This is a genomic window from Calditrichota bacterium (genome assembly GCA_013152715.1).
Taxonomy (GTDB): domain Bacteria; phylum Zhuqueibacterota; class Zhuqueibacteria; order Thermofontimicrobiales; family Thermofontimicrobiaceae; genus 4484-87.
Window position 1 is genome coordinate 1 of sequence record JAADFU010000014.1, and the last position, 42654, is coordinate 42654.

Below are 42654 nucleotides of genomic sequence, written 5' to 3' on the forward strand. Positions count from 1 at the left end.
AAACCGCGAAACATGTCAGAATGGTCGCGAATCCAGATCGCCCGGGAATCGGGACTGCGGTAGCCGCGGATTTTTTTTCCATCAATGACCAGATCCAGTGTATCTTTTTCAAGGAACGATTTTATTTTCGGATAAAATTCATCAAATTCTCGTCTGCCAGTCTCAATTTTTATCACATGCACCTCACAATGATTTCCCTCTTTCTTCGCCTCGAAGTCGCAACGACTCCAGGTTTAAAAAACTATTTTTTCTTTGCGTCCTGCCGATTTCGTGGTCAATAAAAATCACTTAATATTCACCATCAACCACAACAAGAGAATAATCACACCGACGATAAGCCAACTCCCGCCAAAGCCGATGTAGTCCATTTTTGACGGTTTTAGAATTTCCCAATGAGAACCAGGAACAATTTTATTTTTTTCATATTTCTCCGGATGCTCGTATGCGTCCTGCAAAGCTTTTTCTTCTTCTTCAGGAGTTGCGCCGACCGGCGTGTGAATTTTTGCGAAGAATCGATCCAGGTCTTTTTTGGGAACCATCGGTGTCATGTACGAAAACAAAAACAGTAGCACAAATGGGAACAGTGCGTCAAATAAAAAGCGCATCGCTACCAGTTGCGGTTTGGTGAAACTGGAAAAATCTATGCCGAACCAACTCAAAACCCAGATTTCTGCGTTGAAGCGGCCTATTCCCATTTTTTGCGAATTGGGATCTTCGGGATTGACGCGAGCGACTTTTTCAAAGAAAATCCCGACCGGCGGAATCGTGTGCTCTTTTTGAATCTTTTCGCCAATATCTTGCGCAAAATTCTGTTCGACATCCTCTTTAAGCGCGTCGGTCGTAATGGTCACCACGCGCGGATTTGTTTCTTGCAAATATTTCGGATTGTATCTGACAGAATCCATCCCCTGAAACAAATTGGGAATGACGGCATAAATCATCAACGTGATGAAAACCTGTAAAATTACCGCCCATCTTGTCAGGCGTCGCCAGATGAAACCAAGCCAGATCGACGCGCCGAAAATAGCCGGGATGGAAATGATATATTTGAACAATTCCAGCAAATTGTCAACCATCATGGCAACGACGATGCCACCCAAAAGAGTGACGCCAATGGTAATTCGTCCCACAAAAAGGTAATGCGCTTCAGATTTATTTGGCACTAATGGCTTGTAAATATTGCGGATAAACAAAGCAGAATAGGACACTGCCCCGGCATCAAGGCTGGACATATTCGCGGCCAAAATCCCCACTAACATCAATCCGATCGCTCCGGGGACGAGCAAGTCTTTCGACATGTAACCCCAGATCAAATCAGGGTCGCTGAGTTTGCCGCTGTAAAGTCCGATGGCAAGCAATCCTGCCAACGCCCAGAAAAGCATAATTAGTCTTTTCCCAAACATCCCGCCAATCATCCCGACCCGCGCTGTCATTTCATTTGTCGCAGAACCCGCGGTCTGCATTCCGGTGGCGACGGCGACTATGGACACCAGATTTGCCAGCACCATGGCGACAATGGTGTACCAAGCGTACTCACTCATCGTTGCCGATCCGAACAACTCAAACATGTAATTCGGAACCGAAGCGTGCAATCCGGCAAAACCGCCAATTTTGACCAGCCCAATGGGGATGAGCAATAATGAGAAAATCAGAATCAACACCCCCTGAATGGCGTCAGTGATCGCGGCGGCGCGGAATCCCCCTAACATGGTGTAAATTCCCACGATGAGCGCGTAAATGAAGTAAAACCAGTATTGATTTGTGTGAGAAATAAACGAGTGAAGCTCGCCTTTTTTATTCTTTTCCACCAGTTCTTCATACCGCGCCCGCTTTTCCACTGACAGCGCATCGTTCTGATCCAATTCTTGCTTCAACGTTTTGAATTCCTGAAATTCTTCGATACTGCGACGCTCTTCAACGGAACATTGTTCGATTGTTTTTGGAGTCATTGCCATCATCGTTTTTGCGGCAACCATGTAGCCAATTCCGCCGCCGATGAGAGAAAGCAGCAGCACAAAGATGGCGTAGCTTCCGCCGAGAAATTTGCTTCTGAATCGCTCCGTAAAATAATCTCCAATTGTGGTCAACCGTACGCGGCGAAAAAACAGCGTGGTAAACCAGTAAAACGGCGTCAAGAACAGCACTAAGAATTGAATCCACATGCCGCCGATTCCCTGACGGTAAATTTCCCGGGAAACGGCAACTGCCTGATCCGCGTTCGTGGAGCAACCAAAATTCAAAAAAAGCTGATAAAATTTACCTAATTTTCTTCCGGCGAGGAAAAAATCTTCCGTATCCTTGGTCTGGTTTGACACGCGTTTTCCCAGCCAGATAACCACGCCGACGTACGCAATAACGATCGCCAAATCTAATATGTGCAAACCCCAAATGTGCATTTCAAATCTCCTCTAATCTTTATGCTTCATTTTCCTTGCTGTACCACTCCGATTTTTGCAGCTATTTTATTTGGGTATTTGAAAAAATACAGAACGCATTTTTTAAGGAGGAGGAACGACGATTTCTAATCAAGAATATTTCGAGGAGCGGCTTTTATTTTCAGGAGAAAAATATGAGCATCCTCAAAGTGTAGCGCAGGTCGATCCTCGCTCACGATTTACAGAGCGGTTCATCTTCTTTTCTGTTTTACATATTTTCAATTTTGTCGCCGTGGAAATTTGTCAGCGCGCCCCGACAAAAACGAAATAAATCATTTCAGTCGAGCGTACATATCGCGCCAATCTTCCTGCTGAACTTCATCCGGATGAGTCGAATGAACTAACATGTAGTCGCCAATTTGGCGGAAATCCACAAAATAAAAATTAACGCCTCCCAACAAATTATAGTAGTGCCAAATTTGATAGGCTTTATGGGAATTATCTGCCGGGAATCTCTCAACCTCATCGGGTTTACCGTAAACCAACAAAACCCGACCTCTGTCCGTCTTCCAACCGGCTTTTTGGCCAATGGTAAATTTCTGTTCTGCGTAATGCAATAGTCGGAGATATTGCGCTTTTCTTTCGTTTATTTTTGTTCGAGGTTCTGGATCGCGGCGTGCCCAAAACTCGTTAAGAAAATTAATTTTTCCGTTTCGATCAAGCTTTTTGAATATTTTTTTCTCATCTTTTAACGCGATATATTTTATTTTTTCAAAATAAACATCGAGTGATTTTTCATCCATGTCTTTGAATTCATTAATACTTACCTGATTTTTTTGAATCGGCTTCGGTGCTGTTTTTACAATAAAATCTTCCGGCTTGTAAATGGAAAAATTCTTTTTTGAAACTGCTTTGCCGCCGTCAGCGTCATCGATTACTTCGATGTAAAATGTGTAAAAACCGCTAATTAGACCGGTCAAATCAAATGATCCATGAATGACAGCGGAAGATCCCGGCTTTTGTCGAACTGAACCTTCTACCTGTTTCACAATATTTTCATTTGGGTCTTTGATAAAATAGGTGGTGCGGAAAGTTGATTCTTTTTTATCCGGCTGAAATTTCAAATTATAAATTTCCGCATAATAAAACAATTTTGAAAAGCCGGTGCCATACGCTAACGAAGCATTCGGCATGATGCGCAGTCCGCATTTATCAAATTTATTCTCCGCTTTCGGCTGTGAAGTGATGCGAGATGCCAATTGAACATCGCTCATCGTCAAATTTTCTGCGCTGAAAGGCGCCAACTTTAGCGATTGGGAGTCCACAACCGACTTTTTCGAAACAAGATCAGTCAATCGAGAGAACAGTGTGTATTCGCCCGGATTCAGCCGAATATTTGTCTGCTCGGTAAATTTTTGCGTTGCGGAAATTTCAGTCAACGATTGAATAAAATCAGTTATCACCAAACTATCGACTCGCATCGCTTTGCCGCCTTTTTGAATGTAAGTCTGCAGCAAACAACCAGCCTGGAAACCATCTTTCGTGCTCCGGTAGGTCAAACCTTCGCGCAAAAAAGAGTAATAAATTTCCACATAAACGTCGCCCCCTTGCGTTTTGAAACGAGCAAAATCTGTTTTGAAATCGAATTTCTTTCCTTGCGGAAACGCCGCACCCGGAATTATCGCTGTCAAAAATACAACTAAAATCAGCATTACTTTCATTATTTTTTCAAAATAAACATATTGCCGGTAATTATTCATTTTTTTCCTCAATATTGCCACTATACCTTGATTTTATTGAAAATTCACTAATTGAATTGTCTTTCTTTCAGAATTCTTTTGGTATTTTTTCTACGCCAAAATGATGCTTCCGGCGCAAATTCTTTTCATCTGCGCCAGGCAAACAAAGCCCGAAATTTATTTCATCTTTTTCAATTCATCCAGTTTTTTTATCGCCCGACTGTCGTAAGGATCGATTTTTATTCCTTCTTCGAATGCTGCGATTGCCTCCGGAATCTGCTTGTTTTTTTGGTACATCATTCCCAGATTGAAATATAAATTGGCATCTATCGGAAAATTCTCAATCGCCATTTTGGCGTGCAAAATCGCCGCCGAATAATCATGCATCATATAATAGACTTGCGAAATACTCGAATGGGCAAATGGATTTTCCGGCTCCAATTCGATGACTCTGGTTAAACTCTCCCTGGCTTTTTCCCACTTTTGCGTTTTGATAAAAACAAAACTCTGGCTCATGAGCGCCGTCGGATAGTTGCTGTTAATTTCCAGCGCCTTTTCGTAAAACTCCAGCGCGCGCGGCCAGTCAGCGTGTGCAACTGCTTCCAATCCCATGAAAACATAGGCTTTGGCAAATTCAGGCGCCGTTTTTAGTACACGCGCGAAGTATTTTTTATCTCTGGTCAAATCTTCGTGATTCACCAGATCGACGAATGAAACCAAGTTAAAAGTATTTTCTTCTTCTTTATCAATTGATTTTCTCATCTTTTCAATCGCTTTGTCCGCAACTTCTTTGTACGCCGGATTTTGTCCGTACAAACGGTAAGTGAAAAGCGCTGTCATCATATTTTTGGCTTGTTTCTCGAAATCGGCGAGTTTTGCCCGAACGGACTCCGCATCTCCCAGTGAGCCGAAACCAACGCAATAGGGAAGAATACTTTCTCGACTTTCAGCCAGTTTTTCATAAACTTGAGGAATCATCTCTTTGGTTGGAACCTGGCTGAACTCCACCAGCGGGTAATTATCGCTATGGCTCGGCGCATCGTCCGAAAATTTTTCCAGCATTCTTTTTCCGCAATAAAAAGTGGACAAGAAGGAATACACATTGTCCAGATGGATCTCAGCCAAACTGCTCTTAACATTTGGCAGATTCATGCGTTCGGAAATTGTTTTAATATCAAACGGATAGACCCCTTTGAACCCTAGTAATAATAAGTGTTCCGGGTTATTGTACCAGAGGTTGGAATTTGGAAATACTTTGATAAAACTTTGTGTCAACGCCTGAATTTCTTCCAAATTCATGCCGTAAATCGGCAGCCAGGCAACCAATTGACCGTTTTCATTAAGTTTTTTGTAACAAAGTTTGTAAAATTCTTCAGTGTACAATGTCGGGCTGAATTTGGGGTCAACGGAATTGACAGAAATAATATCATATTTTTTCTTTGTCGCCAATACATAATTGCGGCCGTCATTAACAATAAACTTGAATCTCGGATCATCAAACACGCCTTTGTTGTGCGTTTGAAAATAGCGAGCGGTAACTTTTTCATCAGCGACTAATTCAACGCAATCCACGCGTTTAATCATATCATACTGCAAAAATGACTGGCAGGTATTTCCAAACCCGAACCCAATGACCAGTGCCTTTTCAGGAGCAGGATGGAGCAGCATGGGAAGATGAGCCAGCATTTTATGAATGACCATGTCTGAAAAAGTAGTATGCGCGGTGTTGTGCCCGTTTACATTTAAATATCTGACATTTTTCCCCCAGATATTAATCTGATCCTTTTTCTCAAGCACACTAATGGTTGCCGAGGCGGTGTCATTTTGATACAGCAGCCGCGTATTCTGAAATCCGGCTGTTTTTAAAAACAACGGTTTTGACGTAAAGCTCATCAGGCTAATCACCACAAACAATAAAGTTGAAATTGTGACGAATGCCAGATATCGGTTCCGCGAGGTTTTGAAATCTTTTTCAATAAAAATTGCGCTCAATCCAATCGCAAAATTGACCAATGCCAGGAATAAAATGCTTCCATTCAGGCCTATCAAAGGTAAAATCACAAATCCCGAAAGGAAGGAGCCCAAAATTGCTCCCACGGTATTTGCCATGTAAACGTTGCCGACGCCTTTTCCGAGGGTTTTTACATTTTCAACATAAATACGGTTGACAATGGGAAACACAGCGCCCATGCAAATCGTTGGAATTAGCAGAATAAAAGAAGCCGACAAAAAGAGCAAAACGGAAACCTGAGTCCAATTATTGCTATTAATCATCCCCAATATAAAAATCTGGAATGAATTTAAATTCATAAACAGGGGGATTGACAGGATGGCAAAAAATGCGATAACGACCTCAAACAAAGCAAACCACAGTGCGAGATGTTTCATCCGATCAATCCATTTGGAAACAATCAGGCTTCCCAGAGAAATTCCCACCAGAAACGTAACTAAAATAATCGTGAAAGAATAGGTTGTGGAGCTGACAAAAAATATGAGCGCGCGCGTCCAGATTACTTCGTAGGCTAACGCGGCAAATCCGGAAAGGGCGAACAGCGAGATGATAATTTTTGTGGCAGCCGATGAATAGCTGCTTATTTTTTGATTACGAGCTTCCGCAGTTGACGTTTTCTTCCCTGATTTCGCTTGCTGTTTGGCGCTCTGAACTGTTTTCGTTTTTTGAGCGCTAAGCAACAAAGCGGCTCCCGCCACACACAGATTAATAAATATGGCGATCCAAAAAGAAGATGTGACGCCAAGCCATCGAATTAAAAAAAAACCAGTAAAAAAGGCGCCAACAACAGCGCCGAGCGTATTAAACCCATAAAGACGGCTCAGCCTTTTGCCAAAATCTTCGGAATTTGCAATAAAATACTTGCTAATAATAGGCAACGTCCCACCCATGAGCGTCGTGGGAATAATCAAAATAATGATGGCAAACAAAAATCTGATTGAATTGAAAATTATCGCCTGGTTGCCAAATGTGTTAAATGCCCAAATATAGAGCGAATCTGATATTGGCAAAAAGAGAAAAAGAATGCCAATCGCAGAAATGCCAATGCCGGCTTCGAGATAGCCGTACGCCTTCAAGGGTTTTTTGATGCGGTCCGCGTATTTTCCGAACAAATAACTTCCGAGAGCCAAGCCGCCCATAAAAGCAGTCAAAATGCTACTGGTGGCGTAGGTCGTATTCCCAAAAACCAGAATGAGCTTTCTCACCCAGATTAACTGATAAATCAGGCCCGCCGCGCCTGACAAAAAAAACAGTAAATATATTAAAAAACGAATCATGTTAATTTTCATTCCTTCTTTTTAGCAGCGTCGTAATCTTCTTTCATTAACTCTTGCCCGATTTTTTTTGCACGAGTAATGGACTCTTCCCGTATTCTTAAGAGCAGCGCCGCAATTGCCGGATTTATTTTTCCCAGGTCACTCAAATAACTATCCTTTGTGAAATCAAATTCGACTTTGTACGCGACAAAATCATAAATACCCAACGCTTCGCGCGTTTGTTCCAAAGTCGGAAACTTGATTTGCCTCACTCCGGGAAACACATTATTGTCAATCAGCGTCCGCGCCAAAAAAAGCGCCAGGTAATAATAACCCGGTTCAGTTGGATGAACATGATCCAAAAGCAGAGAAGGCTCAGGATAATATTTTTGCGAAAGCTGGCGAAAGAAAAAATCGGTATCTGCCAAAATGACATCTTCGCGTTTTGCCACTTTACGACAAATATTTCTGATGAATGATTTTGCCCGAAAAGGCAGCGCATCGAGATCCGTCGCGCGTTCCAAGGCTAAATCAGCAATTTTGTATTCTTTCAGCTTTGCATAATTCATTCCGGTATAATAATGAACATTTGCATTGGTCGAGTCAATTTCATAGAGCCTCTTCCAAACAGAGAGAGCATCATCAAATTGTCCCTGATCAAACAGTTCGCCGGCTTGAGCTTGAAGCGTGTCCCAAAGCGCCTGCGTTGTTGAATCGAGCGATTTTGAAAATTGGCTGAAAAACGGCGGAAAAGTCACATTTGAAATGGGCGTGCACAAAACCAACTTGATTCCGGCATCTTTTGCCATTTTGGCCAATTCTGTAAGATTTCTTTCGTAATTTTCCTGAACAAGCTGATTGTAATCATCATCGGGAGAAATAGTATTCTGCAGACTCCATTTCGCATAATCTTTGTATTCGACTTCTCCCCGCTTCATAATTTTTTTCAAAATCCAACGCATGCCCTGATATAGATAAGTTTGCCGCAAATTCAAAAAACCATTGAAAAAGAATTTTGACGAAAAGATCTTATTCGCCGATTTTGAGAGTGCAAACTCATTGGGTCCGAAATACTCATTGTGGCCGGAATAAACAATCACCAGATCAGGATCGTATTTTTTGATGTCATTAAATACCTTCAGAACCGAAAGGCTGTTGAAAGCATTGCTTCCCAGATTCAACATCTCAATTTCCGGAAGGTTTTTATTGTACTGCAAAATCGCGCGCAAATAATTGGGAAAGGAGGCCGGACATTTATATTGCGGTAGTGTATTATAGGGATAGCCTGCGGTAGTCGATCCACCAAGTGTAATAATTCTGAAACGGTTGCCTTTTTCCCGATGAATAGCGCGATTTGATGAAGAAGTATTCCAAAACTGGTCTAAATCAAATAAAAAGAAATCAGTGAAATAATCCTGATTCAAATACAGCGTGCCTTTTTTTCGGTCAACCTTCAAAGGATCAAACCGATGCGTAATAGCGTTAGCAACAAATTCAATACTTAACCAGAGAATAAACGGCGACAAAACTGCCACAACATAAAAAATAACTTTTCGCGTCAAGCTATTTCTTTTCACTATTTCTGTCCTCTAAATTATTTTCCTACTTATTTTTTTACTTTAAATGCAATGAATTGTTCATAAGGATGAGAAATAATGAAATAGAACATGCTATTTTTATAGCAAAATTTATGATACCACGGGGAATAGGGATCCGTTGGCGTGCTCATGGTCAGCGGGTCCGCTAAATGAAAAGAAGCAACAAGCTCAAAATTAAAATCATATTGCTCGATAAGATCAAAATAAACAATTTCTTCTTTGCTCATTTTTTTATTTACTCTCACGACAAAAATTCCCTCGTCGCTCACAAAAGCATCTTCAATGAGAGGTCCCTGTTTGCCATTTTTCAGCTTGTATGGTTTTAATTTTGATTTTATCTTTTTTGCTAAAATCAGATTGCCATTCAAATCATAAATAAATCCGCTGTCAACAACTGCGGGCAGGTAGAAAATTTTATTATTATCAGCGATACCGCTGAACGCAAAATCTAATATGCCATCTTTTTCCCCTGAAGCTCTTGGCGAGCGAAATTGTTTAATTAGCTTGCCCCTGGCATCATAAGTTTCCAGGCAATGGCCAAATCGAAAAGAATCATACATACGATTGATAACGTAATCGCCGTTTGAAGCGAAAAAAACATCGCCTCTGCCGCGCATGAAATAACGCTTTACCGGTCTGCCTTTATCCGTAAAAAACTCGATGAGACCAAACGTGTTAATCGCAATTAAGCTGTCAACCGGCGTCGCCGAACAAAGGGCTTCATAATTTCCGCTGCCGTAGCCGGCGATATTATTGATGAAATTTCCATCAGAATCAAATCTCAATACTCCGGGACCGTCAATGTCCACGACAACGAACCCATTATCTTGAGTAATTTTGAGATCAGTGACTCTCTTGAAATAATGTTCGGGCTCAACATTTTTTATATTCAAAGCAAAAGGAGCGACTTCTAATTTGTGTGATGGCACATTACTGCATCCCCATAATAAAAAGAGGGATATTGCCCAAATACTGAAAATAAAAAATCTTGTTCTGCTTTTCAACATTATAATCCTAAATCCTTTAATTTTATCATTACGCAAATGAAAAAATCGGGGACTCCGAGTTACTCCTCAAGAGTCCCCTTAATTAAAATGACTCAATGACTGATGGCGAAACTTTCAGCCATTAGAATTTGAAAGTCAGTGAGAATCGATTGACGTCATCAAGAACGCTGAATGATGTCCAGGTATAATCGACGACCAGGCGATAATCACCATAAGGAATCTCCAAACCGGCGCCAATGGACATTCCTTCATCTGTACGATTGTAGCTTTGTTTGCTCAACCACGAAGGACGCGTTGTCGCTTCAGTCGGATAATAAACATCACGATTCAGATATTCATCCTTGACACTCTGAAAGTTAAATTTATATCCGCTGCGCACATACAATTTCTTGTACAGATGAGCTTCAATACCACCGAGAACCATCTGGTCGCTATCCAGAGGTTTGGTCGCATCCAGATAGCCTTTGAGACCAAACAGGTCAGAATTGATGAAGCTGTACGACGCTCCAAAGCTAAAGACCAGCGGTAGGTTGACCGGGACATAATAATATTCATAATCCTGTCCCAGATTCTGGATTCTGGCGCCAATTGTCAGGTCTCTGAAGCCAACTTTGTAAATTGCTCCAAAGTCCATGGCAAATGCGCCGACTCCGACGCCGTCAATAGTTTCACTGTAGTACTTCGCAGTTGCGCCCAAAGCCAGTTTGTCGGTAAAATTACGCGCCCAACTCAATGCAAAAAAGTTTGCATTGTAGTCGAATGTAGCAGAAGTCACGTAATCAACGCCTTCCAGCCCCGGCTGGATGTCACGGTTTGCTGTAATGCCGCTTACGCCTGACATCATGCCGCCAAGTGCAAAAGTACCCCAATTACCGAACGAATGACCCACTGCAAAAGCGTTATGGTTCAAGCCGGCAATCCAGTCGTTGTAAGAGAATGTCACTTGAGTTTCCCCAGCACTCAGTACAATACCTGCCGGGTTCCAAAACAATTGATTGACATCGCCCTGTACCGTTGTCATTGCGCTGGCTAAAGCAGTTGCTTTTGCGCCAACCGCAACTTTCAGAATTGAGGCACCTGACGAACCAGTTTTTTTCATCTCTTGTCCAAACCCGCTACCCACAACTATGATCAGCGTCAAGATGAGTAGCGTGGAGATTATTTTATGTCTCATAAACATATTCTCCTAATTTTGAAGATTCAAGGTTTAAGTCGCTAATTAGCGCATAATTGCCAGGTAGCCAGTTTGTTGGCCGCCAGGATATTCCGCAACCCAAATATACAGACCGCTTTGCACTTCAGGACCATCTTTGGTGAACATATCCCAAAATACCGTACCATTCTGCGGATCCAAGCCGTAGTATTCGATTACATCCATAATTTGGCCGGAAAGGTCCAAAATGGTAATTTTTGTATTCATCGGCAAATTGTAAAATACCACCTTATGTTCTAAACCAACATCGTGTGGCGCCTGAATTTTGTACGGATTTGGTTTAACGGCGATCTCTTTTTTCCCGCTAATAAGATCTGCTGCATCGGCACGCGGCAGGTTCAAGACAAACGGCGATCCCATTGCTTTCATTCCTGCGGCGTCTGTCGGATAACCAGTAGCAGCGGTTGCCCACGGGTAAGTTCCTTGCCATTCGCCATCACGACCGTTGAAATTCTCTTTACCACTTTCAAGACTGGTAAAAGAAGTATTAGCAATCTTGCCGCTTTCGTTGTCAAAAGCTGCCACATAATACCAGAAAGTATAACCGAATCGCGCCTCGCTGGATTCATCGATCCATTCATAAGCATAGGTGCCAGCATCGTCGCCGGTATTAGTATAGTTACCAAGGTCTGATTTGGGAATGTAAGCCATTATTTTCCAGGGTCCGTGTGTGCCAGGTGACCATTCGAGATCATAGCCAGCCGGTGGGCTATTGTTCGGGTTAATGGGCTGACAGTATTTGGCTTCCAATTCTGCGTCCGTCGCGCCGATATCTTCCGCTCCCTGATGTTGATACAAATCCAGGAATCGCGTTCCAAATTGAGATGTCAGATATTTTGGGTAAGCAGTAACGCGGTAAATTTTGTATCCTGCAAAATCGGCCGCAGTTTCCGCGCGGTCGTCCCATACGATTCTCGGTTTCACCGTTAAGCCGCTCGGCTCTTCGTACTCAGTGGCCATAACATTCATGTCCGGCATTGGCGGAGGTGTGGGAACATTCCAGTCATTTTCATAAGCGAAACGAGCCGCTGCCACTGCATTTCTGACGCCTTTCAAGCGATAGCCGCCGTATTCAATGGCTACGATGGTGATGGTTTCTCCGACTTCAAGTGAGAAAGGACCAACACCAACAGAGGCTCCGGAACCAAAATTATAACCGGTTTTCGGCGTGCCTCCGGCCGTCCACTGATCTTCTTCAGGAATTCCCGGGCTTGGTGTGCCAGGATAATTCTTTTCCCAGTTCTGGTACCAGAAATTCGTGTACTTTAAATCACCCAATGGCTGTCCGCCTTTTATCGGCAAACTGGCAAATGAAACAGGATCGCCAACAGTGTAAGGCTGTGACGTATCAAAATAGTTCGGATCTGGTTTCAATGATTTTCCGACAAAAAGAGCCGGGTCTTCGCTTTTTCCGCCCTCTTCATAGAAAACACCAGTAGCCATCACAAAGTGACCATAGGGTTCGCCAATTTTTGTTCTGTTGCGAGTGACATACCAGCCTCTTTGGCTGCCCTTACCAATGGGATCACTGCCATAAATAGTTTTTTTGTCAGGTGCAGAAGATCCAGCATCCATTCCACCCTCTTTGACAGCGATGAAATGTTGCCCATTCCAGATATCAGAAAAAACGCCTCTGGAATCGCGATAGCTGACTTTTCTCTTTCCGTCTTCTACCCAGCGAGTGGTAGGATCGATGTCGCTCTCTTGGATGCCTGTTGCCCAGCAAAATGGCACATCCCAGGGATTTCCTTCAAGATCAGGACTGCCGTCATAACCGGAAAGTCTTGACGGTGGCCACCAACCATGCCAACGCGTGCCGCGTTGACTCAGAGCCATACTTCCGAATGTTCCATCATCAATAAGCATGGAAAGCGCTTCAATCTTATGATTTGTGCGATCGACTGTTCCATCACAATCATTATCTTGAACGCCGGTGTTTGTTAATTCAAATTCCATAGCGATGAAATCATTCATATTGGCTTCATTGTAGCTAAAACCGCGAATACGGCCTTTTACGTCCACACCGATATTCGTCGGCATGAAAAATTCGTAAACTTGCTGCAAACGCGTATCATCTGACCAGGGAGCTCCGCCATGGACACTACCGTTTGTAGTGGGAGTCTTGTCAGTATTGCCCATGCTTTCCATCCAGAATGCGTCACAGTAATACGGATAGTTGACAGTATCACTGGCAACGGACTTGCGGTAAGCGCCGATTGGTTCTGTGGGGCTGTATTCTGTCATAAAAATACTTGAATTCCAGGTCAGTGTAAAAATATCGCCAGCCGGGTAGTAGAAAACCGGCGCCGTCCACTGCCTGGCATAGTTCCCAACGCGGATAAGATGTCGATTTTTCAAGACGTTGGTCTGCGACTCACCGTAGTATTTGCCCACGGAACTCGGCATAAAGCTTTCCCATAGGTCACCGCAACAGATTGTACCGACGCCCGGCCAGTCTGTCGCAAATACAGATGTACTCAGACCTATGAGAAATATGATAATAAGGATTGATAAATTCTTTTTAACCATTACGTTTCTCCTAAGTTTAACTTAATTGAGAAAGTCTGTTCTATTAATCAATTCAAATTAGAAAGAGACCTCAAAGCCAACGTACATCTCTCGCGCGATACCGGTCAACGGACTTCCGTACTGATCCACCGGACGATTTAAAATGCCATAGGGATTTCCTTCGGTCTCATAAAGGTTGCTGTTTCCGTAGTTATCGAAGTGCAGAACATTTTCGCGATCAAATACATTCAAGATCTCGAGAAATAAACCGCCACGGATTCCAGCAACTGTCATGTACTTGGTCAGACGCATGTCGAGCTGAAAGAAATATTCTCCATTTAACATTTTTTCGTAGCGCTGGTTTGTAATATTGGTTTGTTGTCTATAGCGCCAGGGGCTTCTGTAAGTCGCCATAGTTGACATTTTGACGTCAAACGGGAAATCCCACAATAGTGACAATTTGCCTTTCCAGTCGTTATAACCGCGTGCATAAGTCGGCCAGAAACCAACAACGTCCCAGTTGTATGGCGTCTTATTTTTGTAACTGATTGAATTAGTAAATTCAGGATCCTGGTTAATATTGCCAGCATTGGCTGAAGCTTTATCATAAGCATAAGATATGCTTAAATTTCCGGAAAGACCGAATACGCCAAAATACCTTTCAGCAGTCGGGCGTTTCCAGAAATTGAGTTCCAAACCACGGCTGTCACGGTAACCCCAATTACTGTAGTAAGTGTACAACGAAAAATCAGTTCCGGTCGCCTTTTTATCCTGACCAATGCTCCAGCCAGTGGCGCTTCCATTTCTGACATCACGATAGTACGCAGTCACGTCAACGCCGAAATCGTTCGTCAAAGCAACATTAACGCCAATCTCGTACGCGGTCGCTTTTTCGGGATCCGGATCGGAATTCCATACTGCCGGTAGAGATGCATTTGCGAATGAGTTGTAGTTTCTCAACCAGTAACCAAGATTCGGTTGTGTGGTGTAAATACCCCAGCTATAATGCATAGCGGCATTGTCAGTAATCGGATGAGAAATACCAATACGGGGACTGAAGTATTGGCGGGTCTTGCTGTTTTTGGTGTTAGCATAATCCATAATGGCCTGGCCATTAGCAAGAGTGTCGAATTTTACCGGTTCAAGGAAATTATCGAGCACTTTTGTATCCATGTTGTAAGCGTCGAATCGCAGGCCGAGATTAACGATAATGCCTTCATATTCGATCTTATCCTGGATAAACGTGCCAAATGACCAAGGATTGACGGTGTAATCAACAGTCTCAAACTTGAAAGCCGGATCGGGGAAACCGACACTCGATTTGTGCGAAAATTCATCGACAGTGTTCAGTTTGTATTCCACACCTGTTTTCAACTGATGATGAAAACTCACCTGATTTGTGTAGTTTGAAGCAAATGTAAGAGTGCTGGTTTTCAGATTTTCATAATGATAACCTGCCAACCCAAATCGAATCTGATTCTGGAAACCGGATACCTGATAGCTCGGATCGTTTCCGGGAGATGTGTTAAAAATACGTGTTGCCGGATCATTCAGGTAATAATTCGCTTTTTCAGCAGTATCCAAAATAATCCAATCACCGTAGTTGTCATATTGCAACTTGTCATCAACCGGTTTGTATCCCCATGTTTTCTCGTTTCCAACGTAACTAAGTGTTGTTTCAAGAAAACTGGAGGGATTAAATGTATGGGTATGTTTCAGATACGAGACGAATCCGGAACGGTCCCATACCGGCTGTCCTTCAAGCCAGAATTGATATACGTAAGAATAGGAACGGTTAGTCCAGCCAAACAATTGGCCCCAGTCATCCAACTTTCCATAAGCGGTAACTCTGTCGGATTCTGACAAGTCGTAATTCAACTTTAATGACAGGCCAAGCTCTCTCTGAAATTGACCCGGGTAAGCGCCATGATCATTCAAGAAATTCCCGGCAAAGAAAAAATTGCCTTTTGCAGTCATGGGCCCGCCAAATGTAAATTCAGAATTCATACGGGGTTTGTCGCCATATTCATAAGCACCAGGCGTCCACTGCATTAAAGCAGCCAGATCATCATTCCCGTTAGCGATTAAGTTTTGTTTATGCGCGTTGTAAAGATCAGCGGCTGTTTCATTTCCCGAAACAATAGCATTATAGCAATCAGGACCTTTGTGCTTTATGCCGCCTAAACTTGAACGCACGAACAACTTGCCTGAATATTGTTTTCCCCCGCTTTTAGAAGCAATGTTAATCACACCAGCAGAGGCGCTATACTCAGCGTTAAATGTACCAGCAATGACGTTTGCTTCAGCAACACTACTCTGTGTGATTTCAGCAGTCGTCTGAACCATTGCTGAGGAGCGACCTTTTGGATCAACGCTGGACTCTGCTTGAAAATCACCAGTGCTTGATCCCATTGGGTTCGTATTGCGTATTACGTTTGTGTACGCATCTGTGCCGCCGCCCGTAGAAGACATAATATCAGTGATGTTTACACCATCGATCATGTAAGCAACACCAGTTTTGTTCGCTCCACGCATAGACTGTGTCGTCACAGAAGTTTCGAGGATCTCATTTAATGTATTCACTGGCAATACATTATCAACCACCTCGTCGGAAAAAGTAATCTTCGTTGCAGTCATGGTTTTATCCACTGCCGGACGTTTCGCGACGACAGTAACCGTTTCTCCCTCTACAACGGTTTCTTTTAGCTGTACATCGAGAGGTGTAGTCACATCCAATTGCGCTTTGACATTTTCAATCTTCTCAGTGGTATAACCCATAAAACTGACGCTGAGAGTATAGGTGCCAGGAGGGACATTCAAGATAAAATATCTTCCGTTTTCATCTGCCGCAGCGCCCATTGCAGTGCCTACAATCTGAATCTGAGCACCTGGCAGCGGATCTCCTGTCTTCGCATCCGTAATTTTGCCGGCTATTTTGCCGAGACCGGCAAACGCAGACACGGAGAATAACAGTACCATCACCAGGCCTATAGTACACACTATAGACATTTTGTGCAAAATTTTCATTGACATATGTGTCCTCCAAATTAAATGGGATTCAGTAACTGACTACATAACTTTTCTCTTGATTTAGAGAGCAATTTGATCCTAATTTGATTCATCACCTCCTTCGCCTCGTTTGTTATCTGCCAATTCAAATCTGGAAATTGTAAGCACGTCCTTATGTCATCACCTCCTTCTTGTTTTTATTTTGATTCTTGCTAACTTCCTAAAATAAAAATGGAGAAGCTATCTTACAAACATAGTGCATAACAAAAAGCTTCTCCATTTGGTTTCTTGAAATCCAAAAAATTCATGGCACAAAAAGGATGATTTTTCAGGAAAATATCTTTCCTTTGCTTATTCTGCCATCGGGGTTCGTTTTTTGATTCCCGAAAAATATTTCTTTTCATCGCTATGCTGCCCTTCAGGAAATGACTCATTGGCGACCACTTATTAGTTAAATTTTCCACGATAAATTCTTCATATTTTAGCCTTAATCGCGTACACAAACCTCTCAATCGTAATTAACTTCTAAAATTTCAAATTTGCGGTCAAGGAGTTTTTAACTTGTTTAAATTTATTTTGCTTCTAAAAATATGCTATCATTTGAGAAAGGAATCAATGAACATTTCGTTACTCACATTCTCCATTAAATGAATTATTCATATGATGGCAAACCAATTTTGTATCAATAAATACATGTTTCGGTGGCTCTTCTTTTTCCCCTGTTTCAACTAAATCGACAATCATTTCCACCGATTTTGTACCCATTTCATAAGGCTTTTGATCCACAGTAATGAAAGGCACACCCAGGCGATGAACGATATTATTATCTCCAAACTCACCCAATTTTACATCATCGGGGATGGAAAGCCCTGCTTCCAAAATTGCCTTTCCTGCTCCGTACGCCAGCAACCCACTGATAGTAATTGCAGCGTCAAAATGGTGGCCGCTATTGAGCAAACGTTTCATGCGAACATAAGCATCGTCGATATTGATGCCGCACTCGATGACATACTCGGGATCATAAGGAATATTGTGTTTTTTCAATGCCTCCTGATAGCCCTCAAATCTTCCCTTGGCGACAAACAAGTCATGCGTCGGTCCCAAAAAGGTAATTTTTCGACAGCCCTGCTCGATCAACTTTTCCATTAAAATAAAAGAAGCCTGTTTATCGTCGATTGTTACTGAAGAAAAGTCTTTCCCGTCAATGACTCGGTCGAAACAAACAAATGGAATACCCCGATCTTCGATGGATTCGATAACCGTATTGTTCTCCACGCCGGGAACTGCCGCAATTAAAATTCCATCCACATTTAAAGATGATAAAAACCCCAAATTTCTTCTTTCAATGATTGAACTTTCATCGTGTAACATGATAATCGCTTCATATCCCAAAGAACGAGCGCGATCAGAAATACCTCTGGTGACTTCAGCAAAAAATGAATGGGCGAGATTGGGAATAATGACTCCGATGATGTTGCTCCGACGTCTGATTAAACTTCGCGCTAATAAATTCGGTTGGTAACCAAGTTCCTTTGCTTTTTGTTTTACTCGTTCCCGCGTTTTCAGCGAGATATCAGAACTATCACGCAACGCTTTGGAAATCGTCGCAGGTGTTAAGTTAAGAATTTTCGCCAGCGTTTTTAGAGTCACCGGCTTTTTTTTACTTTTCATTCAGTACCACTGTATATTTTTCGGAAAGATGGGAAATTATTTTTTTCGTTATCAGTAAGTACAGCGGCGAACTTTGCTAAGAACATTTACTTAATCGTTTGCGAAAACGCTTAAGTCTAATATAAAAATTTATTTCAAATTGTCAAGAATTTTTTTTATTTTTTTAAATATTTTTAACTTCACTGTAACATTGGCACTAAATAGCCCTTGTTTAAAAGTCACATATTATTCTGAAATTATTTAAGTTACAACAAATCACAAATCAAAACCAAATTATTCGTCTTCTTCAAAAAAAAAAGAGGTCAACGCTTATTTTTCGGAATTTTAGCCTTTCAAGCCCGAAGAAGAGAGACTTTTGACAATTTGTTTCTGGAAAATAAAGAAAATAAAAAGCACCGGAACGATTGCCAAAGCGGCTCCTGCCATCTGTACATTTTCCCAATTGGTGTAGCGTCCCTGTAGCAATGACAGACCAAGAGGCAGGGTATATTTTGATTCATCGAAGATGAAAATCAACGGGGAGATAAAATTGTTCCAGTTGTAAAGAAAAGTTAGAATTGCCAGCGTCGCCAGCAGCGGTTTTGATAGGGGCAGGATAATTTGCCAGTACACGCGAAAATCACCCGCGCCGTCGATTTTTGCGGCGTCAATAAGTGCGTCCGGGATTTCCTGAATGAATTGCCGCGACAGAAAAATGCCGAACGCTCCCGTCAGACCGGGAACGATGAGCGGCAGAAATGTATTCAGCCAACCGAAATCTCGCATCAGCAAAAATCCGGGAACAAGCAGCACCGACCCGGGAATGAGCATGGTGGAAAGCAGCAGCATGAAAAAGAAATTTTTCAGCCGAAACTGATGTTTGGCAAAGGCATAGCCCGCCAAAGTGCAAAAAAACAACGTGCCCAGCGTGGTTGTGACAGCAACAAACAAACTGTTCAGCATGAATCTACCGTAAGCCAATCCATCAAGCAAATCTTGATACGGCTTCAGCGTCGGATTTTCCAGCAGTAAACTGATGGGCACTTTTGTCACATCTTCGAGAGTCTTGAAGGAAGTGATTATCATGTAATAGAAGGGCAAAACCATGACAATCCCGAAAAAAATGACAAATGCATATAGAGCAATCCGCGGCAGTTTTCGTCTTAATTTTTGCATTGAAATCAAAGACATTGCTCAATCCCGTCTGGTGATTAATTTTAAATTCAAATAAGTCAAAATAAACAACAAAATGAACAGCAAATAGGCGATGGCAGAAGCCTCTCCCATTTTGAAATATTCAAAACCTTTGCGATAAAGAAAAGGCACAATGGTCATGCCGGAATCATCAGGGCCAAATTTGGACTCTGCCTCGCCGGCTCCGCCGCCGAGCATGTAAATTTGTTCAAAAACCTGAATCGCGCCAATCGTTCCCATGATGACTAGAAAAGTGAGCTGTGGTTTCAAATTTGGCAGACTGATGTAAAAAAATTGCCGAAGAGGCCCGGCGCCGTCAATGGCGGATGCCTCGTAAAGTTCTTTGTTCACATTTTGCAAACCGGCTAAGAAAATCAAAATCGCAAACGCCAGCCCCTGCCAGATGGACATCACAATCACACTATTGAGGAAAAGGGCTTTGTCCTTCAGGAACCGTACCGGATCTTTAACGATTTCCAGTTTCAAAAGCAGGGTATTAATCCAGCCGTAATTTGTCCCGGCGTAAAGCGCAAACCAGATCAAACTCACTGAAACAACAGAAGTGACCAACGGCGAAAAATACATAAACTTGTACAGCCGGTCAGGGATGAGATTTTTATCCAGACACGCTGCCAGAATAACGGCAATGAACAACTGAATGGGCAACACGAGCAGTGCAAAATACAGAGACCTGCCGAGGCTACCCCAGAGCTCAGGGCTTTTCAAAATCAAAATATAATTTTCCAATCCCACCCAGTGCGCATGACTCAGCGGGATCACCGGATTGTATTTTGTGAAACTCAAATACAACGATACCAAAATGGGAATAAAAATGAAAACAAGTGCCGAAATCACCGGCGGTGCAATGTACAGGTATGAATTGAATGATTTTCTTGTATCCCGCGAACCGAAAATGAATCCCAGAAAAACGGCAATTATTCCGATAACGATTGCCTTGGCATAATCCAGAATATCCCAGCCATCGCCGGATTGAATGATTTTTTCCAGACGTTTGCCAAAATATTTGTAATAATCGCTTCGCTCCCGATCTAATTTTTTCTGCGCGATGGCAGCAGAAGCGGACAGAACCTCGCGGCAGGTTTGTTGAAGAAATTTTTGAAAATTTTCCTTTTCTTTCCTGAACTCTCCTCTGGCAAAAGCAACTTTCAAATCAAAAACGCTCAAATTTTGGGCGTCAGCTACTTTTTTTAAATAATTTTCCAGTTTCTCTCTCACCTTGTAAAAGCTCTGTTCCAGAATCCGATCCGACTCCTTTGTCCAGGGATAGCCGGGAAAAGATTTCAGTCGCTGATAAACTTCGTGGAATAATTCCTGATGCCCGGGCAGCATTCCCAGATCTTCTTTCCAGAAATCCTGATTCACAGACAGAAGCATTTGTGAACGCTCGCCTAAATTTGCCAGAGCGCGATATTGCGCGAGCTGCGCTTCTTCGGACATGAGAAATTCAATCCATTTCATGGCATCATCAGGATTTTTCGCGTCACGAAAAATGACCAGAGTCCTGCCGCCCATTATCGTGGCCGGGACGCCATCGTCAGCCTGAGGGAAAGGGAAAAAGCCAAATTTATCTTTCAAATGCGGCGAACGAATGATGATTTCGCCGTATCGCAAATCATAGTCAAAAAATAACGGCAGCGCCTTTTCCGGATCGCGCAGAGACATCAGCTCCACTGGTTTTTCGTAAATTAAATTGTAGGAATTCCACAGATTGATGGCAAAACTGTATCCTTTGAGGAAATTCGGAGACGTCCAATTCACTTTTGTGCCGTTTTCTTCGTACACCAGCTCTCCGTAGGGCCAGATGTAGGTTCCGATTCCCCAGTGCGCATTTCGCGTCCAGAGGAATCCGTACTGATAGCGATGAGCCGTCAGAACATCCAATACATGAATTAGCTCGGACCAGGTTTTTGGCGGCTGTAAGCCAAGTTTTTGGAAAATATCTTTTCGGTAAAATCCAACCAGCGCCGTGGCATTGGAGGGGATTCCGAATAAATGTCCCTGAAAATAGCAGGTGGGCCACATATCAGGAAAAATCTTTTCTTTCAAACGAGAAATTGCCTCAGGATAAGCTTTTTCCAGATCGATCACACCGCCAACTTTGCCGTAGTCCAGCGGCGCGGACAAATTGCTGGTGCCAGCGTCCGGGGGATCTCCGGAAGCCATGGCAGTCAAATATTTGGTAGCAAAATTTCCCCAGGGAATAGGTTGCACGTGCACGCGAATGCCGCTTCGTTGATAAAAAATGTCGGCAATTTTCTGCATCACCGCGGCTTCATCGTGCGTACCGACGCTCCAGAAATTGACGAAATGTTCCTCCCGGGCAATCCCTGCGCCGTGAGCAAAAACGAGGTAACTAAAAAAGAAGAAAAATAGAAAAGATTTTCTTTTCATCGAAAATTCATTATTTACGGCTTCAAAGTTGAAAAGGTTGAATCGTTAGTTTCGGTCACAAAACCAAGATCATCTGTTGATTGAATTTTGAAGTGATAAGTTGTGTCAGCTAATAAATTTGTCAATTTCATCGTATGCACCGTGAGAAAAATTGGCGCATACACGGAATCTGTGTATTGTTCGGTCAGGCCATAGAGTACGCGAGAATCGGATTCTAATTTTGTCTTCCAATAAATTGTCGCCCGATCTGATGAAATGAATTGCACCTGTACGTCGAAAATCTGATTGGAGTACTCTTCCGGTGAAGCATATCTCTGCAGATAGCTGCGAACTAACGCGCCGAATTCTGTTGGCGTCACATGATCGTCCTGCGTGAGATGGGGATCATCGACCCAGCTCCAGGCAGTCCAGCCAATTTTCTTTTGTCGAAGATAAGTGATCAATTCTTTCCCCCAATCCAGATGCTCGGCATAGCCGCCAAATTCACCAACAAACATGGGCAGTTGTTCGGAGTAATTCCCAAATTTCTGTCCCCAGCTATTTTTGTTTCCCATCCAGGGATAGACATGAACACTGTAAACAATATTCGAATAAGGCAACGGATTTTTCGCCCACTCGCTGATATCAGAAGCCCAGTTCAGACCGGACACCAAAATCAGCGCTCTGTGATGGACGGACTGAATGGCTTCGATGATTTCGCTGGCTCGTGCACGCCATTGCGAAATTCCGACATCGTGAGCCTCGTTGTGGATGTCATACAACACAGCAGGTTCATCTTTGTACCGCTCCGCTAACTGTTTCCACATGTCAATTGCAGCGCTGTCCGGAATTGGTGGAATTCTCACCTGCGTGTTTTGCCATTGCAAATCTAAAAGTACGTAGGCGCCCAAACTTTTTATCCAATCAATGACCTGATCCAGTTTGGAAGAATAGGCTTCGTCATTCAAAACCCAGTCTTCGTTGAAAGGCAAACGAATTATTTTTGCTCCCCAATCCTGAATGATGTATTGGAATTCTCCCTGACTCATGCGATTGCCATTTTTATCATATTCCAGTCCGGAACGATTGACGCCGTAGAGCAAAACCTGTTCGCCGTTTTCATCGATAATTTTATTTCCTGAGACGCTGAGCCACGATAAATTTGAAGAAGGGCCTGGCTGGGTAGGAGTATTCTTTTCTTCTTTGCTGCAAAAAACAAGCACAGAAAATAGAATGACAAAAATCGCAATCAATCGTTTCATGCCTCACCGTCATTTTTCTAAAAAATTAAAAAACATCAGATGAAAACTCGACTCTTTTATCCGTAGAAATACGGCTCAAGCCTTCAGCCAACTCATGAAAATCAACTCGATTCGCCCGAGAGACTACTTCCATCCATTTTTGTGGAATGGTTTTCATTCCGTAAGCCGCGCCGCCAAAAAGCGCTGCCAGAGAAGCCACCGTGTCGTTATCTCTGCCGTAATTGACGCCAAATTCGATCAACCATTTTAAATCCTGCGGCGAGTAATCCATTATCGCCAACGCGACTGGCAACATTTCGCCTATGGTGCACATTATTTCTTCCCCCACGGCAAATCGATCGTAAAGCGCGCTGGCAAAAGGCGCGAAATTTTCTTTATTCGCTTCTGTCTCACGGCTTCGGAATCGATGGCTGAGCATAATCGCCGTAATAATTTTTTGATCCAAATCGGACAGCTCGTGCGTTTTTTCCGCACCAAGATAAAATTCCAAACCAAATTCCTGGATTTCCAGAATCAATTCGGGCCAACTTTTTCCCCCCAGCAAATCAGATAAAATCGCTGCGGCAGTTGCGGCATAGATCGGCGCTTCTCCGATATCGAAAAAATCAATTTCCCGAACAAATTTAAAACATCCCCTCGGGTCACCGGGAAAAAACACGCTCAAAGGCGGCAAAGTAATCAACCCCAGAGGCAAGACCTCTCCCCTGTCGTAACTGCTGTTGTTGAACTGACTTTTGAGATCGGTTTTCACCGTGTAAGGTTTGACAGGTTTACAAAACCAGGGCTCGCTGGTATATTCCCGGACCGCATTTCGCTCAGCCGGTGGGCTCAACAGTTTCGGCTTTTGCGGCACAAAAACAGAAGTCGCTGTTTTCGTAATTTCCCACATGAACCACAAATGTAAAAATTTTTCCCGCAACGAAACCGGTTGTTCCAGAAATTTAATGGAATTATCCTGCACCTGTTTTTCATAACTTATTCGTGCTTCCTGATATTCATCAAAGATGAACTGCGCCAGTGCCTTTCTTGTTAAAAAATCCGAGGCTGATTTTTTTGAATTTTCGATCATTGCTTGACAAACCAGCAGCCGCAGCCGGGTATCGTCAGTAAAAGTTCCGGCTTTGGCATGGCGGGAATACACATTCCAGTAATGTTGATACGCCGCAGGATAGACGGAAAAATCATCTATCCAACCGCCTTCTTTTAAAAACCGACGCGATTTTTCAGTGTCCCGTCCCTCAAAAGGACCTGCCATTGCATCAGCAATCGCCGATGCCGCCAACATGGCCTCGATTCGTTCTCGTAGAGAAATTTTCCAATGTTGTTCTTCTAAATCCATCGTTGTCGTCCAAAAATTTTCCAGCATATTGTTTCATCGACTCAGTGATTGGTAATAGTCATGAATCACCTCCGGATAGATTTCTATTTTTATGCGTTGTCTCAAACTGCTGATAAATTCAGGCACAGCCGTCGCCCGCTTATCCCGCTCAATAAAACGTCTGATTACATCGCGGTCTTCTTCAGTCATCTCATCCGGTAATTTTTGTTTAACAATTTCGCGGAATTTTTGTTCAATTTCCTGCTCACTCACGTGAATATTTTCGATAATTCTCTTGCGCAACATGGTTTGCAGCAAATATTCATCAAATAGTTTTGTTTTGACCGGATATTCCGAATCTTTTTCGTCAAGCTGTAAATTTTTGGCTTCTTCTGTCAATTGAAAATCTCTGATGGAATAATCGAGCGCGGTCTTCAAACTTCGCCGCACGATGGATGCCGGTAAATAAGACAAATTACTGATAAATTGCCCCACAGTAAATTTTTTCCCGTTAATGAAAAACAATCCCTGATTTCTAATTTCCCACACCGATGTTTGCAGCGAATCATTTTCTTCCGGAGAAATTGATTTCAATCCTATTCTGGCGGAATCTTGATTTTGGTTTTGAAAAATTTTCTTCAAATGTTCACCTACAATTTTCAACGCCCTCGGATCAACCTGAACATCCAAACCGTTCATCATTTTTTCGATGTGCTGAAATGCGAGCCAATCCCCTATTTTGGCCCGCACCTGAAATTCCAGTTTTTCCTTTGCCAGCTCAAATTCCTGCTTTGAAACCAGCGGATTCTTTTTCCAGTTTAAAACCTGCAAAATATGATAACCATGAGAACTGCGAACGGGCGGGGAAATTTCGCCTTGTTTCAAACGAAAAGCCGTCATCGCCATATCATATTCCATCTGATCCCAGCGAACCCAGCCGAGATCCCCGCCATTTTCCGCCAATTTGGAACTGGTGAAAACTTTTCGAGCTAAATTTTCGAATGGCACACCCTTTCGGAGAAGTGCAAGAGCTGAATCCGCCTGAGCCTTTGTCTCGAAATAAAGATGGCGAACATGACGTTCTTCTCTCGTGTACTGAAAAATTTCCTGAAGCAAAGAATCATCGACAGTTATCTGCGGTTCAATGACGTGGCGGTAGTGTGCCTCACGCAGACATTTATTGCGGAAAGCTTCGGATTTCAATCGAAATCGTTCGTCTCGATCCAGCCGTTGTTTTTTCGCCTCCTTTGCCAGCAGCCGCCGATTGATCATCTCCTGCAAAAATGCTTCGCGTAACTCAGGCGAATCAAACTTGTCCGGCTGCTTCAAAATTTCCAGATATGCCAGACGGAATTCTTTGAGCGTGATGACCTCGTCGCCGATTCTGGCAACAATTTGATCCGACGATCGCTGGCAAAAAGAAAACAATAGCACCAGACCGATCAGGTTTGTGAAAAAAATTAATTTAAAAATTCTTTTTAAAAACTTCAGGGAAACAGCGCTGATTAATAGATACATCCCCCCTTGCCCCCCTTCAAAGGGGGGAATCAAAAAGTCCCCCTTGGAAGGGGGATTTAGGGGGATGTATTTCACACCTTCCATTCGTCAAACCTAACTTTGCAAAATTATTTAATCACAATAAACCGTCCCACATGCTGACCAATTCCCGGAGCATCCACGTGGTAAATGTACAGTCCATAAGCAATATCCATCTGGTCTTTGGTCAACATGTTCCAGCTTTCAATGCCATCGGTCATCTCGCTGTCGTGTTCCAGAGTCTGAACCAGCACACCGTCCACAGTGTAAATTCGAATTGTGCATTTTTTCGGCAGATGGATGAATTGAATCATTCGCGGCCCTCGACCCGAACGATAGGTGTTTTTCGGCTCCCACGCCGCAGCAGCGACGTAGGGGTTGGGCACGACGCGAATTTTATCCAGATTTTCTTTTGCAATTTGTTCATCGATTTTTTGAGCTGTCAATTTAAATCGGAACCGATTTGCCGAAGTGAATTGATAATCGCTGTACAAATACAAAGTATCTCCAGCCCCAAGCGTTCTTCCGTAATATTGGATGAAATCTGTGGAATCATTGATGGAATTGTTCAGCAAATAAAAAGTCACAATAGTCGAATCATTTGGCAATTGCTCCAAAAACCAGATCTCATCTTTTCCCGAGAAATGATATTTTGGCACATAAGACATGGGCAAATTTTCCCGGAATCCATATTTAACTTCCTCGCCGGTCACCAGATCGTAGATTTTAAAATTAGTGGGACTGGGCGGAATTTTAATCGTGATCGGATAATTTTCCAGTTGCAATGGAACTTCATCAGAAGTATCTGCAACCTCATCAAAGAAAACTATGCGATATTGTCTGGGATAAAATACTCCTGGCTTGTATCCCACAATATCCATCACCGAAAAACTCAAATGATATGTGTGGTCTGGATCAATGTTTTCGCTCCAGCGGACTCCTTCAACAATCCCTTTTCCGCTTTCATCAACCAGATTCAAGATTCCTGGTGTTGCCGGCGGATTATAAACGAAAAATTCCAGACCGTGGCTCATGACTCGAAGCGTGGAAGCCTGTTTATCTTCATCATCGTAAAGATTTTTTATCAAAACAATCGAAGTATCTATTTTGCGGTATTCTTTGAACCAGATTGTGTCCAAATCTACTGGCGACATTTCATCGGTCACATCACGTAGCACCATACCAGTCGTTTCATCGGGAATCATTTCATCCGGATCCTGCGCATCAATCAGGCTATCCAGATCGTTGTCGTGACGATCGGTGGCAATGTCCAAAAATTGAATTTCATATTCCGTGCCTTCTTTCACCGAATCTGGTTCCACAATACGCACGCGGATGAATCCTTCACCAGCTTTAGCCTGGCCCACATGTTCGGGTTGTTTGTCAAAACCTGGCGGCACATATCCCAGCGCCGGTGCGCGCGGAATAACCATCACCACATTGGGACCTTTTTCCTGAATTTTCCCGGTGGCATCCACAGCAATATATTTCGTCGTCTCTGAAGGATAAATATTATCTTCCAGTGAGCCTTTATCAAATGCAGTCACTGCGTAATAGTAACGCCTGCCGTTCACCACCGGCGAATCTACGTAAGTATGCACCAACCCGGTTTCTGCTCCCAGATAATATTGCACGCCAAAATTTTTTGATTTGGGATAATAACCGGAAACCCCGTCAATTTTATCAAAAACAGCAATCGGCGTTTTAATGCTGTAACTTCCCAATTGTTGATCGATAATTGTAGTTGTGGCGTCGGCAAAGCCCGGATCGGTAGCGCGATAAATTTTGTAACCTTCGAAATCGTATTCTTTCAAATAACGATCTTTGCTTTCCTCGGCTTTGTCGTCCCAGTACAAAGTCACTTTTCCGTCTTCGGCGACAGCGTGAACTGTGGGCAGCGTTGGCGCCACAGCGAAATTGTAATTGGCATCGTAAATGTCCTGCACTGTTTTCTTGTTGTTGATAATGTGTGCCTCATTCCAGCCGTAAACCATGCCCACGGAGAAGGCCTCTCTTTGCCCGGGTAAAAGAGGAAAGTACCCCGTAGCAAACAAGTAATCAGCGTCCACATTTTCCAGATGGCCATCGAAATATCCGGGACGGCTCACCAGCCAAACCTGATCGTCATTGCTGTAAGTGATATCGCCATACTCGTAAAAAACAAAACTGGTCAAGCCGATTTGATCGGATTCGTTCACATCCACGCGGTCGATATTAGGCTCGCCGGGCAAATCGCCGGTTCCCGGAGTGGGAAGTCCGTCTCCTTCGCCGTAATCGCCCGTTCCTTCTGCACCGTCAAGTCCTACGTCATCGGACTGCGGGTCCCAATCGCGATCGTTATCGATGCCGTCGTCGCGGCGTTCGTCAATGAGCAAATTTGCCAATCCCTCGCCGGTGAGAAAATCTTTTGACAAATATTCTTGCTTGTTGTACACCGGATCCTGAAGGTACAAATAGTAAACTTCGCCGGTTTCGGTAATTTCCGCGCCGTCAGATTCGTCAATTATGCCATTCAAATTATCATCGATGCCGTTGCGGGGAATTTCTTCCAGCGGCGCATTGGGCATTTTGCGATAAGTAATCCCTTTGTGTTCAAAAGTAATTCCCTCAGCGGGCATGGTAGAAACTGTGCGTTTCAGGCTGTCCGACTGGTAATCAATGAGAACAACTGGTTCGCCCACAGCATAAGATTTGACAAAATCCGTTTTGGCAATCACATGCCCGCCACCGGGTGCATCAATGCCGTCGCCGTCGTTATCGATGCCGTCCAGCGCATTGCCCGGGCTCTCCAAAAATGCAAATCCGAGCCAGGGCACGGGACTGTAGCCCTGAGTCCCGATATTGTCGTAATCGTAATTCACCGTAAGGCCTATTTCCCGGTAGAAAGTCGCTGCGTCGTCGTCATAGTCGGGATTTCCCAGACCAAAGAACGCGCCCATGGAAGCGCCGACATTCAAGCCGAAGACTGTTTTTTCCAATTTCAGAATGCCAATATTTTTAATATCATAAATCCAGAAAATACAATCTTCCGCGCTGGGATTTGCCCATTGCAAACCGCGAATCACCTGACGCAATCCCAAGCCGCCGCGTCCCGGATCATCGGGAATCGGCAACGGCAAAGAAACGCCTCCAATTTTTTTATGAAAAGGATAATCATCCACAACGTGAAAACTTTCCTGATCCGCATTAAAGACACCCTTGCCAAAATACCCGTTCCATTTATTTCGCCAACCGGGATCAATTTGATCAGCCATTTTGTCGGGCCAAAAGGCAGGCCAGGTCACTGGCTTGTCGCTCATGGCGGAATTGTGAAACACATCGGGATTGTCTTTGTTGTGAAAACCGGGCAGAGGTTCAAATCCCAAAAAATTTCCCAAATCGTCATGGGAAAACATTGCCGGATCCCAACCCTGACAAAAAACTACCGGCGTGATGGTTGTGTAAAGTGAATCGCCGGTCTCGGGATCGATTTTGTCGAACACGCGTAATTCTGATGTCACGTAACTGGAGGCATTTCCCATCTGCGTATAGCCCATATTTATGGGCCATTCGCCGCCGTAAATTATGCTGTTATCGCCTTTAATCGACCCCAGCATGCCATGATTCCAGTAAGTCACGCGTATCTGATTTCCCGCATGATCGTTGCGCGCCCGGTTGGAACGATCGCCGTGGTATTGCAGCGGATCCTGGGAAAAGATCGCATTTTGCATTATCAAAAGAAACGTCAATGACAAAATAATTCGTTTCATCGTGCTTCCTTTTTTCTCTAAAGTTTCGAGTTTTGAGTTCTGTGTCTCGAGTTTTAGGTGATTTGGTAAAGAGTAAATTTTTGACTAAAATGAAAAAATCATGGAAAATTTATTCGCGTAATTGAATCTGCCGTAATCGATGGCAGCGTAATCCAGATTCAGTCCGAATTGCGCAACTTTAAACTGCAGACCAAAGCCAAACGTCAAGCCTCCTTCGGCATCCTGCAAAAATAACTGCCTGTAACCGGCGCGCATTGCAATAAAATTGTGAAATTGATATTCTCCGCCGACATTCAAATATTCTTTATTATCGTTGGGATGGATGGCGTCCACCGCAACAATCAAATTGTGGTTCCGCACGCCGAAAAAATCCTGTGCAATGTCTGCGGAAATTCCTACGCGGAAGAAAATAGGCAGCGGAAACTGGTCCGTTGTTAAATCGGCATTAATCGTCGCATTATTTCCCGCATTCACCGGATCGATATCGTGCTGCACCAAAAGATCGCGGCCGCTCATTCTCATGCCGCTGCCAAAATTAGAGATGGACATGCCCAGTTTAATATTTTTAAAAATAGTGTCGTACAAAATTCCCATATCCACCGCCATTCCCGAAGCATGAGAATGCCACAAAGTTTCGCGAATGTATTTCGCAGATCCGCCGATGGAAAAACGGTCTGTCAGAGCGCGGGCGAAACTCATTCCCATGGCAATAAATGAAGCAGAAACCATCTCTCCGGTGCCGTCTTGTTCGGAAAGCGTCGTTCTTTCGATATCCGGAGCGCCAAGATGCGTAAATTGAAATCCAACCGTTCCCACGCCGGGCAAACGCAGCGCAATACCAGCGAAATCGAAACTCAAACCGGCGATGTAATCGTAATGGTTGAAAAGAAACTGACTTCTATTCAGAAAACCAAGCCCGCCAGCGTTCCAGTAAAGGGCTGTCGCATCAGTGGCTTGAGTCACGTAAGCTTCTCCCATCGCCAGAGCGCGCGCTCCCACGCCGATTTTCAAAAACGGCGCGGCAGTGGTACCAACACGACTCACTGTTTGTGCCTCCAACCCCTGGCTGAATAAGGCGAAAAGACTGAAAATGACAATCAATGTGGTTAGATATTTCATATTCACCTCATTGGATTTTATCTCAAACTAAAATATTTTTAACAAAATTTTTTCTGAATTTGTAAATTACAAACCGACTCCGATTCCCAATTGAATGAAGCGCGGGGGATAATAATTTCCGGGACGTGTGTAATATTCTTTGACATCAGAAATTTCCACGTCCAACCCGGCGTTACGATCTTCCTGAGTACGGGAAGCAAAAGTAACATCGGGTCTGCCTGTATCCGAGTAAACAGTACGCGCATTCCGCGTATCCAGTAAATTGTAAACATTGAGCATCAAATCATAATTCATTCCGAATAATTTTACCCGCCGCGAGATGCGCAAATCAATCGTGAAAGTCGTGGGTCGCACTTCACTATTCACTTTCAGCTCGCTCAAAGTCGTCCCGCCGACTGTTTCGCCGCGATAAAAACTCGGCGTGTAAGGGAATCCGGAATTCAAAGATGCTACCATGCTCGCATTCCAGCCATTTTTTTGGTAACCAAATGTCGCATTCAAAGTATGCCGCTGATCCCAATCCAGATTGATCAACTGAATGCGCGGTTCTTTGTTGTCGCGAATCTGCGTGTACGCTTCCTGCGGATTGGAGTAAGTACCCTTGGCAATCATAAAAGTGTAATCCAAATTGACGGAGAAATCGGACAGAGCAAATTGCGAGTTAAAAGTAATTCCTTTTACCGCCGCGTGATCGTAATTAATATATTTGTGGTAAGTCGTGCCCCAGTAAGTATCGATCGGCGCGCTAATGCCGACCCAATCACGAATGTCGCGATAAAATCCGGTCACGTTCAAAAACAGCCGATCCCACAGACCCTGTTGCAAACCAACTTCGTACATAACGGTCCGCTCGGGTCCGATGTCCGCATTTCCGATGAGCGGATTGACATTTGCCTTTTTTACGTCGACCCAGAATTTTGGGTTTTCGTACAAATAGCGCAATTCCGGATTCTGGAAAAACCAGCCATAAGAAAAATGAATCACGCCTTGCGATGTGATGGGAAAAGAAATGCCGAAACGCGGACTGAGCTGATATTTGGGTTTGGGTTTTTTGTACCAGAATTGCTCCCGTTCTTCAAGCGTGTATTCCGGCCCCCACTGATCTTCCGGTAAATTGGGATCGTAATTTTTGTAACGATGCGCGTTTTTCACCGGATCGAGAATTTCCGGATCAGCAGGATCAGCAAGCGTTTTTCCGTCCGAATCAAAATAATCGAACCGTAAACCCAAATTGATGATTAATTCCTGAAATTCAATTTTATCCTGCACATAGGCAGAAAACTCGCGCGGTTTGTAATGATAATTTTGCGAAAATGCTGAAGAATCCGGATCCGGAATGTAAGGCCTGTAAGTCGTTTGATCAAATTGAAGCGTGTATGCCTCGTTGTACAAATCATGAAAAATTCCGCCAAATCCCCATTTCATCAAATGACGATTTGTCACCTGACTGGTCATGTCCCACTTGAAAGACCAATGCTTGACTTTATTCTTCCAGCGCTGCACATCGTTGCCAAAATAGACAAAATCACTGTTGTTCAATTGCACGGAAACCCACTTATTATTTCGCCGATCAAACACGTATTGCTCGAAATCCGCTCGTTTGGTCGGCATGTAACGATAATCGTAAGGATCGTCGTAAAGTTCTCCATGATAGTCTTTCTGGAAATAGCTGATTTTCAGTTCGTAAAAGGTTTTCGGCGACAAAGTATGATTTAATGAAAAAACATGGGTTTGACTCAAATTATGATGAATCTTTGTCGCATCAGGAACATATTTGTAGCGATTACTGGCGTCGCGATTACGACGCTTACTCAAATAAAGGCCGTAGCTGAAGTTCATCGACGCCACGGGTCTAAAATACAATTTCGACTGCAACGAATATTGCTCTGCCCAACTTAACGGCATTAATTTGTCATCCGGCTTTTTGAACGTGTGCACCGTATCCTTCGCCGGGCTGGAAAACCCCCAGGGCATGAAATAGCGTTTGCCATAAGTGTAGTCAGGATCGTAATAATACCTGCCGGAAATAAAATAGGTTACCCGCTTTTTTGTCCAGGGGATGGGACCGCTTGTGTTGAACTGCAAGTCCGTATTGGTGAGCGGATTGAATGTGTTGAGATAACCTTTCTTTTTCAAATAAGGCTTATCTTTAATGACAGAGGAAGATTGAAAATCATACTCGCCGGAATTCAAATAATTCAAATCTTCCTCGAAAAATTGATTGGTCAGGCGGTGCGCGGCAAATCGCGCCCAGGCCGGATTGTCCATGACGTAATAGGTCTTGTCATCGAAACTCAGAAAATCCCCCAGGTAGCCGATAAAATTAAAACGGTAATCGTCACTCCCCTGCTTCGTAACAATGTTGATAACTCCGGAGAGCGCTTGTCCGTACTCAGCATTGAAAGTCCCGGTGATCGCCTGCAATTCCTGCACTGCCTGATTGTCAATAGAAATTCCTGCCTGTCGATTGAGCGGATCGATCACCTGAATGCCGTCAACCAGATACACGATTTCCGTGCTTCTGCCGCCGCGGATGTGGAGTTGGCCTCCGGCATCGCGAACCACGCCTGCCTGCAGTTCCAGCACATCACTGACTTCTCGCACCGGCAATGATTGCAACTGATCTGCGCTCACGGAAACCGCCGACGAAGTCAAATCTTTTCTTATCCGTTCACGCTTTGCAGTGACAACAACTTCTTCGCCCAATTCCAGCGTCACTTGCGACAACTGAAAATCCAGTCGCGTGGTGTAATCCGCCGAAATTCGCACTGGTTTGCGCACCTGTTTTTCGTAACCCATGTAGCTCGCTTCCACGATGTACTGCCCCGGCGGCAAATTCAAAATATAAAATTCGCCGTTGAGATCAGTGGCGGCGCCTTTGACTTGTTCAACCGGGAAACGAACTTCCTTCCCATCGCGCACCATGCCGACGACAACCACATTCCCGCCGGGCAGCGGTTCCCCGGTTTGCTTGTCAATCAATCGACCGGCAATTTTTCCGGTGATGCCGGCGTAAGAGATATTTTGAAAAACAGTCGCAAAAAACAAAGTAACGAGAAATAGCCACAAATACTTTCGTAACATCGAGCCTCCTCAAATCGTGTTTATTTTATGAAGAGAATTTTGCGCGTCAATTGCTTCTGATTCGATCGGGTAAATATCGCAAAATAAACTCCGGAAGGAATTTCACTTCCTGACGAATCCTTCGCGCCCCAGATGAATTGAAAATCTCCCTGTCTGATTGGAATTTTTTTTGAAAAAATGAGTTGTCCCGTCAAATTAAAAATATCAATCTTTTCAATGCCCGAACTATTTTTTACGTTAAATTGAATCGCTCGATTGAATGGATTCGGGAAACAAGAGATTTGAAAATCTTGTTCGACTTCTCCGCATGCCTCAACCGCCGTCGCCGGATGAATTCCCCAATTGTCCGAAGTGACAGTCTGCAAAATTTGCTGCGCCTCGGGAACAATCACATCCTGCCACACCGCATCATCGCTGTTGACACTGTAAGTATTTTCATCTTTTCTGTGCCCGAGCCGCCAGAACATCCAGGGGATGCCTCTTTCACGGCAGATATTGCACACGCTGCTGTACAGATTTTTCAATTCGCTCATGCCAGCGCTGCGCGTGTCTCCGAATTCCTCCACAAAAAGCAATTTATTGATCGAACGGCAATAGGACAAATTGTCGTCTATCCATTTGCTCAAATTCCCGCCATAGAAATGAAGCGTGTAAATGTCAGCATCGGGAATGTTGCCCAGAGTTCGAATATCGTCGCCGGATTTTCCCTGATGATAATAATTGGCATAACCGGCGATGCCCAGTGAAACTTTTGTGTTCGGATCAATTTGCTTCAAATGAGACGCCAATTCGCTCAGGAAATTCCGAATCATGTCATGTCTTTCCTGCGAAGAAAGCCCTGTCACATCCAGCAAAGGAATTCCCGCTTCGTTTTGGATTTCCCAGGCGTAAACAACTTCATCACAATCTTTCCAGGCTTTTCCCAGATAAGAATTGTAATGATTCAAAAAATGGGAAAATCGATTTTTGTGGTCGGAGATCGATGCTGCTGACGAATAAATGTTCACAGGACCGTATTTATCCAGATAGGGTTTCGAATGAACGGAAAGAGCAATGATCAATCGAATACCTCGCTTCTGGCATTCGGACATAAGATAATCGACTTTTTCCAGATTTTCGTCATGAAATGTACCCACCGGATCTTCAAATGTGTACGCTTCTGGTGGATCCTCCCAACTCAGATACTGAGCACGATGCCCCAGAAAAATTCGCAGCACTGACAAATTGGCTTCCTGCATGGCGTTCAGTTGCTGCTGAATTCTACCTAATCGCTGGAACCAGAGCTGGTATTGATTCGCGCCAGCCCAGAGATATTCTTCAGCAGAGACAAGGCTGCAGACAAGGCTGCTTTGAATCAAAGCGAAAATAAAAAAAATGAGAAAAATGATTTTGGCCTGTTTCAAGTTCATTTATGAAAAATTACCTTCGCAAAATAAGCTTTTCGATGGTGTACTCTACCTCAAAGTTGGAGCACGCCTGTTTAGATTTTGGATTTAATCCGTCAGGATTTTATAAAATGCTCACGCATAAATTCCAGAAAGCAGTTGCAGATATACTCCAACTGAAAGGCAAATCATACTTTTTTTATTCCACAAAACAGAATTTAATCGATCTGGCTTCTGATGCAGCCAATGGATGCCCCAAAAGCTCAATCAATTTTGTACAAATCTTTTAAAGAGGCGGCTGCTTCTGTGAAAGAAGCTGCCGCCGCAATGTTTTCAATGAAACGGTTTAATTTGAGGTAATATTTTAGTGTGTAATTTTCGTATTTAACGTTGTATTTTAACATCCCCCTAAATCCCCTTTATTTAAGGAGGACTTGAGAGTTCTCCCCTTCAAGGGAGGATTTTCTACCCTCCTTTGAAGGGGAGACAGGGGGGATGTTACTAACTCCGCTAATCAACAATTTTCCTTATTTCATCAACAACATCTTGAGCGTCTTGGAATAGTCCGCAGTTTTCAATTTGTAAAAATAAATTCCGCTCGAGACTTTGACTCCGGCATCATTTCTGCCGTCCCATTGTGCCGCATGATAGCCCGCAGGCTTGTCCGCATCAATCAGCGTACAAATCTTCTGGCCTAACATATTGTAGATTTCCAGTTTGACATGGCCCGCATCTGCCAGATCAAATTTGATTCGCGTTTCCGGATTGAAAGGATTGGGATAATTTTCATGCAATTGCGTGCGCTCGGGAAGTGCAGGATTATCTTCGGCGGTTTCCACACCTGTCGGCGCGTAAACTTCGAGATAACCCCAACTGGAAGGACGTTTCCAATTTTCTGTGTTTCTCACGCCGCCAATGTTAAGTTGTTTTGTTCTTCCTGTTTCCGGCGCGTCCAGCACCAGGTCTTTGTCATTGATGTCGATACGAATGGGAAGCATATCTCCGACCTGCGGCGTAAAATCATGATTTGCCGCCAGAGAATCCAGCGCAATTTTCGCCTCAATCTGGTAGCCCGTGGGACTCGGCAAAATCAACGCTTCCAGTCCCGGAAAAGTTCTCGGAGAGCTTCCGCTTTGCTGAATTTCGCCCCACGATGTGAAAGAAATTCGGTAATCTCCGGTACCCGGATTGTCAACATCATTCAGATCATGCAGCGCGTTCAATGCCATTGCATTGTAAAATCCGATGAACAATTCGAATGCATCGCCTTCCCAGGCTTGACCGCTTTCAGCCAAATCATCGTCCACGACATTGGCGCCGAGATAGAGATAATCATCGTCAATGACAAAAATACAGGTTGTCAAATTGAGGTCTGTAGATGCCGGTGTCCAGTCTCCGGCTGCATCAACGCCTACACCTTCAGGGGTAATGTTGAAATTTTCGTAAGTTAAAAATTCCGCCAGCGAGCCGTCGATCATGAAATTGAAATTCGGATCGTAGACAGCTTTCAGCGTCGGAGACGACGGAACAGTGACCGGGCCTACCGAACTCACGTCACGCAGTTCCGTCTCAGTGCCGTCCAGACCGGTCGCCGTCACTGCGTAGTAAAAAGTGATATCTCCGCCATGAGTGGTGTAAGGCCTGTGATTCCAGTACTGCACCTGCCGCGGAATTTTTGTGCCGATACGGACGACATCGGCCGCCGTCAAATCAGTGATCGGATTTGGGCTAGCATAAACGTTGTAAGTTTCACTCAAATTATCCGGATTATCTGTCCATTGAACCTGTGCGAAAACGTAAGGCTGCACAACGTTAGCAGTGTCCACAATTGCGGCTGCTTCGGGTGACAGCAAGGCGCCTGCCGGTTCTTCCACACCGACCAGCGTGTAATTGTCCCAGTAAATCGTACCAGCCCAGCTTTCCGTAGAATAGACCTGAACTCCGGCGCGGATACTGCCATGGGGATCCAGATCAGCCAATTTATCCAGCACATTGTAAGTAAGCGTATGCCACTGTCCCGGCTGCAGCGTTGTATCCGACACAGTAAATGACGTCTCTGTCCAGGTCCAGGAAACTTTATCCGTCGCCCACAGACTAATTTGCGTCCCAACTGGCGTATTATCCGGCAGATAAACGTCAATAGTAATCGCCGTTGCTCCGGTGTCTGTGTCTGTCCATTGCAAATCAATGTTCTGGTTCACAAATTGAGCCTTTACATCCAGCGCAAAATCCCAGTCAGTCTGCAAAACGCCCACAGAATGTCCGGTGGGATCAGCGGCCCAGTTGATGGCTGTCATCGCGGTGTTCCAGCCCGTGTTCACAAAATCGTACGTGCCGCGAGCTTCATTTTCAAAATCAGCGAGCACCCACTTTTTGCCCACTTCCATAGTATGGAACTGCACATTGTCCACCATCAGCGTGCCAGTCCAGCCGTTCTTAGTGTTAAAATAGACTTCCAGACCCCCCTTGGCATTCCACGGCAGATAATTGCTATTCAACTGATGCGAGCGTTTCACCGGAAACGTCAATGTGTTCCATTCACCTTTTTTCAAAGGTTTCGATCCACCCCAGCCATTTGCCGGTGAATATTTCACATCGATCCAGGTCCAGTTAGTTTTGTCCTGGCTCCAGGCTTTAATCATGACCGTGTCCGGAATGTCCGCCGGAATAAAAACATCGTAAGTCACAAATGCGGCGCCTTCGGTCGTTTCAGTCCAGCCCATATCCAGCGGATCAAGTCCGATGGCAGCTTTGCCGTCACCAGTGGCATTCAGATCCATCGCCAGCACGCCACCGTAATTCGGGTCGTCCATTTGGCGCAGATTGGAACCGGCATCGCCCCACCAATAGCCGAATCCCTGAGTTCCCAAATTGGGATCGTTAAAATCTGCCGCCACATCGGGTTCCACGCCCCAGAGAGTGACATTGTCGATCAGAATCGTTCCTGACCAGGCTCCCGTAACATAGCCGAGATAAATTTCTAATCCGCCTTTGGCGTTCCAGGGCAGATAATTGCTGTTTAATTCGTTGAAACGTTTGATTGCGAAAGTAACCGTATTCCACGCCCCTTTAATCAAAGGTCTGGCCCCTTCGAGCCATTGCGTGGGAGAAAATTTCACATCGATCCAGGTCCAGTTGGTTTTGTCCTGGCTCCAGACTTTAATCATGGCGCTGTCCGGAAAATCAGCCGGAATGAAAATGTCATAAGTAAGAAAATAGGCGCCGACTGTTGTTTCGGTCCATTTCATGTCCAGCGGATCCACTCCGATAGCAGCTTTTCCGTCGCCAGTTACGTTCAAATCCAGCGCGAGAACGCCGCCGTAAGTCGCATCAGTCATCTGGCGCAAATTGGACCCGGCATCGCCCCACCAATAGCCGAATCCTTGAGTCCCCAAATTCGCGTCATCAAAATTGAAAATGACCTGCGCCGGGGAAGTCTGGACAAGAGCAACGCTCATGACCAGCACCAGTAGTAACAAAAATCGTTTCATAAATAGTTCCCTCCTGCTTTGGTTTGTTGTTTTGGCTAATTTTCTTTTTTGGGAAAATTAAATTTTTGCTTCCACCTCCTTTCAAAACAATCAGTATTTTTTGCCGCCAAGACTCAAAGGCTTCAAGTTATTAAAAAATGAACTTATTGAGCACCAAATAAAATTGAATAAAATATTTTCCTGATTACATCCGTGAAAATCTGTATTATCCGTGGCGCTCCGTGTTCTATTAAACTCAAGCCTAAATTTTCCGCACCGATTCTCTTTCCACCAATTGCACCGGCACTACCGTGTGAATCGGCGAATCAATTTCCTTGCGAATTGCCCGGAACAAAATTCTCACGCCAATGGAACCCAATTCTTGCTTGAAAACGCGAATCGTCGTTAAACCCGGCGTGGAAAATCGCGCCAGATCAATATCGTCAAATCCCACGATACTCACATCATCAGGAATTTTCAAATTCATATCCTGAACCGCTTTGTAGCCGTAAAGCGCATTAATATCGTTCGCCGAAAAAATTGCTGTTGGCGGATCAGGTTGGGAAAGCAATTTTTTCACATGGTCGTATCCTTGTTCGATTCCCCCGGCGCTGATGTAATTTTTCAAAACCGGAATATTATTTCTTTCCAGCGTCTTGAGATAGCCTTGGTATCGCAATTCAAAACTTAACCTCGACAAATCCCCGGAAATGAAGCCGATCTTTCGATGCCCTTTTCGGACCAAATGTTGCATTGCCAAAAATGCTCCGTGCTCATTGTCAATAATGATCTGATTGCAATTGGAAATTTCAAATTTCGGATCAATGTAAACCAGCGGCAAATTGACTGAAATGATTCTTTTTACAAAATCTTCTCGGAAAATGCCTACCAAAACCAAGCCGTCCACCTGTCTTTCGCGAACCATTTTAGGCAAATGATCCTGATTGCACTCGGGAATCAAATGCAGCACCAAATTGTAATTATTCATTCCGATTTCCGATTCGATGCCTTCGAGCACCCGCGAATAAAATGGATTTCCGGATAATGGCTGATTTTCCCGGCAAAAAATCACACCGATGTTCTCTGTTGTTTTTGACTTTAGTCCTTTGCCAAAGGCATTGGGACTGAAATTGTAATTTTTGGCGATTTCTTTCACCCGCTGACGCGTTCCCGGGCTCACGTCCGGTCTGTCGTTCAATGCTTTCGACGCGGTGGAAATGGAAACATTTGCCAGACGGGCAATATCTTTTATCGTCACCATTAAATGATCCTTTTGTAATTCTGCTAAATCTCGCCTTTTGCGCGGACAAAGTAAAATCCGATGTCCCCGCGGAACTGCGGCGACTTTAATATCTGATTGTCTAAAATTTCAACTTTTTCTTGTTTTAAAACCGAGCCATTCCAGGTGTTCAGCCATTGCAAATCATAAATCCCGCGCGCGAACTCGGGCAATGAAATATCCGCCTCTTTCACCAGCGGTACGCTGTTTCGGGAGCCCATCTGCTTCCAGGAATAGTCCTGATGACGAATCCAGAGAAATCCAATTTCGCTGCCGCACAGCCCGACAATTTTTACCGCATCTGCCGCACCGTAGCCGCAGCCGACAAATTCGTAACGCGCGACCTCCATCCAATCAGTGCCGTCATTCTGAACCCGAATGCGATGCGAACCTTGCGGAACCGGGACCGCAAAAGTTTTATTAATCAATCCCTGATAAATTTTCCATTCTTCCTGCCATTGTCTTTTTTCCCAATCGCTACTCTCGGCGCTCAAATCCAAATTTTTTTCCAGCGCCAGGCTGTCATCCAGAAAAATCCGCAGCAAGCAGTTGTCAGAAACGTGATTGATGTGCACGCGAAAAAAGCCGTCGCTCGCGTAATTAATTTCAAAAGTCGGCGGCTTGCGCAAATCCGACTTTTCCGATCCGAACAGGAACGTTGGTATTTGCTCTCTGTGCTCAATAGTGCCATTCTCATTTACGACAAACTTGTCCCGAACATTTTTGCTCCATGGTTTTTGAGGGAAAATGACAAAATTTTTCTCTGAACTGTCTGTTGCCGAAACGATTTCCGTTTTCTGATATTCCTTCACGGAGCCATTCGCCAAAAGAGGCATCAGTTTTTCGTTAACGTTAGCGATGGTTCTGAACAAAGTGTACAAATCACTGGAATCAATCAAACTGTCCCACCACCACGTCAACGGCAAAATTGGCGTCGGCGAGAAAAGTCCTGCCCAGAGTCCGTTGTGAATTCCCAAATTTGTCGGATCAGCGTTGCGGGACTCTTTGGGCCCGCGAAAGTCAACGCCGAACTCGCCGACCACGTGCGGCTTGTGAAATTGATTTTCCATTTCTGAAATTGTTGCAGGAAGCGAATAAGTAAAATCAGGTTGATTGTAATGGTGCGTTTGAGAAAAATCCATCTCCTCGATACGCCAGATGTCAAGGTAACCTTCGCCGGAAAAACTCGTGGTAATCAGGTGATCGTAGGGGTCAACTTCCCGCAAATATTCTGCCATCTCCTCATGCCAGCGAATCACGTCTTCTGGTTTCCCTGCAGTGAGATCCACTTCATTCCAGAATTCCCACGCCGCGATTTGCGGACTGTAGCCCCAGCGAGCAACGATGTAATCCAATCGCTGTTTGTAAAACTTTTTCGCCTTTGGCGATGTGAAAAATTCAGCTTCCGTGCGACAGGGGCCACCGTTGCGGAAATTGTAAGGATTGTCATTCCACTTTTTCTCTTTGAAGTAGCCCTGCTCTTTTTGCACCACGCCATGATAATCAAAACAAAGCATCACGTAAATCTCGTAGCGACGGGCGAGACTTAGCACAGAATCCAGACGCGCAGCATTTTGCAAATTATATTTGCCCAGTCCTGACTCTTTCCATTCCAGCGCAAGATTCCAGGGACACATCCAGATGCGGACAAAATTGCAGCCGTTTTTTGCTAAGCGCGAGAAATAAAATTCATAATTCTCCGCCCATGCCACATTTTCCCCAATGCCGCGAAAATACGCCCCGTCATCAAAGCGAAAACCAAAGTGAGATTGCGGATCTCGACGCAAAAAACCGTGCTCTTGAGCGGGAACAACATTTATCGAAAACGTTTTAGATTTTTGGGAAATTTTTTTAGTTTTCAGTTCAAATTGAATCAAATATTTGCCCGTCTGCTGCGGTGTAAACCGAAACCGCCACAGTGACTTGCCATCTTTTTCTCCGTCGTAAAAACAGAAGTGATTTTCCGTTTCACCTGAAGAAAGTCCAATTCTTGCAATTAACCCGGACTCTCTAACATCAAAAGGATTAATGAGTTGAATATTTAGTATCATTTCCATTTGCAAAGGATCATATTGACGGACTTCAGCCGGAGGCGCAGAAATGGAGAGAAAGATATTTTCTGATCCGGTCAGTGTCATGGCATAAAAAATTATCGCGAGAAAAATGAGGAAAGCATATTTCATGGCTCTTCCGTCTGAAAAGTCACAGAAAACGTTTTCGTTGATTTCAATATAAAATAAAAGTGTCTAAAAGTCAAGCAAATTTTTGAATTTTTTTTAAATTTTTTTTAACAAATTCTTTGATGTTGATTTGCCACAGAGCTACAAAGAAAAATGAATGTTCAATTTCGGATGACATAATCTAAATTTGTTACCCCGCTGCTTATTTAATCAACGAACCAACGCCATCTTCCGTGTTTTTCTAAATTCAGATGTTTTGAGTTGATAAAAATAAATACCAGAAGCTGCCGGGTTTCCGCTCTCATCTTTGCCATCCCAGGA

General features: G+C 44.0%; 23 protein-coding genes. All 23 read right to left on the reverse strand.

The window, feature by feature from the left end; genetic code table 11:
• A partial coding sequence (locus GXO74_01270) for a hypothetical protein (GenBank protein NOZ60289.1) occupies positions 1 to 176 on the reverse strand: 176 nt, incomplete at its 3' end.
• A gap of 108 nt (positions 177 to 284) precedes the next feature.
• Entirely contained in the window at positions 285 to 2396 is a 2112-nt protein-coding gene (locus GXO74_01275; protein NOZ60290.1) for a sodium:solute symporter family protein, read from the reverse strand.
• A gap of 311 nt (positions 2397 to 2707) precedes the next feature.
• Entirely contained in the window at positions 2708 to 4135 is a 1428-nt protein-coding gene (locus GXO74_01280) for a GWxTD domain-containing protein (GenBank protein NOZ60291.1), read from the reverse strand.
• Positions 4136 to 4291: 156 nt separating this feature from the next.
• Positions 4292 to 7402, reverse strand: a complete 3111-nt coding sequence (locus GXO74_01285) for an MFS transporter (GenBank protein ID NOZ60292.1) — start codon at positions 7400 to 7402, stop codon at positions 4292 to 4294.
• An 8-nt stretch (positions 7403 to 7410) separates the two neighbouring features.
• Positions 7411 to 8958 (reverse strand): hypothetical protein, encoded by a 1548-nt coding sequence (locus GXO74_01290; protein NOZ60293.1) that lies wholly within the window; start codon positions 8956 to 8958, stop codon positions 7411 to 7413.
• A 29-nt stretch (positions 8959 to 8987) separates the two neighbouring features.
• Positions 8988 to 9908 carry a hypothetical protein gene (locus GXO74_01295; GenBank protein NOZ60294.1) on the reverse strand — a complete coding sequence of 307 codons (921 nt, stop codon included), beginning with the start codon at positions 9906 to 9908 and terminating at the stop codon, positions 8988 to 8990.
• A gap of 199 nt (positions 9909 to 10107) precedes the next feature.
• Positions 10108 to 11160 (reverse strand): PorV/PorQ family protein, encoded by a 1053-nt coding sequence (locus tag GXO74_01300; GenBank protein ID NOZ60295.1) that lies wholly within the window; start codon positions 11158 to 11160, stop codon positions 10108 to 10110.
• A gap of 45 nt (positions 11161 to 11205) precedes the next feature.
• Entirely contained in the window at positions 11206 to 13605 is a 2400-nt protein-coding gene (locus tag GXO74_01305) for a hypothetical protein (protein ID NOZ60296.1), read from the reverse strand.
• A gap of 180 nt (positions 13606 to 13785) precedes the next feature.
• Complete coding sequence (locus GXO74_01310) at positions 13786 to 16740, reverse strand: TonB-dependent receptor (protein ID NOZ60297.1); 2955 nt, start codon at positions 16738 to 16740, stop codon at positions 13786 to 13788.
• 603 nt (positions 16741 to 17343) lie between these two features.
• A complete protein-coding gene (locus GXO74_01315) occupies positions 17344 to 18387 on the reverse strand; it encodes a LacI family transcriptional regulator (GenBank protein NOZ60298.1) in 1044 nt (347 codons plus the stop codon).
• Positions 18388 to 18711: 324 nt separating this feature from the next.
• Positions 18712 to 19557 carry a carbohydrate ABC transporter permease gene (locus GXO74_01320; protein ID NOZ60299.1) on the reverse strand — a complete coding sequence of 282 codons (846 nt, stop codon included), beginning with the start codon at positions 19555 to 19557 and terminating at the stop codon, positions 18712 to 18714.
• Positions 19558 to 19560: 3 nt separating this feature from the next.
• The gene (locus tag GXO74_01325; protein ID NOZ60300.1) at positions 19561 to 21972 is read right to left on the reverse strand and encodes an extracellular solute-binding protein; all 2412 of its coding nucleotides are present in this window, start codon (positions 21970 to 21972) and stop codon (positions 19561 to 19563) included.
• Between the two features lie 14 nt (positions 21973 to 21986).
• On the reverse strand, positions 21987 to 23213 hold the full coding sequence (locus GXO74_01330) for a cellulase family glycosylhydrolase (GenBank protein ID NOZ60301.1): 1227 nt from the start codon (positions 23211 to 23213) through the stop codon (positions 21987 to 21989).
• A 25-nt stretch (positions 23214 to 23238) separates the two neighbouring features.
• Entirely contained in the window at positions 23239 to 24552 is a 1314-nt protein-coding gene (locus GXO74_01335; protein ID NOZ60302.1) for an ADP-ribosylglycohydrolase family protein, read from the reverse strand.
• Positions 24553 to 24585: 33 nt separating this feature from the next.
• Positions 24586 to 26049, reverse strand: a complete 1464-nt coding sequence (locus tag GXO74_01340) for a hypothetical protein (GenBank protein NOZ60303.1) — start codon at positions 26047 to 26049, stop codon at positions 24586 to 24588.
• Between the two features lie 107 nt (positions 26050 to 26156).
• Entirely contained in the window at positions 26157 to 29816 is a 3660-nt protein-coding gene (locus GXO74_01345; protein ID NOZ60304.1) for a hypothetical protein, read from the reverse strand.
• A gap of 84 nt (positions 29817 to 29900) precedes the next feature.
• Positions 29901 to 30935, reverse strand: coding sequence for a PorV/PorQ family protein (locus GXO74_01350; protein NOZ60305.1), 1035 nt, complete (start codon positions 30933 to 30935; stop codon positions 29901 to 29903).
• A 66-nt stretch (positions 30936 to 31001) separates the two neighbouring features.
• Complete coding sequence (locus GXO74_01355) at positions 31002 to 34019, reverse strand: TonB-dependent receptor (protein NOZ60306.1); 3018 nt, start codon at positions 34017 to 34019, stop codon at positions 31002 to 31004.
• A 20-nt stretch (positions 34020 to 34039) separates the two neighbouring features.
• Entirely contained in the window at positions 34040 to 35428 is a 1389-nt protein-coding gene (locus GXO74_01360) for a cellulase family glycosylhydrolase (protein ID NOZ60307.1), read from the reverse strand.
• A gap of 239 nt (positions 35429 to 35667) precedes the next feature.
• Positions 35668 to 35808 carry a hypothetical protein gene (locus tag GXO74_01365; GenBank protein NOZ60308.1) on the reverse strand — a complete coding sequence of 47 codons (141 nt, stop codon included), beginning with the start codon at positions 35806 to 35808 and terminating at the stop codon, positions 35668 to 35670.
• 123 nt (positions 35809 to 35931) lie between these two features.
• Positions 35932 to 38895, reverse strand: coding sequence for a T9SS type A sorting domain-containing protein (locus GXO74_01370; GenBank protein NOZ60309.1), 2964 nt, complete (start codon positions 38893 to 38895; stop codon positions 35932 to 35934).
• A gap of 241 nt (positions 38896 to 39136) precedes the next feature.
• Entirely contained in the window at positions 39137 to 40135 is a 999-nt protein-coding gene (locus GXO74_01375) for a LacI family transcriptional regulator (GenBank protein NOZ60310.1), read from the reverse strand.
• A gap of 23 nt (positions 40136 to 40158) precedes the next feature.
• Positions 40159 to 42336 (reverse strand): cellulase family glycosylhydrolase, encoded by a 2178-nt coding sequence (locus GXO74_01380; GenBank protein ID NOZ60311.1) that lies wholly within the window; start codon positions 42334 to 42336, stop codon positions 40159 to 40161.
• Between the last annotated feature and the right edge of the window lie 318 nt (positions 42337 to 42654).

What these genes read in the sequence shown, in the direction of transcription:
- GXO74_01350 (NOZ60305.1), bottom strand. Translation starts at nt 30,935, where the DNA reads ATGAAATATCTAACCACATTGATTGTCATTTTCAGTCTTTTCGCCTTA.
- GXO74_01345 (NOZ60304.1), bottom strand. Translation starts at nt 29,816, where the DNA reads ATGAAACGAATTATTTTGTCATTGACGTTTCTTTTGATAATGCAAAAT.
- GXO74_01355 (NOZ60306.1), bottom strand. Translation starts at nt 34,019, where the DNA reads ATGTTACGAAAGTATTTGTGGCTATTTCTCGTTACTTTGTTTTTTGCG.
- GXO74_01300 (NOZ60295.1), bottom strand. Translation starts at nt 11,160, where the DNA reads ATGAGACATAAAATAATCTCCACGCTACTCATCTTGACGCTGATCATA.
- GXO74_01370 (NOZ60309.1), bottom strand. Translation starts at nt 38,895, where the DNA reads ATGAAACGATTTTTGTTACTACTGGTGCTGGTCATGAGCGTTGCTCTT.
- GXO74_01285 (NOZ60292.1), bottom strand. Translation starts at nt 7,402, where the DNA reads ATGATTCGTTTTTTAATATATTTACTGTTTTTTTTGTCAGGCGCGGCG.
- GXO74_01305 (NOZ60296.1), bottom strand. Translation starts at nt 13,605, where the DNA reads ATGCCGAGTTCCGTGGGCAAATACTACGGTGAGTCGCAGACCAACGTC.
- GXO74_01275 (NOZ60290.1), bottom strand. Translation starts at nt 2,396, where the DNA reads ATGCACATTTGGGGTTTGCACATATTAGATTTGGCGATCGTTATTGCG.
- GXO74_01320 (NOZ60299.1), bottom strand. Translation starts at nt 19,557, where the DNA reads ATGTCTTTGATTTCAATGCAAAAATTAAGACGAAAACTGCCGCGGATT.
- GXO74_01330 (NOZ60301.1), bottom strand. Translation starts at nt 23,213, where the DNA reads ATGAAACGATTGATTGCGATTTTTGTCATTCTATTTTCTGTGCTTGTT.
- GXO74_01365 (NOZ60308.1), bottom strand. Translation starts at nt 35,808, where the DNA reads ATGTTAAAATACAACGTTAAATACGAAAATTACACACTAAAATATTAC.
- GXO74_01310 (NOZ60297.1), bottom strand. Translation starts at nt 16,740, where the DNA reads ATGTCAATGAAAATTTTGCACAAAATGTCTATAGTGTGTACTATAGGC.
- GXO74_01360 (NOZ60307.1), bottom strand. Translation starts at nt 35,428, where the DNA reads ATGAACTTGAAACAGGCCAAAATCATTTTTCTCATTTTTTTTATTTTC.
- GXO74_01340 (NOZ60303.1), bottom strand. Translation starts at nt 26,049, where the DNA reads ATGTATCTATTAATCAGCGCTGTTTCCCTGAAGTTTTTAAAAAGAATT.
- GXO74_01325 (NOZ60300.1), bottom strand. Translation starts at nt 21,972, where the DNA reads ATGAAAAGAAAATCTTTTCTATTTTTCTTCTTTTTTAGTTACCTCGTT.
- GXO74_01315 (NOZ60298.1), bottom strand. Translation starts at nt 18,387, where the DNA reads ATGAAAAGTAAAAAAAAGCCGGTGACTCTAAAAACGCTGGCGAAAATT.
- GXO74_01380 (NOZ60311.1), bottom strand. Translation starts at nt 42,336, where the DNA reads ATGAAATATGCTTTCCTCATTTTTCTCGCGATAATTTTTTATGCCATG.
- GXO74_01280 (NOZ60291.1), bottom strand. Translation starts at nt 4,135, where the DNA reads ATGAATAATTACCGGCAATATGTTTATTTTGAAAAAATAATGAAAGTA.
- GXO74_01375 (NOZ60310.1), bottom strand. Translation starts at nt 40,135, where the DNA reads ATGGTGACGATAAAAGATATTGCCCGTCTGGCAAATGTTTCCATTTCC.
- GXO74_01335 (NOZ60302.1), bottom strand. Translation starts at nt 24,552, where the DNA reads ATGGATTTAGAAGAACAACATTGGAAAATTTCTCTACGAGAACGAATC.